We start from the raw sequence: 57,671 nt of genomic DNA, 5'->3' as shown, positions 1-57,671 counted from the left end.
ACTAACACGCTTTTGGCGGATATCGCCATCATGGCTTCATAGGCTTCACTTTCATCACTGACTGACGCGTAATCGGTCACTGAATCGGCAAAGTCACGAAGCTTGCTGACTTCGGATTGGTACTCCTCGACCATATTCGGCGTATAGCAGGCCGAGTTTTTATCGAGCTCACCGAGGAAATCGCGGTATTCGGCAATGTATTTTTCCCCTAAAGCGGCGTTGTCGTTCGCAATCACCGACAGCTTGCTGAGATCGATGCTGGATACCGCGGCCTTGGCACTTTGGGTTCGCTCCAGCACATCACCAATCCCCTCAACCAGATCTGAGTAGGCAACGCCATTGTTTTGGGAGGCTTCCAACAAAGGCTCAGTGCGCTGGCTGAACGCTTCGATGGCTTGCAGATTTTTATCCAAATCCGTGCCTGCCTGCGCGGAGAAAGAAAGCGTGGCAGTCAGCAGGGAAATAGCAAACGCCCCCTGAATTGATAACTTTGACATGTTCATCCTGATACCTGGCTCTAGGATCTGTTGAGGTGTTCAGAAAACATAATCTTGCAGGGTTTCTGGGTCGAGATGCCTGGTGTTTTATTCATTGGACTGGCCGTTAAATGAGAAAACACACTGTTCAAAAACAAAGCAGCAGCCAACAGCTAAAAGAAACCGCTGAATCTCTCGATAAAATGGTCAGCCACTTTACGGTCTAAACTCGGCTTAACGGTCAACAAAGGGACAGGAATGTCCCTTTTCTTTCACCTGCTATCTCCCCTTCCTTCCCACAAAGAATCGCCGCGTTTTAAATCTCGTGATAGTCTTTAATTCTTAATTATTGCTTAATAAATATTATGCTTCGCGACTACGACTTAAACCTGCTTGCTGTCTTTGATGCAGTGATGACGCTGGGTGCGGTCAGCAAGGCTGCCGACAAACTCAATATGACGTCTGCCGCTGTCAGCCAGAACCTTTCCCGATTACGCGATCAAGTCGGCGAGCCACTGTTTGTGCGCCAAGGGCGAGGATTACAGCCGACGCAGCACGCCATCAACATGCACAAACACGTGGCTGAAGGGCTGAGCGCTATCCGATTTGGGTTAGAGGCCAATGCCCAGTTTGACCCTGCCACCAGTACACGGGAATTTGTGATTGGTGGTCATGCCTATTTTGACTTGGTTGTGCTCCCTCAGTTGTTGCAACGAATTAGCGAACAAGCACCCAACATCACCGTTAACTTAAAGACTTACGAAGATAACCACTTCACGCCGAGTCAGGTACTTAGCGAGCGGGAAGCCGATATTTTCCTTTCTTCCCTGCCTGTCAGTCACCCTTCGGTTGCCGCCGAGCAAATCTCAGAAGAAGCCTTGGTGGTGGTGTACGCCAAGAATCATCCACGGCTCAAAAGCCCGATCACCTTCCAGCAATTTTTTGCAGAAAAACACACCGCATTGACCAGTAGACGGTTTGGTAACTATATGTTTTCCAATCTGGTTGATGAGCCCTTGCCAACAAGAAAGATTCATTACCAGAGTGAGTCAATGATGAACTTGATGGCAACCTCATCTATGACGGATTTGCTCTGCTTCACGCCAAAACGGCTCGCGGATATGTGGGCCGAGAAGCTTGGATTAACCATCGATGCGCTGCCATTTGATATACGCTCAGTACCTACCTTTCTGTGCTGGCACAAAGCGAAGCAGCATGATGAAGGGATCATCTGGCTAAGGCGTCAGATTCAGGAGATCCTCAGATAATAGTTAAGTAATGCTTAATTGTTCTTTATTGATATACGAATCGTTTAACGGGTTTGCCCTACCTATAGTGATTTCCGTTCCCTAACGACAAATGTGGAAGCGAGAATCACAATGAATAAGACATTTAAACCAACCCTCATCGCACTGATGATTGCTGCAATCAGTGCTCCGGCCTTCGCGCATAACTACTCAGCAGAAGCCAAAGCACCATCAGAAACCACGAAGACTTTTGCCGCCGAGCAGCGCGCTACCCTGCCATTCAGCGACACCGAAGACTTTAAACTGGTAGAGAAAGGCCTGATTGCCAGACAAGACAATCTCGAAATCAAAAACGCACAGGGCAAAGTGGTTTGGGAGCTGGGTAATTACGACTTCCTGCTCAACGGAAAAGACTACGACAGCATTCACCCAAGCCTGCAGCGCCAGGCGCAACTCAACATGCACCACGGCCTATACAAAGTCACCGACCGTATCTATCAAGTCCGTGGTTATGACCTCGCTAACATCACCTTCGTTAAAGGCGATACTGGCTGGATCATCTTCGATCCCCTCACCGTTCCTGAAACCGCGAAAGCCGCGCTGGATTTTGTGAATGCTGAATTGGGTGAACGCCCAGTGAAAGCGGTGGTATTCAGCCACGCGCACGCTGACCACTTTGGCGGCGTAAAAGGTGTGGTGAGCCAAGAGCAAGTCGACAAAGGCGAAGTAGACATCATCGCCCCGAAAGGCTTCTTGCATCACGCTGTTGCAGAAAATGTACTGGCGGGTAACGCCATGTCCCGCCGCGTGACTTACCAATACGGCAACGCACTGGCAAAATCGCCAACCGGACAGGTTGATGCCGCCATCGGTAAAGGCGTGGCACAAGGTGAGGTCAGCCTGATTGCACCAACGACTGTGATCATGGACGAGACAGAAACTCTCACCATTGATGGCATCACCATGGAATTCCAAAACACCCCGGGTACTGAAGCGCCTGCGGAAATGAACACCTATTTCCCGCAGTTCAAAGCGCTTTGGATGGCGGAAAACACCGTCGGCGGCCTGCACAATGTCTACACCCTGCGCGGTGCAGAAGTGCGTGATGCGCAAGCGTGGAGTAAGTACATCAACCAGTCCATCCACATGTACGCCAAAGAAGCGGATGTGATGTTTGCTTCGCACACCTGGCCGCGCTGGGGTAACGACAACATCAACCAGTTCTTGCGCAAGCAACGTGATATGTACGGTTACATTCACGATCAAGCGCTGCGTCTGGCGAACCATGGCGTGACCATTAACGAAATTCAAGACGAGTTCCATGTGCCGGACGTGTTGGCGCACGAATGGTATAACCGTGGTTACCACGGCAGTTACCACCGCAACGCCAAAGCAGTGATCAACAAATACCTCGGCTACTTCGACATGAACCCGGCGACCTTACGCCCTCTGGCACCTGCTGATGCGGCACCGAAATACGTGGAAGCCATGGGCGGTATTGATAACGTGCTGAATATCGGCCAGACCGCGTACCAAAACGGCGAATACCGCTGGTGTGCAGAGATTGTTGATAAAGCCGTCTTCGCAGAGCCGAGCAATAAGAAAGCCCGCTACCTGCAAGCAGATTGTTTGGAGCAACTGGGTTACCAAAGCGAGTCAGCGGGTGAACGCAATACCTACCTGATGGGAGCCAATGAACTTCGCCACGGTTTGCCAAAAGTGGAGGCGACAAAAACCGCCAGTGCTGACACTGTGGTCGCCATGGATACCGAACTCTTCTTGGATTACCTCGGTGTTCGCCTGAACGGTGAGAAAGCAGCTGGCGTAAACTACACCATCAACTTCGTGCTGCCGGATGTGAATGAGAAGTTCCTGGTGGAGCTGGAAAACGCCCACCTGAACAACCTGAAGGGTATTCAGTCAGACAACCCAGATATGACGTTAACCATCGACCGCGCCGAGCTTAACAAAGCGCTGATGGGCAAAACCTCTATCGCCAAACTGGTTGAGCAGGGCAATGCGAAAATCGACGGTAACGGTAAGGCGCTGACCGACATCGCGGGTATGCTGGATAACTTCGAATTCTGGTTCAATATCATCGAGCCGAAAGTGCAGAAGTAATGATCACACACTGATATGCAAAAGAGCCTCAATTGAGGCTCTTTTTTTGTTGAAGTTAGCGAACTAATTGGCGGTGTGTTTGGGCTTGATTTTGCCCCAAAGTGAGTTAGCATTTCGAACAATCCAGCACTTGAATCGACGTACAATGGCCAAATTTTTCTAATGCACTCCCTATGTATAAAAATACAGGGATATGTATATAGTAAAAATGTGAACGCTTTAAATTCGGGACGCCCGATTTCTCATTTTTGGACCACAAGCCAATAAGTTAATCCACTGATTCTACCAAGCTATATGGTAAAGTGACTTAAGTGTACGCGGACTAATCGGGTATCTCGGTTTTGGACTAAACGGGCTTTATGCCTGCTAATAAGTTGTTATGTTCAGTTTGAATTAGTAGGGAATGAGTAAATGACACAGGAAGTCAAGTTATCACAAGAGGAAGTCCGTCGTGGTTTAGTTCCGCTTTGGATGAAAATATTTGGGTGGATCTTCATTTCACTAGGCGTTATCGCAGCAATAATATTGCTTCTCTCGTTTCTCGTGGATGACTTTGAAGTTAATTTTGACTTTCTTGGTCTGACGTACTCAGGCTCCGAAGTTACTCCAAAACTACTATTAATAGTGTCGATAAGCATGTTCTTCGCTGTCAGTGCTTTTGGGCTTGTAAGGGGGAAGTCGTGGGGCTTAATGACTTGCATAGCAAATGGCTTCTTGGGGTTGGTGATTTGTGGCTATGTGATGGCAATGAGTTTATCTGAAGGCACTATTTACATTCGCTTTGAGCCAATAGTTCAGGTGATATACCTGATTAAGCTATTCAAAATAAAATCGCAATGGATGGATCCAGACTCTTTAACATAACAAGGCTATAAACAGGGACGCTTTTTCAATGCGGCAGCTTTTCAAAGTGTTGTGAATACAAAGGATTAAAGCAGTTATGGGTGGTTTGGTAAGCGCCCGTTATTGCAACGTTAGGCTTACATAGGAAACTATGAAAATATTATATTCAGGTGGTCTACAGATTCGCTCTCATGATGCACAAGAACGCTTGTTAAATGTTAATACCTTTTTAGAAGGTGAATTTGCTTTCCACAACTTGTATCGAGAAGTTAAAGCAGGCGACTTTCCGATTGCTCAGGATTGCTTTGGCGACCAATTCCTTATTCGAGATAACTTGGTAGTTAAGTTGAATGCTGAAACTGGTGAGATTGATGAATTTGGTTGTACCTGGGAGAAGTTTTTGGCTTGGGTAGACGAGGACCCAATTGAAAGATTGAATATTCCCAGCGACTTGGAGCTAAAGGTTGGTCAGCTGCTATTCGCTTATCCGCCTTTCTGTACTGTTGAAAGCGACAATGCATCAATAAAAGCAATTGATGGTATTGAGCTAATCAGCTTTCACGCAGATTTTGCAAGGCAGATAAATGGCGAACGATAAGCCTAACAAATAAGAATAAGTGTTTCGCAGCCGAACCTCATAATCCATTCTTTGCCCAAACTCAACTTATCCAAAGTGAACTGCTACGGGTAAAATTCCTAACTCACAATTGTCCAAAACCAATTTAGCTCAAAGGCACTGGGGCAAGGTTCTTCCAATTCTGGCTCAACATCATCGAACCAAGAATTCAGAAATAACCGTCACACACTGACATGCAAAATAGCCTCAATGTAGGCTCTTTTTTTCGACGCATCTATCAATCCTTCGGACAAAACCCTTTCTAAATTCAATACCGCAATTTTTGTCAGATGCTCTCTTTTTGCTTGCGACACAATCAGTTGTATTAAGAAAAGTGGAGACGAGTTATGAAAAGAATACCTGCGCTCGATAGCCTGCGCGGTTTGCTGCTGGTTTTAATGACGATTAACCATCTGATATGGCTCAGTGGCGGCAGAAGCCTGCTCCAATACTTTACCCTTCAACCTCTTGGTCAGTTTGGTGCGGCAGAAGGCTTTGTGATGATTTCCGGCCTGCTGGCAGGCGCGGTTTATAGCCGCACTGAGCTTTCAGACAGGGAAGCCACAGGTAAAGTCCTGCGACGTGCTTTTACCATCTACAAATACCATATGGTCAGCCTGCTTCTGGTGATGGTGTGGTTCTCATATTGCGCTTTTGCATTGCCTACTGTCGCGCAATCCCTCGGTAACAGCTTTAACAACCTTGGGGAAACGCCACTGGCGACCATTGTGCTGAGTGCCCTGCTGATCAACAAACCGGACTACCTAGAAATACTTCCTCTGTATGTCATTTTCATGCTGATTTTGCCCATCGCGCTTTACGCGTTTCGTCGTGGGTTGATGTGGCTGGTGCTGGCAATCAGTGTCGGGGTTTGGGCAATCAGCTCACAGATTAACCCCAGTCTCCTTTCATCACTGTTTGAGACAAATGTTCAGGTCGGCTACTTCGACCCGTTTGCATGGCAGTTGCTGTTTATTGGTGGCGCAGCCATTGGCTTTTCCAATGCCAAAGGCAATCTGCGCTGGTATCACCCGGCCGCTGCCACGGTGTGTCTGGCTCTCGCTGCGTTGCTATTTGCCGCTCACCACGGCGCGTTTCTTTCAATGGGTATCCATCAGGGTGTGTTGTATTCCCTTGCTGATAAGCCAGAGCTGGGTTGGCTGCGTATGCTGAATCTGGCGGTTTGGGTGTACCTTATCGCGACGGTCATCCGTAAATGGCCTTCAGCGCTGGTTTTCCGCCCATTGAGCTACATTGGCAAAAACTCACTTCAGGTTTTCACCTGGCATGCGGTGCTGATTTACTTTGCCGTACCTTTCCTGAGCGAAACCGTTCTCAGTGGCTATTACACCCTGTTGGTGCTCCTTCTGACGGCGACATTGTGGGCAGCATCCTGGCTTCAGGAACGCCGGAAACAGGCTGGTAATACATTGATACCAGTTACGGCTCTGGCGTCTGTTTTTGTTGTGGTATTAAGTGCCAGTTTAATCAGCAAGCAGCCCAAAGAAGTCCCGACATTCGCACAGGGTGAATCCTACCCGCTGACGATTAAAATCACGGACATTCGTGTGGAAGAAGCGGGTGTGGTGGTGTTGGTTTACAACGAAACAGACAACCTGATGGGAGGCGCGCCAACTGCCCATGCCAATCATTACACATCAGACGAAGCCCGCGAAGGCATCACGTTGGAAGCGCTGCCATCAGGCTTTTACGGCATCATGGCGTATCAAGATATAGATGGTAACAACACGCTGTCGTTCGGTACTAATGGCATCCCTTCTGAAGGATTTGGTTTTTCAAACAACCCTGCGCCGCAAGGGCCGCCCTCTATGGCACTGATTAAGTTCGCCCACCATGAAGCGCAAGACCAAACCATTCACTTATTGAACCTTTATTGATTTCCCATTAGGCATTTCGGCTCAAGATGCAACCGAAATGCCTTACTTTTAAACATTTTACCATCCTCTCATTTATACCCAAACAGCCTGAAGATGCTCGCTGAATCCTGCATCTTCAGGTTGTTTGGGTATATACACCTCCGACCACAACCCATGTTAAATCGTGATAGAAATCACGCCACGCTATACATTTCATAAATATGAGACCACGGAAAAGTGATTATTTTTAACATTGATTCAGCCGGACATATCCATCCCTTGCTGAAAAACAACGCTTTCGACCAAGGCATTGCCCTTTACTTTAACGACGGAAAAACCAATCGCCGCGTAAAAAGCTGTCGTGAAATTCATGAAGATTTTGAAGGGAATGGCATGTTCACCAGTGTGTTCACGGGTTTTCGTCTTTCCTTTACTGACGGTCAGGAACTGCATATCGAGGCAGATACCAATCGACCAGCCCGACTGCTGGGCCAGCCTTATCAAGTGAACAAGGTCAGATCAAAAGATCTAGTGGATTGGGTGGCAGGTTAAACCCCCATTTCTACAAGCAATCAGCAAAGCCGCCAGATCATTTATCTGGCGGCTTTTTCTTTTCATAGGCCAAGCAGACTAAGTGCTGATCTGGTTAAGAAGAGAGGTTAAAAATTTAATATCATCTAATAAGCAATGCTTATGACCGACATCACCACACCTACTTAGAAAGAGTGCTCTCCCCTCCGTAGACTTGCAGTCAAAGATAAGGAGTCACAACGAGTTATGCACTCGATGCAAGGATGCTCTCGCTGATTGAAACTTACTAAGAGAGCAAATTTATGAAAAAGACTGTAATCGCACTTTCGCTTGCTGGCCTGTTTTCTGCTGGCGCAATGGCAAACTCTATCAATATTGATATCGACAACAGCGTGCCAGGTGTATCTGACCGTCCTACGCCAGATTATTCTGTACCTGACCGCAATGGACCAACGGTTGACCGTCCAAGCCCAGATGCAAATTTACCAGACCGAAATGGTCCTACCGTTGACCGCCCAATGCCGGACAACACGCCCGACCGTGATGGCCCAGTTGTTGACCGCCCAACGCCTACGACTCCAGAGCAACCAATCGTTGTAGACCCGGACTTCGGTGTAACACCTACATCAGATCGCGAACTCATTACTGACTTACAGCAACAAATGAACGAGCGCTTTGCCGAGATGGACGAACAAATGGACGGTGTACGTGCAGGTATGCACGCTATCACTAACGCACGTCCATTTGTGACCGAAGGTGAATTTGCAATCGGTGCCGGTGTCGGTTTCTCAGGCAGCAAAGAAGCCTTAGCTATCGGTGGCGCTTACGGCTTCAATGAGAAAATCAGTGTTTCAGGCACCTTCCACTACGAAACATCTGGCAAGGTATCTGGTTCAGAAGTTGCTGGCGGTGTCGGCATCCAATACAAGTTTTAAGTTCTCTCAGCGAACTTAGGCCCCGGAGACGGGGCCGCTTTGTTTTCCCCCATTTTCACCCCACTAACTCCTCTTCTGATTTTCACGCCATAATGCTAGCTTGACCCGACTATAAGATCAGGGTTCACGATACCTGTTCTTTCAGCCAAACGGTGTACTTATGTTAACGGTGACCCAACTGGCGCGGGAGTTTGATATCTCCCGCGCCACCATTCTTTATTACGAAAGAGAAGGCCTCCTGACGCCTGCCTGTCGAAGTGATAATGGCTATCGCAGGTACGGAAAAAAGGAAGTTGAACGGTTAAGGAATATCGCGGCTTATCGTGCTTATGGGTTACCGGTTTCCAGCATTCGAACATTGCTTGAGCAGAAAGATAAGGATCAGGCCCAGATCCTCAAAGCACATTTCCATGCGCTTGAGAATGAAATCCGGAGCCTGAAAGCGCAGCAGAAAGCGATTGTCGCGCTGCTGCATGCCCCCCATCTTTTGGAGGAAAACATCGTGAACAAAGAACGTTGGACGCAGATTATGGCCGCTGCCGGATTTTCAGAAAATGACATGGTCAAGTGGCATCAGAAATTCGAAGAAATGGAGCCTGCAGAACACCAGAAGTTTTTGGAATCACTTGGCATTGGGCCGGATGAAATAACCCGAATCCGTGCGCTGTAGGTGAATAATAAAACCCGCCTTGCTGGCGGGTTTTCATTTTTTAACGCAGTCGGGTTAGCGATAAATATCGAGGCTGGTCCCTTCCAATTCACTCGCTGCAACCACTGAATTCCGCTTCGCCAAATTCCTTAAATATCGACCTAAATGCTCAAGGCTCAACGGTGGTTTATCAAAATCGCTGGCCCAATGGGCGAACATGAACAGGAAGAAGTCACACATACTGATTCGGTTCCCCACCAGAAAGTTTTTGCCTTTCAACTCACGGTCAATCAAAGCAAACATGTCTGTCACGCGGGCTTCTTGGGCTCGTTTTATGGCTGTCGCTTCATCGGGGTTTTCAGTATGGCGTTGCGGGTAGAAATAGACCATCAGCTCTGACTGTAACGACGAAGTCAGGTAGAACAGCCATTGGAAAAAGATCGGCCTTTCAAGGCTTCCCATATCGGGAATCAGGCCAGACTCAGGGTGATTTTCACAAAGGTGGAGTCCAATGGCTGCGCTTTCATGAATGACCAATTCTCCATCAACAAGCACAGGGATACGTCCAGTGGGATTGAGTTTCAGATAGCTTTCAGATTTCTGGGCGTTGGCCTTTCTGTCGACCAAAATCAGCTCGTGTCGCAGTCCCATTTCCACCATCAACATATGAGGGGCCCAACTTGCATTGCGTGGGTAGTAAAACAGTTGATACAAGGCTAACTCCTCCGAATCCATTTCAACGGAATAGTAGCATTAGGTCTTCAGGTAATAGTCGAATGGGCTTGGGAAGATTCGTACGAATTCACAAACACAAAAGGCAGGTGTGAGCACCTGCCTTTCTTTATTGGTGATGATCACTCTACTGTTATTGCTATGTAGTTGGTGACAAAAGGTACGATGTTCACCTCACCCGTCGCATAGTATTTTGTACCCGTATCTTTTGACCCAAACTTTGCGTAGTACTGCCCTGCAGCTATGGAATAGGTTCTGTCGCCATAGACAAGAATACTATCTTCTACCAACCAGCCTTCAGCGGTCACTTCAAACATCCACCCATCGCAATCAACCGAGCCAATCCTTTGATGCGCGCAACTTTCAACAAAAATTTCTGTTCTTCCTTTTGGATTTTTCTTTGTCTTAGCTACTTTAATCTCACCATAGTCTCGACGGGTTCTTTCAGGTCTATGAGGCCAGACTTCCTCTTCCTCAACACTGAATCCGCCATCGCTATTTTTGACTACGGTGCCATTCCCTACACCGACTGAACCAAGCACGCCGTCGATAGCGCCGTTTACGCCGTCATTAACCACTTCGCCGAAGTCTTTGTCGGCACAACCTGATACCAAAGCAGCCACTGCCAAAGCCATGATGAGTTTTTTCATTATTTTGTCCCTTTTAGTGCTTTTATTTCCAAGCCATCTTTCGGGAGATTAACACCGCTATAACGATCGAAGATGTCTCAAAATAAAGCCTCAAGTTCATCAGCATCACGTCAGATCACAGACGCCTCTTTTTGCTGAGGGAAAACTAATCATTCATAAAGAGCACAAACAAAAAGAGCCACACAATGTGGCTCCTTTATCAAAGTCATTAGCATTAATGATGGCTACCGTGATCGCAACCAAACAAGGACATTTCTGGCATTTCCAACCCGTGCGTCCAATGCGTATCGAAAGCAAAAGCGGTGCCCATCAAACCAAATAATACCAAAGCGGCAATCGCTAATTTTTTCATTGAGTTATTCCTTCTTATTCATGCTCAACAATACGCGCAAGTATCGTGATTTTTTCAGGAAAAAGAAGGCGCTTTACTTAGCTTTACCTTGCTTTACGCTTGGTGAAATTGAAGGAATTGCTTCGCCGTTTGGGAAGGCGCTTCAATCATCGGAAGATGCCCCATATCCTTCATCACTTGCACTTTTGACTGAGGGACTAATTTGCCAAGGATATCAGCGCCGGCAACGTGCAGGACACGGTCCTTGTCTCCCCAGGTAATCAGCGTGGGTTTGTCGAAGTCTTTGAGCACGGTATCCAACGGCACAGTGAAATGGACTTGCCCGTCAGAGATGTGGTGGATCTGTTGGAAGATTTGGCTATTCAGCGGAAAGCTGGCTTCTGCCCGTTTAGCGAGTTCTTTGATCATCACCCCAGGGATGAATGGTGGCTTATGAAATGCAAACGCCAAAAGTTCTCTGTATTGCTCAGCATCACCTACCAACACTGCGGGGCGTTCTTGCTGGCGTAACATGGCAAACATCTCACTGTCTGGCGAGGTTGCCACGCCGAGTGGGTTAAGAAGCCACAAACTGAACACTTGATCAGGGTGTTCCACCGCGTAATTCCCCGCAATGTAGCCTCCCATAGAATTACCGCCAATGTGAAACTTCGACAAGCCAATAGACTCTGCAAATGCTTTAAGACGTGCCACCTGAGCAGGCACATCGTAGTTTAAGTCAGGCTGTTTGAAGCTTTCTCCAAACCCCGGCAGGTCCGGCGCAATCACCCGGTACTTGCCAGTGAGATGTTTCGCCATTCTCACCCAGTTGTCTTTGTCTGCACCGAAGCCGTGAAGCAACAGAAGTGGCGTACCCGAGCCACCTTCCAGATAGGCTATTTCGCCTTCTTCGATATTCGATGTCTTTAAGGTCAAACCCGATATTCTTCGTTCAGCAGAAATGCCAAGTTCGAACAGCTTTTCCGGTGGGGTCATTCGGTAAGCGACAAACCCAATCAGTATTAGTATTCCGATGAAATAAAGCATGGTGAACCCTTCCCTGTAGAAAGTGGCAGACCGGTATTTCCATCCCGATCTTATTTAAAGCCTGAATATGAGGGCCAGCATCAAGCCAACCGATATGCAAGAAACAACGGTCCTGAACTGATTCCAACGGTTCCAGTTGGGTTCAAATGTCTCCCTTGCGTCACGTAATTCGTTTGCTTCCATTGTGTCCAGATCCAGGCGTTGAATCTGGTTGTTGAGAGGTATATTGAAACGGAAGGTAGGCAATTGAACACCAAGCAGGTATAAGAGTGTGGCCGCGAAAAGCAATAGCTGGCTTAATCCCGACGTATTCCCTATTCCCAAAGCCAGAGTCGCCACAACTGCCAAAATAGAACCGAGCCATACGAACATAAACAGGGGTTGGCTGTTTTGAATCACGCCGTCCATCACCTTAAAAGCACGCAGGAACTCTCTGTCTTCCAGTCGACGGATCCCTGGCATCACCACCACCGCAAAACCGAGTATCAAACCGGCAACGAGGGCGCAAAGCAAGGTTGCGGAAAAGAGAGAAAGTTGAAATAAAAACGGTGCGGTCATTCCTGCCTCAAGTTTGTTGTGCCCCGAAGTCATAGTAAGTTGCAATGTACAACTTTTATACCGCGAAACCCGCAAAACCAATGATAATCAGGATAATCCACACCGATTTAGGAGGGAGTGTTACTCGACTTGGTCTAAATAATCTCCGTAGCCTTCAGCTTCCATTTCTGTTTTTGGAATGAATCGCAGGGAGGCGGAATTAATGCAGTAACGTAAGCCACCCTGATCTTTTGGACCGTCCGTAAAAACATGGCCTAGATGGCTATCACCATGTTTCGAACGTACTTCTACACGTCGCATTCCGTGGCTGGTATCGAAATGTTCTGTGACGTTATCTTTGACGATGGGTTTGGAGAAAGAAGGCCATCCGCAGCCAGAACTAAACTTTGCTGAGGACGAAAATAAAGGCTCACCAGACACAATATCTACATAAATGCCTGATTCAAAATGGCGATTGTACTCCCCTGTAAACGGGCGCTCCGTGCCGTTTTCTTGTGTGACGCGATATTGTTCCTCGGTGAGGTTTTCTATCGCAGTCTGGTCTTTTGAGTAGGTCGTCATTTAAGCATCCAATAAATTAGCAAATTACGAATATGTTAATTATCAGATAAGTTCACGTCACGCATCCAAATTGACAGAACTCTAACATTACTTGAGCCAATATGTGACACCAGTGAGCATATCAGGCCTCTCCTGTCAGAAATTTAACTTACTGATAACACATATTTTTTATGAGGCTTTTTGCAATAAAACCATTAATCAAAGACATTTATCATCAAGCTTTTATTTTTACCACTTTATGTCTATTTTCCTGGCGTTTAGATGCCGATTTTGTGTTCACACTTTCAGAAAGACTTTATATGTCAGGCTCTTGCTGGTTTATCCCTGATATTTCTCTGAATAGACTCGATTGTTGCGTGTACCCATCAGTATGGGCGTTAAACCCGAAAGGACGTTATTTCGTTGAAGAAACGATTCAGGGACGGCTCAAAAAGACAGCGCTTTATCGGCGAACCTTATAGGTTTTAAGCGCGCTCTCAATCTGACTTTCTGGCGTTGTTTCTGAAAATAGGAAATAGCTTGGGGCAAGGACTCTGGCGCTGGATGTTATCTTCACTTCAAAGATATTTTTAATAGGGTAGCGTTCATCTGCCAGCTTACGAAGTGCTGCTAAATAGCCCGTCCATTCTGTGCTTTCAGGAACAATCACGCGGGCGATTCCCTTCACTTTGAAACCTCGTTGCTCAAAGACTTCCACAAAGGAAACACACACTTTGTTATTCGCCAAAATATTCTTTTCACTGACAGGGGAAGCGACGTTGGCGATTAGTATTGTGTCATCATCAAGCGCGGTAAATAGCTCTTTGGGTGACACATTGGGCATTATATCTTCGTCAACTGTCGCCAACCAGCAAAGCACACTTTTCTCTGCGTATTCTTTCATCGTCATTTGAGCCTCCTTTTTCATCGGTTTTCGACGTGTCATCGCTGCTATACGAACACCAGATACCCCACCAGCACCCAGAACAACAAACCAACGATCAACACATAGTGTTCAGAACTTCCTCGACGATCAGTTTCTAAAAACGCTTTCGGGTATCGGCCTAGGGTCAGTACTTTAAGAACAACATACCCGGTTAAATAACAAACGACATTGAGAAGAATGTCGACAAAGATATAGCCAACAGCCCTTCCGATAACGGGAAGAACGGCCTCTACTAAAGCTTCCAATGCCATAGAAAAATTGCTCCCTTCGTTGCCGATGACAGCGCCATTATCTTCTAAATAGCCTTGAGAGCAATGTCCCATTCCCTTGAATTTAATGAATAAATTGTCATAGTGACAATTGCATAGGGCACTGTTGAGCAGGGTACTATTGGGCCCGAAACCGCTTCGGCGTGGTTCCCGAATACTTTTTAAAGGTGAGTGTAAAAGCACGTTCCGATTCGTACCCCACTTGTTCGGCAACCTCGTAGATCGGCAACAGAGATTCGCGCAGTAACTCCTGCGCTTTTTGCATACGCAGGTTGGTGAGATAGCCAAACATAGGTTGACCGACTAACGAAGAAAAGCGGTTGGCAAATGCTGCGCGGGACATGCCGATTTGGCTGGCGACGGATTCCAACGTCCAGCTGAGCTCAGGGTTATCGTGAAGAAGCTGCAGCGCTCTGGAAATCCGCTTGTCGTTCAACGCATCCAAAAACGGGCTGGATTGCTCGCGCCCAAAGTTAATGCGGATAAGTTCAACCAGAATGATCTCCGTGAGCTTATTGACGATAAGTTCAGAACCCGGCCCTTGCGACATATATTCGGCGCTTAGCTGATCAAAAGTGCTGCGCAGCCATGGGTGATTGGCAAAGTCTTTGTCACGCACAATTGTCATGCGGGGGAACACATCCATCAGAGGTGTTGTCGCGGCTCGCGAAAAACTAAAAGACCCGCACAGCAGCAAGGTGGTGTCATTCAAATCTGGCTTTCCGTTAACAGGAGACAGACTAGAAAGTTCGTGATTTTGCCCCGGACCGAGGAAGATAAGATCCCCCGCTTCCAGCTTTTCAATCTGCCCGTCGATGTTTGCCCAGCAGGCACCACGACGAATCATATGGAAGCTGGCGTAATCCAAATCCTGAAAGGTTTTCGTCCACGGCGCTTCTACCTGACTGCAGAAATACACACTGCCTACCACCCGAATGGCGCGGAGAATATCGCTCATCACTTCCATTGATAGCCCACCTATACGATCGATGTATTCAATCAAGATTATTATGCATAGATAGTCCTGACCGCAACACCTAAAGTAAAGCCATACACAAACACAACGGAGCACGACCATGCCGAAGATTGAAATTTACACCAAGAGCTATTGCCCACACTGCCGAGCAGCGAAAAAGGTACTGAGACTCAGAGGACTCGATTTTCTGGAAATTGAAGTCAGTGATGATGCTGCGCTGTTTGACGAAATGAAAACGCGCAGCCAACGCCGCACAGTGCCACAGGTTTTTGTCGGAGACGTGCATGTCGGCGGTAATGACGACTTACAACGAGCCATCAGAAACGGGCAATTCGAAAAAATTCAGGAAAGCCAAACCAACGCGGTTTGATCCAACCAAATACGACGACACAAAAGTTTAAGGAGAAGCATCATGACGACGATTAACAATGTACACGGCCGAATCAACAACCATCGTGCAGACTGGGTTCATTTACTCAATCATATTGCCGACAACGCAGTGCGATTCTCTATCGTTATCGTGCTGGCATGGATTGGTGCCATGAAGTTTACCGGCTATGAAGCGGGCGCGATTCAAGGTCTTGTTGCATCAAGCCCACTTACAAGCTGGTTGTACAGTGTATTTAGCCTGCAAGGTGCTTCTAACCTGATTGGTACGGTTGAAATCGCTACAGCTGTTGCTCTACTGCTGGCACCATTAAATCGCACTATTGCCATTGTGGGTGCAGTGGGTGCGACCGTGACATTCGCGGTAACCACCAGCTTCTTGTTCACCGCGCCGATCGCAGAAGCAAGCTTAGGTGGCTTCCCTGCTATCTCCGTGGTGCCAGGACAATTCCTGCTGAAAGACATTGTTTTGTTATCAGCAGCGGTTTCCCTACTTGCCAAAGCGCTGTTGAGGGATGAGTGAAGCTAGAGAAAGGATAAAAAAGGAGAGACTCTAAGTCTCTCCTCTTTGTCGTTTGATTCGTTAGTTCACGTCAAAGCTAGCAAAACGATCCTGAGAAACGTAGATATTGACCACCTCAGAAGAGTTTGACGCACCGCTTCGATAAGCAGCCACGCTGACTTCAATAAGACACCCTGAATCTCCTTGGGTTAGCTCACTCTGATTCTGACCAAAGATCTCTTGAAGGCTTTTACTGTATGAGCCATTGAAGTCTTCCAGCTGTGGCGGGGCTGAAATCACTCTCACTGTTGCGCCACTGTCACAGACAAAAATTGGTCCTAATACCACGTAGTAATGATCCGCTTCTTCAGACCAAGTGAGATCAATCACCTCATTGGAAAAGCTGCCTTGTAGTGTAAATGGTGTTGGGATATCACTTTGATTGATGCTCGCTGCATCTGAAAAAGAAGGATTGGCACGGGAAAAAGTCACCGTGTATTCAGGGTAAGAGCCTTCTGTCACCAGCTCATAGTATTCACCGCCGGAAATCCCGGAGCCTTCTATTGATTCCTCTTTTGTGGCAACAAGGTTCTGAGTTCGACCATTCGCTGATAGCGAAATGGAATCACCTGCTCCCAGCGGAATATAGTCCTTGTTAACCGTTTCGCGTGCATAAGCAGTAACTTCGGCTTTTCCATCCTCATAGACTTCGAAATTGACATCCACTTTGAGCTGATTGGTTTGATACCGGGCTGAATCATTTGCTTGCTGTGGTGGATTATCTCCCCCACCCCCTCCGCCACCGCATCCTGCCAGTAACATGGTGAGAGCGAAAAATGAGTACTTTTGCATACGTCCGTGTCCTTACCGCTTCGTCCAAGACTTCCTTTCACCTACACATGGCAGGCTAAGCAACTTATTGCACCTTACGATAAGTGGCCGTCTCAAAACCGACCCAATATTGAGACAAAAAGTGAGTTTGTATTTAACACCCGGGGCGGAAAGCCAAGCGTTTTAACCCATCCCCAAACATTGCTCTTTTTCCGCCACAATTGATCATCAGTCTGCCCTCCTGTGAGTGACTTCCTTTGGTTTAATGGCATTTACTAAATCCATTAATACCTCACTCATTACCAAGGAAGCATCATGATTGAATTCTTCGCAGGGATAGTCATCCTCGTTATTCTCGCCGTATTCGGCTTTGGCGCTTTCGCGCTGATCAAAAGCGGAATAAGCCGCTTTGGCGGCAATATTGAAAGCCCTGTTATCAAAGCCAAAAGTTCCCTGTTTCTCAAAGGCGTCCTCGCTGCCATTCTCTGTGTATTGATAATCGCGCCACTGACCTTGGTGCAGGATATGGCGTGGGAAAGGGAAAGCCTTTATCGAGACGTGGTCAATGAGATTGGCGAGTCTTGGGGCAGCGAACAATTACTGGCAGGCCCAGTGTTAGCATTGCCCTATAGCTATGTGGTGATCACCGAAGAAACCAACGATGACGGTGAACGAAAAGAGCGACGTACCGTGATGCAGGATGAGTTGATCATCCTCCCCAAAACCCTCGATATCAACGCCCAGCTCAACCACGATTTCCGTGACCGTGGCATTTACCACTCCCTTGTTTACCAAAGCACGATTGAAGGTCAGGCCAAGTTCGATTTCGAGCTTCCTACCATCAACAACGTAGAACACATCTATTTTAATTCGGCGCGTCTGGTGTTCGGCCTTTCAGCAAATAAAGCGATTGATGGCGTTGATCTGTTTGAAGTGACAGGTGAAGGGTTGGAACCTCAAGCCAACCTGATGTCTGGCACTGGCGTGACCACAGAGGCACTTCGACGCGGCTTTCACCGCCCGGTGACTCTGGCTGACAATCCCGCTCCTTTCACACTGGATTTTAAAATCCGCCTGCGCGGATCGCAGGGGATCGGCTTTTTGCCTCTGGGCGAAACTTCCACCTTCAATCTCACAACAGATTGGCCACACCCAAGCTTCAGCGGCATGTTGCCCACAGAAAGAAACATCTCAGATTCAGGCTTTTCAGCGACCTGGGAAATCAGTCATCTCAGCCGCAACTACCCGCAAATTTTTAAAGAAACACGCGGCGCAAATCTGGTCGAAGCACAAGCCCACACCCAGCTTTTTGAGCCTGTGACCCATTATGGAAAAGTCGAACGCTCCCTCAAATATGGTCTGCTGTTTGTCGCGCTGACGTTTATTGTGCTGCTGATGTTCGAGCTCAGTCAGGGCCACAGCCTTTCAATGCTGCAATATGTGATGGTGGGTGCAGCAATGACCCTGTTCTATCTGGTGTTGCTGGCACTTTCTGAACACTTGGGTTTCACGATGGCGTATGTTGCGGCAGCCATTATGCCCATACTCAGCATCCCCGCATATGTCGGCAGCGCGACTGGAAGTCGACGTGCTGGATTGCTGATGTTCTCTATGTTGCTTGGCCTCTACATCCTGCTTTATTCCATCCTGCGTCTTGAGGACTATGCCTTGCTGATGGGAAGCGGATTACTGGTTGCCGTGCTGCTCACCATGATGTTCTTAACCAGAAAGCAGGCGAGGAAAACTGAAGAAGTGTCGCCGCAATAGCGAGGTCACCACACAAAAAGAAAGGCGCTTTTCAGCGCCTTTCTCGTGCAGATTGGGTTGACGTTTTTCGTCGTGCCCGTGGTTTTTTTGCCCTTGGCTGCTCGTCCTCTAAGTAGGTTGGGAAATCTGCCAAGGTATCCAGCACAGCATCCGGCGCGGCATAGCGGATATCCACGCCATAGTTGTAGCCATAGCTGACACAAACCGCCCCGCAACCTGCTGCCCTTGCCGCGTTAACATCGTTAACACTGCCTCCCACCATCACTATCTGGTCAGGGTTGATGTGTAAGAGTAATGCTGCTTCCAGCAGACCATCGGGTGAGGGTTTCGGCTCTTGTAACGCATCTTTACCCAGCACCAACGCGAAGTGATTTCTGATCCCCAGTTGGGTCAATAAGTCATTAGCCAATGACGTTGCCTGATTGGTGACCACCACCATCGGCACTTTTTTTCTAGTCAGCTGACGCAAGCACGCTTCAACACCGGGATAAAGCGCGGCGCTGACGTGGTTCCGTCTTTGGTAAGCTTTGAGGAAAAGCGCACTGCCGAGCCGGAAAACCGGATCTGGCACTGAGCCATCTATTTTTCGCGAAAGAATACGGTGAATGAGTTTGTCTGTGCCATCGCCCAACCAGTCGCTCACATGCTCAACGTTAAGGCTGGGGAGTTTAAGATCAGCCAGCATTTCTTCCGCTGCATAGCGGACATCTGCTGCCGTGTTCACCAAGGTACCATCTAATTCAAAAACGACTGCTTTTACCTCTGTTGCTGGCAACATAGGTCACTCCATGTTTTTCTTATGATAAGAGCCCGGTTATTGACTCCAGAGTTCGCCAGAGCCACTGCTGGCGCGCGTTTTTGGTGTCAGCCTTTTCAGTTCCATAAAGGCGGGGAGGATCGAGAATGCACTGTTCTTGTTTGCTAACCCTGACGACGTATGACTGCAAAATGGAAGGCGGCAGTGAGTACAAAATGACGTCGTATTTCTAATTTAGCAGAGTCGTGGGAAAAGCAAATCAGACTGCTTTTCCGTACGTTGTCTATGTTGTTGATCTTTGACAGCACAGCAGAAAAAACCAACTTATCCATCTGTTTTAAAAAGAGATTAATTTTTTAAAAATTATTCAATTTGTCTCATTTCAGCGCACTATCTCACCAAGATTCCTAGATACCTAAACGACCTGAAGAGGTTCATATTCAGCGGTCACTAAAAAAGAGGCCTGCTTACACAGGCCCAAGATAGAAGATCAAAGAGAAACAATGGCAGTGGAACAGAACGGCATTTATTTGCGCAAAGACCTCACCCTGCTGTTTTGAGCATCATCGGGGAAGCGTTCAACTGTGTTGGCTGAATTTGGGGTTTTGTTAGCTTGCTCTGCTTTGTTGGTTTGCTCTGCATAGATGTCACCGACATCTTTCCAATAGGTATCGCTTAAGGAAACCATGTAATACCGGTTGTTTTTGATATCAGCGATAAGGGCGCGGCCATAGTTCATCAATTCACAGTGAACATCATGAATGAACTCACTTCGCACCGACTGGCGGCTGGTGAGCTCTGTAATGTCGTTTCGTGTCAACCACACATTCGAATGGGATTCGAAACGCTCCATCAACCATGCCGCGAACTCTTTGGCGCTTTTCATGGTGTCCTCCTTTGATTCGAGGAATTACACTTCCACTTATTTGAAGTGATATGTCTAAAGCCTAATTTGATCTTCATCACATCATGTATCGTTTATGCAACTTCACTTATAAAGCTTCACGACATCCATGTAATCAATTGATTAGCAAGCGCTAACATTTGCTATGAATTTCTCAGTCAACACTCAGGCAGAAACCCATCTGTCTCTATTGCTATCGTGATGTATTGACGTAAACTAGCCCGCTTTTTTGACGCTGGAGATCTCCGATGTTTATCGGCTTCGACTACGGAACAGCGAACTGTTCTGTCGCCATGATGGAAAACGGCACACCGCGCCTGTTAACCCTTGAAGGCAATAGCCCATTTATTCCTTCCACCCTCTGCGCGCCTACCCGTGAAGCAGTGAGTGAATACCTTTGGCGTCACTTCAACATCAAACCCACCGATCAGGTTGGCGAGCAACTCCTGCGTCGTGCGGTCAGTTTTAACCGCGAAGAAGGTATTGATGTCGAGCCGGGTGATCTCCGTTTTGGCCGATCAGCACTCGATACTTACCTCGAGGATCCGGAAGAGGTTTACTACGTTAAATCCCCCAAATCTTTCCTCGGCGCCACCGGACTGCGTGATGTGCAAATCAGCTTCTTTGAAGATCTGGTCTGCGCCATGATGGCAAACATCAAGCAGCAAGCCGAAGCTGAAACTCAGCAGGACATCTTGCAGACCGTTATCGGCCGTCCTGTTAATTTCCAGGGTATCGGTGGCGATAAAGCCAACGAGCAGGCTGAATCTATTCTTACCCGTGCAGCAAAACGCGCGGGCTTCAAAGACATTATTTTTCAGTTCGAACCGGTCGCCGCTGGCCTTGAATACGAAAGCACGCTGGAAAAAGACAGCACCGTGCTGGTTGTCGATATTGGCGGCGGTACGACCGACTGCAGCTTGATTGAAATGGGACCAAGCTGGCGAAACCAAGACGATCGTCGCGCGTCATTGCTGGCACACTCAGGCTGCCGTGTGGGCGGTAACGACCTCGACATCCATCTGGCATTCGAACAGCTGATGCCGATGTTTGGTAAAGACTCGACCCTGCAACGCGGTATTGCGATGCCAGTGACCCAGTTCTGGAACCCAATTGCTATCAACAATGTGGTCGCGCAATCTGATTTCTATGCCTCCGCTAACCGCGCTGTGCTGGAGCAACTGATGCGTGACGCCAGTGAGCCAGAGAAAATTGCACGCTTGCTGCGTGTTCACCGCGAGACACTGGGTTATCAGATTGTCCGCTGCGCAGAAGAGCTGAAAATCCGCCTCTCTGAGCACGATAGCGCACACATTGATCTGCCGATTGTTCAGGAAGTCCTGAGCGCAAATGCGACGTCACAACAGTTAGCTGAAGCCATCGCCAATCCAGTGGCCAAAGTCAGTGAACTGGTCAACGATGCCTTAGCGCAATCGGCGACCAAACCTGACGCTATCTTTATGACGGGCGGCAGTGCACGTTCGCCTATTCTGCGTGCGCTGTTAGAAAGCACTTTGCCTGGCGTGCCTATCGTTGCAGGCGACTTCTTTGGCTCAGTCTCCTCTGGCCTGGCACGTTACGCTGAGAAATCGTTTCGCTAGCACAAGCTCATGAATACAACCCAAGGCGGGCATCTAGATGACCGCCTTTTTCATTTCAGCTTGCTACCGCGAAAGCGTCTTCAAACGCTGACTCATAAAATCCTTCTTGCCCAAGGGCTCACCAAACTGGTAATTCGACCACACCATCACGGTTCTTCGTCCATTTAACTCATTGGTCATGTCCAAATTCAGTGGACGCCATCGTCCGTTATCCGGCAAGGTGTAATCGGTCAGCAATAAGGTTTTCTCATGAACGCCGCGCCGGTTATAGAAATCCACCTTTTGCGCTCTGAATTCGTCTGTATCCACCCAGATCACCCGCTTGGTATACCCAGAATTTTCATTTTTCGGGTAGGTTTCGATCACTTCACAGGTCATGTCACTGTCAGGGCAGGAATCGGTGCGCAACCATTTGTAGGTGTATTCATCCACTTCCTGCTTCGCCAAGTCCTCATACGAAAATTCAGACGAGACAAACTTGCCAGACACGTTAGAGCTGGAGATGCGCTTGGTTCGCGCAGCGGCGGGAAGGTAGAGCCACTGGTTATCATCTTCCGGTTCCGTTTTGGCATGGGTTAGCAGCGCAATCCCCCGCATGTCTCCGGGCGATTCAAACACCAGCACGTTGTATTCGCTGGGCATGTTACCCAGATCTTCCAGCGTTAAGCTTCGAAACGATCGTTTCACTTCCCGGTTGCCCAAATAGAGGATCATTTCCCCATCGGCGCGGGACGTACCATATCCGCTGTAGGATTGATCCATCTTCTCTGCAATTTCCCGCCCTTTCTCGGCATCATTCGCCATCACGCTGACTGACAATGGCATGAGCACTGAGAGCAGCATCCAAGGTAGACATTTCACCATCTCAAACCTCCTGTACGGTGTGTTGTCGCGACTTTCGATCAGCGGTGATCAGCAGCGCGGGAACAAAGAGAAAATCGTAAAGCAATGCGGTGATCACCACACCAAAAGCCAACAAACCCAGGTTAGCGTTGATGGCAAAGCTGGATGTCGCCATCACAGCGAAACCAAGGGCAATGACAACCGTGGTCACCAGCAGCGCCAAACCCACGCCGGAATACACATCAGTGACCGCTTGCTCAACCGTGCTGCCTTTCCGCCTCGATTCCTGATACTTGGTCAGGATATACACGGTGTCATCCACCACGATCCCCATCACCATGGCACCAACCACAGAAACTGCGAGATTGATTTCGCCGACGAAATACCCCCAGAGACCGAACACAATCAAGATAGGCAGTAAGTTCGGAACCAGGCTGAACAACCCCATCCGCCAGGAACGCCATGCCAGAGAAAGCAGGAATGAAATGGTGATGATGGTGATCAAATTCCCCATCAGCATCGACTGGCTGTTGCGCTCTGACACGTAAGCAAATGCCAGCGACAGTCCTGTGCCTGCGGTTCCCGAGAGTAGAGGGGCGTTTTCCAGCATCCATTCGTTGGCCGCTTTTTCAATGGCAATGGTTTCTGCTGACGACAGGTTGTCCGTCATGATCGATAAGCGGGAGGAGGCATAATCTGGTGTCACCCTGTCACTCAGGCTGTGTCCGTAGGGCGCGGAGATCTCGTAGGTTGTAAGCAGTTGGGAGCTTAGATAAGGATCGTCTGGGATGACGGCAGTAGGCATGTTGTTAAATGCCTGATGCAACCTTGCAAGATGATCAGGCAGGGCAATCACGGCATTAACATGAGGTTGCTCTCGCAGCCAGCCTGCAAACGCATCGAGCTGTTTGAGATAATCCGGGTCAGCGACCGTTTTTCCTTCCGGCGCGTCAAACGAATACTCAATCAAACCCATGCCACCCCAGTGATCCTGCACAAGATCTGTCTGCACACGGAAGCTGTTCCGGTTATCAAAATACTCCACGAAATTGTCGTTGAACTGGATAAGCTGTAGCCCCAGCAACGCGGTGACAGCCAGCGTCGAAAAGACAAACAAAAGCCAACGCGCATGGCCGATAACCTTTGCCGCCAGCTGCCCAAACTGGATTTTCGGCAGCTTTGGCAGAGGTTTTTTCCTGCGGCCTAACCAGGACTTCAACACCAAAGGCGTAATAGTGAGGTTCACGACAAGACTGGTTAACACCCCCAAGGCTGCAATGGTGCCCAACTCACCGAAGGGTTCTACGTCAGAGAAGTTAAGGCTCATGAACCCAACGAATGTGGTCAGGTTGGTCAAAGAAAGGGGAACCACGTTATAGGCCATGGCACCCAACACCACGTTGAGAGGTTTGGCATTGGGCATGTTTTGTCTCAGGTGATAAGTTTTCGAAATAATATGGACGACGTTTGCTACCGCCAGTACCAATATGATCAGCGGTGCAGCGCCGGAGGCGGTATTCAGTTGAAAGCCCATCCAGGCGACCGCGCCAATCGCACCGATAATGCTGAATAGGATCACCATCAACACAGTAAGCGAAGGCACAACGGCGCGAAACAAAACGCCGATGAGCACCAACACCAGCACAATCATCGCAGGTACCAGAGAACCTGAATCCGCATCACTGGCTTCATTCAGGGCGTAGTCAAGCATGACTAGGCCCGTAAGGTAGATTTGATAGCCGGGATAAGCGTCGAGGTATTTTTGCTGCAACTCACGGGCATGAAGGGCCACTTTCTTCACGGCCAATAGATCTTCACTGGACATGGCAACGGTCAGAAACACCGTGGTGACTTCGCCGTTTTTGTCCGTCAGATTCCCTTTTACATCAGGCCGTTCCCTGAAAAATTTTGCCAATGTTTCCTGAGTTTCGAGTTTGGCTTCGTCCCCCGCCAGCACCAGATCATCAACAATCATTCCGCCGCCATCGGCATCAGCAACAGGGTCAATAAAATTCACCAACGAGGTCACTTTTCGCGCATAGGGTGCCAACCAGAGTTCGTCCGTCAGGTTTCTGATCAGCGTCAGAGTCTCGGGGCTCGATGCCGACTCGCCCTCTGGCGGCACCACCACGAACATGACATTTTCATCTTTGGAATAATTGGCTTCCAACTCATCCAACGCGATTTTTCCGGCGATCCGACGGCGAGGAAAACCCGCGCTGAGTTATTCACCTCCAGCTTTGCCAATCCACCCGCCAGCAGCAGTAATGCACCCAGTACCAGCAGCAACGTCAGTTTTGGACGAGCCAGTGCTGAAGAAACCAAACGCATGAGCCACTGCTCCATGCCCTGCGTTTTAGTCTGGTAATTACTCATTAAACACGCGTCCTTTTTTCTCGTTGTACAACGCCATAAAGTGCGACTGACAAATGCGGATTGTTGGCAGCAACGCTTCGGCAAAGTCGAGCCCTTCGGCTTTCATGACCGTGATACTGGGACGATCAAACATCCAGTTACGGCTGGCGATCTCTAAATTGGTGCGACAAAACGCATTGAACGCCCGCACCCGAGGCGACAGGCCGCGATAGTCGAGCGCATCGTTGGTGGGTGCCCATTCCAGTGAATCGGGATAGCCGATATCGTCGAAAAGCAATGCCCAGAGCTCTTCCATGGTTGGGGCGTGCGAGGAATCGGATGCCAGGTTGATGATCCGGCTATGCCAAGGTTTTCTAAGGGTGAAACGCATGACAGCAATCACTGCATCCTGATGGACAAAATTCATTCTGGCCTGGGGGCAGGCAAGACGCATTACATCGATATGGCCAGGCAGTAATCGCTTGGCGCCATCCCACAGTTGGTAAATGCCATAGCGTTTTCCGGCATAGTGGCCGGTGCGGCTGTCACCAATCACCACAGAAGGGCGCACGATCAGATAGTCGAGCCCGGACGTGGCGACCAGTTGTTCGGCTTTCCGCTTGGTTTGGGTATAGAAGGTGGGGTCATCCCCTTCATCCCCGTATATCCGCTCTTCAATTTTCCCGTTGCTCACGGCAGGTGCAAACGCGGTGGAAATGTAGATGTGCTTCTCGATGCCTTTTGCTTTGCACTGCGCCAATATCCAGTCCGTTAGCGTGATATTGACAGCATTGAGGTTTTCTTCATTGAAGTATTCCACCGATCCAATGCAATTGATCACCATCTCGACCCCTTCAAGTTCCGGGTCGTCAAACAGGTCATCATTAAACTGAACCGTGGTGAATCCCAGGGTCGCATCACTGTCAATCTGCGGCATAGGCTCACCTGAAGCCTCGAGGGTGTCGCAGGCCAGCTTGGTAATGTCCTGCTTCAGTTCCTCAAAAGTTTCAGGGTCCCGTGAAGCAATCACCAGTTCATGATGGGCTTCCATTAGCACTGATGCCGCGACAAGACGGCCGACATATCCATTTGCTCCGAGCACGAGAATTCGCATAGGCATCCTTCCTTGTTAAGGCCGGACGAAGTTTCCACATCGTCCGGCTTTTCACCTTAGTGACAGCAGCGGTTGCCAGAGAGATCCGCTTTGTCTTTTGGTTGCCATTTGGAGGAATCATCATCCACCAGCGAAGAGAGCAAAGGCGCGACACGGTTTGGATCCAAACCAATGCGATCGATTTTCTCCATGTAGGTGTCAATGGCATCAATCCGCAGCTGATCCAAGTCTTGCTCAATCACACCCAGAGAAACAGTGGAACATTTGATGCTGAGTTGGTCACACAGGCTGAAGCAGTTGTAGTTCACCATGCTCATCATGGCGGGCATCACGGCCCTGTGTGCCAGCTCAAAAGCGCGATGCACCTCTTCGGCATCGTTGTCGAGCATGCGGTGAATTTCATCGACCCCATGTTGAAGATGCGCCACCTCCTCGGCATAGATGCTGGCAGCGAGACTGGTAGTATGCTTATCGGTGTTGCGTTGCAGGGCGGTGTACGCCACGGTGGCAAAGGTTTCGACCATGATGTCCTGCGCGATAATGCAGGAGGTTAAATCGCCTTCACGCGCACGTTCTTTGACGAAGCGGCCGATCTCTTTCCATTGCGGTTCAACCATGGTTTTCATGGTTGGAAAGTTGATGTGCTGACCAAGTTTGGTCAGAGCATTGATGTGTCCGCCTTCGTCTCTCGCCTGCTTCACCACATGGATTTTTTCATCCACATCTTCGATAAGCGGCACCATGGTGGTGTAGTTGTTCACCGCCATGATTTCACCGGAAATGGTGTTGGTAACAACGTAGGCAAGCAGGTCTTTGTAGGCTTGGTTTTCGACACGTTGTGTTTCTGTCATTAAGTTTGACACGTCTTTTCTCCTTCATATCCACTGAACAGTGACGTTGATAGGGAAAGCCGGCGACAAAGAAGCAGAGACGGTGCAGTGCTTCTTGAAATTCCGTTCTATGGACGCGCGGTTTTGACTGCTTAAGCCGCCTCCATCATTCGCCTTAATCGCCACATTAATTTCTTTGATCCTCGGGTAACCCTCTGGCCCCTTGTAAACCGTGATTTGCGCATCTGTCACGATGCACTCTTGCTCTGTCTTGGCACCATGAAAGCGCATGTGCTCCAGCAAAGAAGCTGACAGGCAATGCCCAACCGCGCTTCCCAGTAGCGCCGGGGTTGAAGGGCCGCTGTTGTTGCCAACAGGATCGGGTTCGTCACTCAAATAAGGCTCGCCCGCCTGATTGCCATGCTCACTGGCGACATTTTTAAACTGGTAGTCCGATTGGTAGGTCAGCTGCACATCGAACAGCCGGGTGTCTTTCGATTTCAGTTCCATACTCTTTCATTCCTTGCCATGGAGGGGTTGAGAGCAACAGCATCCTGGTTCTCTGTCGCCGAGGGTAAGTGGTTACAGGCTTGAATCGCGGTGACGACGCCCTCTTTCATGTCCACTCTTGCGGTGCATGCTTCCAGGCATCCATCTAAACGGTGGGATGCCATCAAGATCGTCGTGCCAGACTGCTGACGTTCCAGCAGGATTTGATTCACCTTTTGTGCATTGGCTTCGTCGAGTGCTGACAAGGGTTCGTCCATCAGCAATAAATCCGGGTCGCCCACCAGTGCTCGGGCAATGGATACCCGCTGTTGCTGGCCACCGGAAAGCTCCGGCGGGTAGCGATGGGCAAACTTGGCGATACCCAGTTCTTCCATCACCAGTAAAGCCTTCTGATGCTTTTCGTGAAGGCAGCGTTTCTCGCGGCATTCAAAGCCCATGCAGATGTTTTCCAGCGCGGTTAACTGGTCAAACAGAGCCGGCGTTTGGAACACAGTGCCTGTTCGGGTGCCGGGACAGCACTCCCATTTGCGGCACCAGCAATCGACAGGCACCCCAAATTTCAGCGCCTTTCCGCCGCTGAGTGGCGTGAGGTTATTGAGCACACTCAGCAAAGTGGATTTACCGCAGCCACTCGGCCCAACCAACATGTACCAAGCACCGGTAGGCACAGTGAGGTTGACACCATTGAGCACCGATACTGAGTCCTGACTGGATGATTGGCCGAACCAATCACCGAAAAAGCCGGATGTTTCACCAGACCCAACGTTGACCTTGGCTTCCTGAAGCACCAACGCGGGCAGCGAGAGGTTGGGCGCTGGTGAGGGATGGCGTGAAAACATATCTGTTTCTCCCATTAGCCTTGCGGCCAAACCTCAATGCGGTTTTCGAGCGGCATTGGGGTTTCGCTGTCCGGGCCAAACCAGCGGTTATAGATGGTGAGGTATTCGCCGCTCGATTCGATTTCCTGCAACGCGCGGTTCACGGCATCACGCATCTTGCTGTCGTTTTCAATCACCCCGAGACCGTCTTGTTTCATCCCGATGGCTTCACCGGTCAATACCGTGAGTTCAGGGTTAGGCTTGGCGTAACTGACCAACACTTCTGCATCTTCCGCCCAGCCGGCAATCTTGCCTGAGAGCACCGCATTCATGGCGATTTGCTTGTTACCAAACTCGATGATGTCTTCTTCGTTGACCGGGTGGCCGTTTTTCTCCAGCCAATGCTTCCAGTTGCCAATCGAGTGACTACCACGGTTCATGCCCACCTTTTTACCCACCAGATCTTCCAGTGATTTTGCGCCGTCCTTTCTCACCAGAAAGGTTTGGGCCGACCAAAAATAGGTTTGAGAAAAATCCACCACATCATCGCGTTTCCAGGTGTGACTCATGGAAGCTGCAGCCATATCTATCTTGCCGTTTTGCAGGTAGGTGATGCGGGTAATTTCATCCACGGGAACGCTCTTCATTTTCACGCCAAGCTTATCGGCCACGGCGCTGGCGATATCGACATCAAACCCTACCCAATCACCCGCTTCATTGATGAAAGAGTGGGGAGGGTTATCCTGACGGATACCGACGACGAGCTCTCCACGTTCTTTCACCCTGTCGATCACAGAGCCTTTTTCATCTGCCTGGGCTGGGGAGAATACAAGGGTCATCCAAGCACAAATAAACAAACCCAATTTGCGGAACATAAACTCTCCTTAGTTGATGCTTCTTGTCATCCGGTGCGTTGACCGGAAAACAGTGTGGCGCAACCTGTCACCGACAAGGTTCAAGAGCTGCACGTTGAAGAAATACAGGGCAGAGCAAATAGCAAAGATGGTCAGCCAATCGGAAAGGCGGTAAGCCCGGCTAGCAAGCAAGTTGGTTAATGCACTCAGTTCAAGCAGCCCGATCAGGATGACGATACTGGTGTCCTTAAACAGTGAAACAAAGTGGGTGTGCATGGCAGGAAAGCTCTTTTTGAACACCCAATGCGCCCGAAGACGGGCATAACGTGCCAAAAGCCCTAACTTCAGCACGTTTTCCACCCGCTCCAGATTTTCCGGGTACAGGTGGATGTATTTGGCAAAGATGGGAACCAGATGAGACATGGAGTACACCGTCAATGCCAAAATGCCTTTAGTAAAGGTTTCAAGTGGAAGAAAAAAGTCGATCGTAAAAATGATCACCAGCGGTGGAATCGCCCTCAACAGCGCAAAACTGGCGCCGGATGCCACCTGAAACCAATGGCGCTTGCTGCATAGGCAGACCAAGAGATAAGAAAGGGGAACAGACAGGGCGATGGTGGTGACAAACAGGCACCAAGTCAGTACCAACCCACCCGGTTGCGCATGGGGCAAGCCAAATAACATCTTTTCCGCTAATGCTAAGCTGCCTTCCATCCACGAAGCCTCCTGCCCCTGACCCAGATTCCACGATGTGATTCATCATGTTAATAATTCCATACATTCATTATATCTAGATATACTGATATATTGATATCAAATATGAGAAAAGTGATAATGGTTCTTAACATCAATGGGTTATAGAACTGTGTGATTTTTGTGGCAGCATGTTAGTATTCACTTAGCCACACGTCCGATGTGTTGATAACATTGAAAGTAATACCAATCACAGTAGGTAGCTGATCAGAAATAGCGCAGGAAAAATGCTCGAGAACAAGGCGGAAAATTTCGATAAGTAGTTATTCTACGGTCAAATTTTCCAACGCAGTTATCGAGCATTTTAACAAGCTAGGATGAGCAGATATTTACTACGATTGGTATAACACCACGCATCGAACGTATGTAACTTATGGGGCCTGGATAGGGTCTGATTATTTTAAAAAACAAAACCCTATAACTATGAATTCTGAAGAATCCGCAAAAATATTTTCCGCACTGGCGCAGGAAACAAGATTGGACGTGTTTCGTCTCCTCATTAAGGCAGGAGATAAGGGACTCTCTTCAGGAGAGGTCGCTGAAAGACTGAATATCCGTCAAAACACCATGTCTACCAACCTCTCCATTTTGCACAACGCAAAGCTGGTTCGCCGAAAGCGCGAAGGCAGAATGATCCATTACTCGGTCAATATGGAGACCATCGGATATCTTCTCACTTTCTTACTTGAGCATTGTTGCGGCGGCGAGAGTGATATGGTCAGTGAGTTGGTCAGCAACCTGCAGTCAGGCTTTAACCAGTCAAAGTAGCTGTTTCACCAAGATCGGTCGGTCTGCGCTGTAATCGCTTCACCAAGCCATTCCCCATCATGTGAATGCAGGATCCCAGGATCACAAACAACAGGGTGGCAACCACCAGATAAGGGATCACCAACGCCGTTTCGATTACCCCTGTCCGCATAGCAGCAAAAATGCCAGTTATAGGGAACATGGAGATAAAGGCTGTGTTGTGAAGGTGATGAACCAAGCGCGCAGACACCGTAGGTATCAGCGCAGGCGCGCATTCTAAAAAGGTCAGCTTGATTTTGAGCCATACTCCGGGGTGTAAGGTTGACATGTACTCCAGCGTGTCGAATTTGATCGTCGAGATTGCCGCTTCTATGATTTTCGCCAGATGCCCAGAACTGGAAAATGCCAGGCCAATAACAATAAACGTTGCCGCGACACTGAACCCCCAAGACACGCCGGGAATCACCCCTTCCAAATCCAAGCCGGAAAAATAGGGAGCCAAGCCAAGGTTCCCCATTAAGAGCACAAACACCACCGTAGGAACACCGCGGGAAACCTCTATCAGCAACCCTGCGAAACCACGAATCAATACGTGCCGACTCCTTGTGCACAGCACGTAAATCACCGCCATGCCAAGACTCAGCATGGCAGAAGACAAAAAGAAAATGACTGTCGTCAGGGTTGGCTGTAGAAAAGATACCAACAACTCGCTCAGATCACTGCCCACCAAAGTCTCCATGCCCTAAGCCCAAAGTTGGTAGAGCAGTCCCCAAGCGAATGACCCTATCAGCGCAAAGCCCACGTAAAACATCACTACCTGAATACGGGCGACCGCCACGACGGCAATCATGGCAGGGATGGAGGTGATACCACCCGCGATGAGAAACGCCATACCCGCACCAGGCTGCATGCCTTTGTTGATCAACTCGGCAATTAAAGGTACTGCCACATAACCGTTGATATAGGCAGGTACACCGATGATCGTCGCCCATAGGATAGGTGATTGAGTATCACCGCCAAACGAGGACGCCACCCATTCAGTCGGCACATAAGCCACCAGTAGGCTTTCCAACAGGAAAGCAAGCGCCAACCACTTCAGCAGTAACAGCATAATGTTGGTGGTTTTTTCCATGAAAACGGCTTTACGCGGTGCTTCTTCCCAAAAACGCCAGACAGGCTTATCCACCTGGCTCAGTGTGGTCGCATCCCCAGTGACAGAAGGTTTCAGCGGCTCTATCAGGTAACCAGCCTGCTGGGCAAGATACACTGCCCACCCCGCGGTTAACCCAAGTACAATGGCGCCAAGCGCTTTCGCTGTGGCAAATTCCCAACTGACGATACCGGCCGTTAACAGGTACATGACGGGGTCGATGATTGGGCTGGCAATCCAAAAAGCCATCACAGGTGCCAGCGGCACACCCATGGCAAGCATCGCTGCGATCAGTGGGATTACGCCACAAGAACAGAAAGGCGACAGCGCACCGAACATCGCCGCAGTGAGAATCACCACACCTTGTCTGCCCTGCAACGCACTGGCAATCAAGCTGTCTGCCTGCGTGGCGGAGACATAGGCATAAATCAGCGATGAAGCCAGAATGAAGGGGATGATCAGGACGAAGGTGTCACCCATAAACCTGAGTGAAACCGATAGCTGCTGAGGATCGAACACTGCGATAGACAGCAGCGCCAGCAAAAATACCGTCCAAACGGGTTCAAGGAAGGTTCGGTTGTAGCCAAAGTTAATCAGCCCAGAAACGATACTGGTCATGGATTCCCTCTCCTGTGGGTTCACTTTTTATTTCCCAATGCCTATCATTCAATATATCAGGATTTCTCGATGTATTATGGATGGCGACATGTTTTTAATGAAGGCGCTCAGTTTTGAGATGATTCAGCGGCAGGGTTTCGTTACTTGGTTATCGGCTGGCTGTTTGACGGTTTCATCGCTTTGCATCCCTTCCGTTTTTGCCGCTGCACCGACTGGAGAGATCTCGCTGGGCTACACGCATTTTTGGGAACACCCCGAAGATGTCGCATCCTACCAAACAAGCATGGCCGTTATCCCCCGCTTCTCGTCTGATATTGCCGATTCCTCCACCCTCATCATCGAGCCAGCCTTACGGGCGAGAAGCGATACCGATGACTCCCCTTTTCTCGACCCTTACAAGAGCCGATGGCTGAGATACTTCGATGATTGGGAGCTGGTCGCGGGCTACGACATTGTGTTCTTGGGCGCGACGGAAGGTGCCCAAATCTTGGATGTGTTGAATCAAAAAGATTTGGGAGCAGCATTCAACGGTGACATTAAAGTCGGCCAGCCTATGCTCAATCTTTCTGGGTATGTTGGAGAAGGGCTGGCAAGCTTTTATTACCTTCCTTACACCCCAAAACGCCGATTCCGTGAATACGAAGAACGATTGTCAGCCGGCTTTGTTATTGATGGCGACAGCGAACGCTGGAAAAACAGCCATCAGGCCTACTATCCGGGCTTTGCCGCACGATACGTCTATTCGTTTGACAGCATTGATGTCGCGCTGCTTGGCTTTCATGGCATTAACCGCGAACCGGTATTTTTGTTCGAATCCGGTCGATTGATACCAGAATATGCGGCGGCAACCCAAGTTGGCGTCGATATTCAATGGGTGATGGGGAATATGCTCACTAAACTGGAAGCGCTGAATGTATCAAACGCGCCGACGCTCAACGGCGAGTTCAAAGAGACCACACAATATGTGGTGGCTGGTGAATACAGCATGTTTGATCTGTTTAGCAGTGGTATCGATTTACGATGGGTTGGAGAGTATAGCGGCAATTCAATGGGAGACATGCTGCTATCTCTTTACCAGCACGATGTCTTGTTCGCGTTGCACACGGCCTTTAATGACGTGGATGACACCCAGCTCAGCATTTCTTTGCTTCATGATCTGGATTATCACAGCAACATTCTGGAAGTCACTCTGACCCGACGTTTTAACCAGAACATTGAACTGGAATTGTCGCTGTTCGACTTTTCAGCCTTGTCTCCCAGCGACTTTTTCTATGGATTGGAACCAGACAGTTATGGCGAAATCATGATGACGTATTACTTTTAGGGGCTGTTGACCGCTTCAAGTCCCCAAGGAATATTAGAAACAACACGGTTGACCTGCCCGGCCATTGGCACCGCGTTCGCTCCTTGCCAATCCAGTAACATGATAGCGAGAACGTTGCGGTGCTCTCCCTTCGCCAAATCCGTACTGCCAGAAACCGACGGCACCATGCCCTTATCGCGGTTAATCGCTTCCTGGATGATGTCCTGACTACGCGTGACGACCGGGTCGTTATCGAGCCCTGCCAGCAGGAAAGTAATGCCGATCTCTGCAATCACGTCCTCTTTTGAACGCGCTGCAATTTCATCGAAATTGTCTCGGAAGTAGTCGTAAATCCACTGGAAATCCGCTTCATTCACAGGTTTTCTGTAGTACTCAGACGCCGCCAGAATGATATGAGTCATTCCATATAGTTTGTTGTTGTATTGCTGGGTAGAGAGGTTTGCGTCTTCACTGTCCGGATACGTGTCGCGGAAGGCTTTGTCGAAGGCAGCGGTATGATCTGTCTCACCCAGCTGTTTCAGCCAGTAAACCTGATTGGCAAGTTGCGCAGCCCAGGCACGGATCATTTGTGGGTCTGTGGCATACTCACTGAAATCATACCAACTGAGGATCTCATGCAGCTTTTCATCGTCGATATGCTCCAAACCATACTCGTTCGCACGCACCATGCTGCTGATAAGCCCCGCACCTAAAACAAGATATTCTTCGCGCCCCTGCGCTGCGGCATGGCGAATTTCATCGCGCTCCGAGTCACCGGAATCGTAAGCCTTCAGTCTTTTCTGACCCTGAGCCAACACATCTTCTTTACTGTGAATCGTGGCCACGTACTCATTCAGCTTATCCGCTACCCGCGCCATATCAGTCCATACTGCTGCCTGATATTTATCATCTAGGGTCTGACGATACATACGAAGGCCATAATGGCCCAATTGATAGGCAGACAACTCAGCCAGATTGCTGTCATAAGTCTGTTTGATGACTTCAGCATCCTGTTTTTCCGTTGTCGGCTGAGCGCATCCACTCAATAGCAATGCCACGGTCAATAAACCGCCAACCACTCTTATCATTCGTTTTTTCAATTCGCTGTTCTCAATTCGGGTTACACAACCGCTTTTGCGCCCACAAGCTAGCGCGACCTTGTCAGTAAACCAACAAGTCTAAGCAAAGTTTTCTGACAGGGCATTGTCACGCTGATTTTCCGATAGCGAAGATATTGATGTGACCAATACAACAAAACGCAGCGCGCTTTTTTATATCGCAACAAGTCATTGATCTAAATCAATTTTACCGTCAGTGGTTTCTCAGGCAGCTTCTATACTGGTTGCATATCAGCGCATTGGAGAAAATCACCATGACAACAAAAAGGAAGGAAGAAGGATTTTTTGCGAAGTTTCATTCGGTCACCTACCAACTGAAAGGGATCGTTTTGTTGGTTGCACTGGCGCTCTGTTTTATCGGCTACAAAGGCATTTCCGGGATGAACAGTGCAGCCCAATCGATGGACGATCTTTTCTCACAAGGTATGCAGCACGCCATTCGTGCGGGAAATATCCTTGATGAACTGGGTGATGCACGCAGCCACCTGTTGCTCGCCATGCAGCATGATCCGGCCAGTAAATTTGCAAACCTGCATGATCACCCCATTGATCTTCACTACGCACAAATCAGTGAAGCGCTGGATACCTTGCATCACACTGTTGATAACGAGATTGTTCCTTCCGAGCTGAACAGTGAAGAACGCCGTGAAGTGAACCGTATGGTCGAGATTTTGGATACCATTACAGACCGTGGTTTTGTGCCTGCGGTGAATGCACTGAAAGCTGGTCAGTTTGAAACTGCCAATCTGGTACTACTCAACACCATCAACCCGCTGTTTGAGGATATCTCAGCCGAAGCCGAAGCTTTCCTAAACCTTCAAAATCAGGAAGGCCGCACCAACTACCAGCTGGCGCTGGAAAATGTCAGCCATTTTCTTTGGGTTGTCGGCACCACCATCGTGCTTTCACTGATTGTTTTGGGTGCGCTTTTTACCAAGATCATCTCCCGCATGAATCAGGCTATTTCAGAGCTTGAATCCACCTCCAGGGCGATCACGCGTGGGAACTTAACCCGTCGTGTCGATATTGAGGGGCGCGATGAATTCGCCCGGATTGCGGATTACGTCAACCGCCTGGTGGGCAGTTTCCAAAACGTGGTGAAATCCACACTCGACTCCACGGGATTGATCGCCACCTCTGCATCAGAAAGTGCCGTGGTCACTAACCAAACCCAGAAAAACGTATTGGATCAGCAAGCGCAAACCCAGATGATTGCCGCCGCCATCCATGAATTTACCGCGACCGTCCACGAGGTTGCTAACAACACAGCCTATGCAGCGACCGCATCGCAGGAGGCTGACACCGCCGCCTCTGATGGTCAGAAAGTGGTGCTCCGAAGCATTGAAATGATTGAGCATCTTTCGCAAGACCTTAAAACCACCGTCGATGCCATGCAGTCACTTCAAAAACACACCGACGCCATTGGCAGTGTGGTCGATACCATTCAGGAGATCTCAGAACAAACCAACCTGCTTGCTCTAAATGCTGCCATTGAAGCCGCACGCGCTGGCGATCAGGGCCGTGGCTTTGCGGTCGTCGCCGATGAAGTGCGCTCTCTCGCGCAGCGTACCCAGTCTTCTACCATCGAAATTCAGCGTACGATTCAGCAGCTTCAGGAAGGCAGCAGAGACGCGATGTCACGAATGGAGAAAGGCAACGGACAGGCACAGGAAACCGTGCAAATGGCGCAGGAAGCTGGTGAAGCACTGACCCGTATTCTGAAGAGTGTGGATGAGATCAATGCCATGAACACACAAATCGCGACAGCCGCAGAGCAGCAAAGCTCGGTCACTGAGGAGATTAACAAGAACATCACAGTGATCAGTGGCATCTCTGATCAAACCGCAACAGGCGCTGAGCAAAGCCGCATTGCTGCTAGCTCACTGCAAGAGCTGTCGGACGAAATGAAATCGAAGATCCAGAAATATACGGTGTGAAGTAAGAAAAGAAAGAAGGAAGAAACCACCCACGCTGAACCTATTTTCGTAGGGAGAAATGTCCAGCGTGGGTGTTCGCCAAGTATTGACGAAACCTCTCCCGTGCACCAAAGGACAACATATCAGTGACAAGAGAGTCATCAGCAAACAAAAGGCAGTGGATAGCTGATAGTTAAAAAGTACCTCAACGCATTCTGCTATTGAGATGGACATCATTTATGACACAAATTAAGTTAATTTGGAGCTCAATAGACCCTTAGTGCGGCGCACATCTACGTTGAGACAGCTTTCGCTCGTTCCAGTGCGACTTCTTTCACATTATCTTTCTCAGATGATTAGTTGGTAATAGTTATCATTACCAAATTATATTCTGGCAATACCGCTAATCTCACTGCTAGACCAAACAAAACATTAGCTTATTCGCCCTCGCCTTACCCGTCGCTCTCCAAACCGCAGTATTTTCCAGTAAGAGTGTCGTTGACACCTTGATGCTTGGTGGAATTGGAGAGCTAGAAATAGCTGCTGTAGGCCTCGCTGCTAAAGCGCAAATGATCATCAGTTTTTTCAACATTGGTTTGAGCATTGGTGGCGGCCAGGAGGCTGCTCAATGCTTTGGCGAAAAGGGAGCAAGCGGCGAGAAAAAGCTCCTCAACACCGTTTTAATCACTCTGTTGCTAAGCTTGGCGACAGCGGCATGTTTCTTCGTTCTGCTGTTCATTTTCCCGCAAGCACTCATGGCATTGGGCACCCAGTCGCCTGATGTTATTGCGAAAGGCGCCGAATACCTCAAGCCCATTGCATTCACCCTTTTCTGCTTTGCCGTGACATCATCTCTGGCATGCGGCCTACGTGCCATGCACCAGCCCGGCATCGCCACTAAAGTGAGTCTAATTGGTGTCGTCCTCAATCTGCTCCTGAATTGGGTTCTGATCTTTGGCCATTGGGGAATGCCAGCCATGGGAATAAAAGGCGCGGCCATCGGCACTTTGATCAGCGCCGTAGTTGAGTGTCTGCTGCTCATTGGCTACCTAAAACTCACCAAACACCCTCTTGCTATCATCCGCCCTGCACAGTTCATCACTTTGAAAGTCCGGGACATTCAGATAGTAGGTAAGCTTTCAATCACTGCCGCGATTAACAGCGTGGTTTGGGCTGCTGGCCTTTTCGCCTTTCACGCCATTCTTGGGTATAGCGATGCGGATCTTCTGGTTGCACTTTCCGTATTGGCACCGATTGAAGCCCTAGCCATGTCCCTATTGATTGGATTGGCAACGGCAGGTTCGATTCTGGTAGGAAATAAAGTGGGCGCAGAACAGCAAGGCGAGCTTTCCGATACTGTGCGTGCCAACCTCATTACCAGCTTAGTGGTTGGGGTATGTTCAGCGGTGTTATTAATGATGCTCAAAGCGCCTTTGGTATCTCTGTTCTTCCACAATGACGTTCCTTCAAATGCAGAAGCTTTGGCACTCACCCTTTATGACATTATGGCGTTTTCATTGGTCATAAAGAGTCTTTCTATGATGCTTATCGTGGGTGTACTCAGGGCTGGCGGAGATGCCTCGTTTTGTCTGTTTACCGATATTTTCGCCCAATGGATTGTGCTGTTACCCTGCGCCTTTTTGCTGACTCACTGGCTTCAATGGCCTGCCACTTACCTGTTTGGTTTAGTACTTGTAGAAGAAGGCTTAAAGCTGGTTGTGTGTCTCTGGAGACTCAAATCAGGAAGATGGATTCGTAACCTTGCCGCAGCGATGAGTTGATCAAAAAAGGAGCCAGTTTGGCTCCTTTTTCAATGCGGATTATTTCGTCCCTTTCGGACTCAGTGTTGCCCAAGGGTTGGCGCGATCTACACCTGACTCATTACGCTCGATACGTTTGGTGGATTGCGGCTTTCTTGATGGTTTTCTATCCTGCTTTGGCTTGCTGTTTTTCGCAGACTTTTCGCCGCCCGCTTTTGGCTCTCGCTTATTCTTTGACACGTAATTCAGAATAGAAATAGGCACAGGTTTTCTTGGAGCAAAGCCCTCGATTTCACGTCGTTCAATCAAATGCCCCAGACGGCTTTCAATCATGCAAAGGTTCTTGAAATCGTCTTTTGAAAGGAAAGAGACTGCCTCGCCTTTTGCCCCCGCACGGCCAGTACGACCAATACGGTGAATGTAGTCATCGGCAGGGAATGGCAGGTCATAGTTGATCACGCGCTTCAGTTCTTCAATATCGATACCACGCGCTGCAACACCAGTGGCAACCAAGAATTTCAGCTTGCCGGATTTGAAATCTTCCAGTAGCTGCTCGCGCATCGCCTGACTGCGGCCGCTGTGGAAAGACTCTGCTTCAATGCCGCGCTTACCCAGTTGCTCCACCAGCTTGGCGGCGCCATGTTTGGTTTCAATAAAGATCAGCGCCTGATCCCAACCATTCTCGGTGATGAGATGCGCTAAAAGCGACGATTTCTTGTCTTTGTCTACGGTTGTCAGCCATTGCTCAATGTCCGCTTTACTGTTCCCTTCAGAACTGATTTCAATTGGGTTAGGTACAGCGGTTTTAGCAAGAAAACGAACCTTGTCTGACAAGGTTGCAGAGAACAGCAGGTTCTGGCGTTCAACAGGCAGGCGCTCGATGATTTTGTTGATGTCTTCAATAAAGCCCATGTCCAACATGCGATCGGCTTCGTCCAACACCAGACATTCCAGCTCATCAAAATGCACAGCACGCTGGGACATCATGTCCAAAAGGCGACCAGGCGTTGCCACCAAAATATCGACGCCTTCAATCAATCGTTTCTTCTGTGTTGCTGAGTCCGTGCCGCCATACATCGCCAGTGTTTTCAGCGATAAATGCTTGCCGTATTCATTAGCATTCTTCTCCACCTGACCTGCAAGTTCACGGGTCGGAGCCAGCACCAGCGCACGCACACGCTTTTTACGTTGAGTTTCGCCCTGACTCAGCATTTCCATTAGTGGCAGAAGGAAGCTGGCCGTTTTGCCCGTACCTGTCTGCGCCGTCGCCAGCAGGTTCTCGCCACGCAAAATCACAGGAATGGCTTTTTCCTGAATAGCAGTAGGATGTTGGTAACCCAACTCCGTCACGGCGGATACGATAGGTTGGCTCAAGCCCAGTTTGGAGAATGACATGAGAAATCTCGGCATTGTAGGAAGACAAAGTATGGCAAAACCGCAATAAGTACGGCTGACCAAAGGGCGCGCATTCTACCATGCGGAAGATGAAATGACAGTTTTCGCTGAAAGGCTAACCTTTGATTTTGGCGATAAGCTGCTTGCACTCGCCAAGAGAGAGATAGTGCGGCACCGGATAATTCCAGTTCGCCTCGCGAATGGCATTTTTGGCTATCTGGGTGATATCTTCCGGTTGGATTTCTGGCAGGGTGCGCGGCATGTTCATGGATTCCTGCAACGACACTACGTAATTCACAAAAGCACTGGCATTGGTTTGGTCGTCCCAGCTTTCGTCACCAACATCGACCATTTTCGCCATGTTAGCTATACGCACTTTGGCAGACGGAACAGACGCTTCCAGTACATGGGGTAGTGCCAACGCATTTGCTGCACCATGCGGCGTGCCATACTTTGCCCCAAGGTGATGAGCAATCGCATGGGTATAACCCAAACTGGCTTTGGTAAACGCAAGACCCGCGTAATAGGATGCCATTGCCATGTTGAACCTGACTTTCAATGAGTGACCGTCTTTATAGGCTGCAATCAGGTTGGCATGGATAAGCTTTAATGCCGCTGTCGCATACGCATCGGTTTCTGTGGTGGCGTTAAGCGAAAGATAGGCTTCAACGGCATGGGTCAATGCATCCATACCCGTTGCGGCGGTGATGTGGGGAGGCAAACCCGTCATTAAATTTGGGTCCAGCGCTGCCATCAAAGGCACCAACTTCGGATCCATCAACGGGGTTTTCTGATGACTAGCAGGATCTGAAATCACTGCAGCGACCGTGACTTCCGACCCTGTGCCTGCCGTGGTTGGAATCACAAACAAAGGAGCGGGTGTGCGCCATACCTTCAACAATCCTGCGAGCTTTTTGATTGCCTTGTTGTTGGTGACACGTGCAGCAATGACTTTGGCACAATCAATCGGTGAACCGCCGCCCACTGCGAGAATACCTTTACAGTTTTCCCGTTTATAAACCACCAATCCTTCCTCTGCCTGAGGGTAAGTTGGGTCAGGCGTCACTTTGTCAAACCTTGCAAAATCGACCCCGTGCCGATGCAGGTAGGTTTCAATCTGGTCAACAATCCCAACCTCCACTAGCGCTTCGTCGGTCACAATCAGAAGTTTGCCGAGATTCATCAGGCTGATAGCTTCACAAAGTTGCTCTGCACTTTCCGCCCCGGTAAACAGCGTCGGCCGCGGAATAGGAATGACACGCGCTGCGACTTTCAACGCTTTCATATAGCTTTTGTGGGCTGCTTTCACCAGCATGGGTAGAATCTCCTTTCTTGTCATTTCAGACTAGGCAAGCATTGAAGCGCCCACTAGAAATTTCCCATAAAAAACAGCGATTCATCACGCAGAACTCATATTTTGGTAAGAGACAGATCTCAATAGGGCTGAGGGGATTGGTCATTAGTTCGCCGGGTGTTATGTTGGTTAAACTTCAGCCACAAGGAAGGAAAGAGAGTAATGGGACAAACCACCAAATCACTCAGCGACAAACAAATCAGCTTTATCGAGCAGCAGAAAATCTATTTCGTCGGCACAGCAGCTGACTCCGGCACGGTTAATATCTCTCCGAAAGGTGGCGACTCCTTACGCGTGATTAACAACAAAACGTTGGCATGGCTGAACCTGACAGGCAGCGGAAATGAGTCAGCGGCACATGTGCTGAAAGACACGCGAATGACGGTGATGTGGTGTGCGTTTGAAGGCTCACCGTTGATCCTTCGTACCTATTGTCAGGCGCGGGCACTACACCGTAACGATCCGGAATGGGAAATCTATGTTTCGCTGTTTCCTGAAAGCATCGCGTCCCGTCAGATTTTCTTGCTGAACATTGATATGGTGCAGGCGTCTTGTGGAATGTCTGTGCCCTTCTATAGCTATGAAGGCGACAGAGACGAACTGGCGAAGTGGTCTGAGCGACAGGGAACGGAAGGTATTCAAAAATACTGGTTGAAGAAGAATCAGGTGAGCCTTGATGGTTTTGAAACCGACATCGCCGCTAAAGCTGGTATTAGCATCGACGAATAGCCATCTCGAGCGCGGCAAATGCCGTGTTCTCACTCCCGCCTGTTTGTCCATAAATTTGGCTTTTAGAACTAATTTTGCATATTTATTAGTTCTTCCTTGAATAAAGGCATATACCTTACTCATGCTTGCTGCTGAATATTGAACGGAATCACAATATTAAGTCAATTCACAGACAGTGGTGTACCGCAAGCCGTCATAGAATATAGGAAGTTTTCCTGCCGGATATTCACAATGACAACAAAAATTATTCTAGACACTGATCCGGGCATCGACGATGCCATGGCCATCCTCTTTGCCGAGGCGAGCCCTGCGATCGAGTTGGTTGGCTTAACCACTGTTTATGGCAATGCAGACATCGATATCAGCACACGCAACGCGCTGTATCTCAAACAACGTTTTGGCTTTCAATGTGATGTTGCGAAAGGCTCATCACAGCCACTCCAACGCCCACCTGTTGGAGCCAGCGTGGCGGTTCATGGCGAAAATGGCTTTGGTGATGTGGCCATTGAGGCCCCGACCATCAGCGCCGATCCAAGACCCGCCCACCAATACATCATCGACACAGTGGCAGCCTCACCGGGTGAAGTCACACTCGTCGCTGTCGGCCCCCTGACTAACCTGGCAATGGCACTCAAGCATGCGCCGGAGATCACCAAGCTGGTTAAAGAGGTGGTGATCATGGGTGGCGCGTTTGGGACAAACGGACATACAGGTAACGTCACTCCCTTTGCGGAAGCCAATGTCCATGATGACCCCCATGCTGCCGATATCGTTTTCACCGCTGACTGGCCAGTGACGGTCATTGGTCTGGATGTCACCCACGAAGCCTTTTTCTCGAATGATTACATCGACACCTTGCGCGACACTTGCGGAGACGTTGGTGAGTTTATGTGGGATATCAGCCGCTTCTACCTTGATTTCTACAAATCACGTATGGGCGTTGATGGCTGTTTTGTGCATGACCCTTCCGCGATTGCGTATGTGATTGACCCGAGCCTGTTCGAGATGCGCCAAGGCGCTGTTCGTGTCGTCTGCGATGGCCCAGCGGAAGGTTTAACGTTACAGAAATACAAAGACACGAAACACAAAACCGACGATTGGGCAGATTTCCGTGCACAGAATGTTGCAGTGAAAGTGAACGATCAGGCGCTATTGGATTTGTATCTCGATACCATCACCAGCTACAGCGATTGATTCGTTACTAGGGGCTATTGAGATGCCAATGGAGTCTGCTATTGCCTACAGGCTCCGTATTTCCCAAAAAAGTTCCTATCTTCTTAGCCTTTGGCTATACCTTCGTCGTCAAGTCGCTAATAATATGATTCAAAGATATTAGTCTCTTAGGGTCCTATGAAAAAGAATAAGAAAGTCACTATGAGTGATATCGCCGCAGCCGCTGGTGTTTCCCAGTCCACCGTATCTTTGGTGTTGAACGGCTCAAACTCTGTGAAAATCGCTGAGTCTACCCAACAGCGCGTATTCGACACCGCTGAAAAGCTCGGCTATGCCAATCCAAAGGTGGCGCATTCACTGGGACGCCCCAAAAAGATTGCCATGGTGATTAACGGGCTAAATAACATCGATCCATTCATTGACGCTATTAACGGTGCGCATGAAGAAGCCTGGGCCAATGACTATGTGCTTGTTACCTTCAACTATCGACACGATGAAGAACTGGCGTGCAAGATTGAAGCGGAAATCAACAGTGGTGACTATCACGGTATGGTTTACGCTTCCAGCATGACACGTGAATTAGGTATCCGCCGAGTACAAAGCCGCTTACCCACGGTGCTACTCAATTGCTCTCAGCCTTCTGAGAACTCTGCCCCTTCGATTCTGCCCGCCGACAAGGTAGGCGCGTATAAAGCGGTTCAGCATCTTATAAAGCAAGGTTATCGGCGTATTGCCCACCTCACCGGTGAAAGTTGGATGCTGGCGACTTCGCAGCGTCTGGAAGGTTATCGTCAAGCATTGGTCGACGCTGACATTATGCCAACAGAGCATTACATCAAAGAAGCCAATTGGTCGCCCAAAGAAGCGTACTTGCAAACCAAGTGTTTACTGGCGTTGGAGAATCCACCAGAGGCAATCTTCTGTAGCAGCGACTACATGGCAATGGGTTGTTACCATGCGATTGCAGAGAAAGGGCTCCAGATCCCCCATGACATTGCCGTCGTCGGCTATGATGACCAACCCATCGCTTCCGAGAGTTTTCCTACATTGACGTCCGTCGAACTTCCCTATGCACTAATGGGCAAACAAGCGATTGATACGCTCTGTGCATTGATCAATCAGCAGCCCATTTTTTCGCAAAAACAGAAAGTTGAAGGCGAATTGGTGAAGAGAAGCTCCTCCGTCAAACCCTGAGTGTTGGTGTCAGAACAGGAACTGATACACGGTGCGATGCTGATAAGGCTGATAAGCCTGATGTATCCCACTTTTCTCGCCCCATTCTGGGTGGTTGGGCCCATCCGGTAAGTATTGGGTCTCAAGCGCCAGACCATCAAAATTCTCATAGTCACCATGTTCACCGGGCGTTCCTTGAAGGAAATTGCCTGAGTAGAACTGGATAGCTGGTTTTGTCGTGCTCACTTTCATGATGACAGAACGATCCGGTGCCAACAAAGACACCGCCAATGCCTCGCCGTCACACACGTCCGGGTCGAGAATAAAGGCATGGTCGTAACCCCTCGCGATTTTCTGGTCTTCATCACTCAGAAAATCACGCCCAATGACTTTGGGTTCGGAAAAGTCGAAGGCGGTTTCGCTGACGGGATTCCACGCACCGGTAGGAATGAGATCTTTCCGCGTAGGAAGATAATAACTGGCTTCCATCATCAGTATGTGGTCAAGGCTTTTGACGCCTGACCCCGCACCCGCGAGGTTAAAATATGCATGGTTGGTCAAATTGATGGGACAAGCTCTGTCACACTCAGCCTGATACCGGATTTCGACACGGTTATCTTCATCCAGCAGGTAAGTCACACTCGCAGAAAGGTTTCCAGGAAATCCTTGATCACCGTCTTCTGAATCGAGATGAAATGTGACGGCGTTATGACTCTGTGTAGCTATCGTCCAGCGGCGTTTATCAAACCCCTCTTTGCCGCCATGAAGAGTGTTTTTTCCTTCGTTACTGCAAAGGGAATACGTACGATCACCGAGAGAAAACTGGCTGGCATCAATACGGTTGGCATAACGCCCAGCGATCGCGCCAAAATAGGCGGTTTGCTTAAGGTGGGCTGTCATGTCGGGGGCATGCAGTAACACTTCACGAAAACCCGAAGTCAGAGGCAATCGGCAACTTAGCCAAGTGGCGCCTACGTCCATCACGGATAGGGTCATACCATGGCTGTTTTTGAGATGAACCAATGTGGCGGGCAATCCATCATAAGATGGCGCGGAAGTGAACGCCTGTTCCAGCCTTTTCAAGTCAGCATCGTTACTCATGACATCACCAATCACTCTCTCACTTTACCCGCTCCAGCCTTTGCCTGACAGACATAAATATCCGCGTTCAAGCCAGTCAAAGCGTGATACCTTTCTGCGACTACAGTCCGAACCGCCTCCACATCATCAGGCGCGACCAACGCAACAATGCAGCCCCCAAAACCGCCGCCAGTCATGCGCACGCCACCTTCATTTCCGATAACAGACTTAACCATCTCCACCAGCGCATCAATCTCCGAGACGGTGATTTCAAAATCATCCCGCATCGAGGCATGAGACGCCGCCATCAAAGCACCCATCGCTTTCAAATCCCCTTGTTGTAGCGCTGAGGCAGCAGCAAGGGTTCTTTCGTTTTCGGTGATTACATGACGCGCCCGTTTCGCCACGGTTTCGTCAAGTTCGTGAGCAGCTTGCTCGAAGGTTTCCAAGGATACATCGCGGAGGGCAACCACATCGAAAAAGCGTGCCGCTTCTTCACATTGTTCGCGTCTGGTGTTGTATTCGCTGTCCACTAAACCGCGCTTTTTGTTGGAGTTGATAATGACCACCGCCATACCCTGGGGCATAGAAACCGGGGTGGTTTGCAGCGTTCGACAATCGATCAACAAAGCGTGATCTTCCATCCCTTTGGCTGAAATTAACTGATCCATAATGCCACAGTTACAGCCCACAAACTCGTTCTCCGCTTGCTGGCCGTTCAGTGCGATGTCCGACTGGGAAATATCCAGTTGGTAGAGGGTCTTGAAAGTTTGACCAATCACCACCTCCAGGGCAGCAGAAGAGCTCAATCCAGCCCCCTGCGGAACGTTACCACTCACCGCCAGATCGGCGCCTTTGAACTCATAGCCACGTTGCTTGAGACACACAACAACGCCCCGAATGTAGTTGGCCCACATTTTCTCAGGCAGAAAAGCAATATCTTCATCAAGTGAGAATTCATCCGTCGCATTGTCGTAGTCAGCCGCTACCACACGGATGATGTTGTCCTGACGCGGAGAAGCCGCCACAACGGTCTGATAGTTGATCGCACAAGGCAGTACAAAGCCATCATTATAGTCGGTGTGCTCCCCAATCAGATTGACGCGTCCAGGCGCCTGAACCAGATATTCAGCCTTGTAACCAAACTTGGCGTGGAACTCCTGTTGCACGGTGTGGATGAGGTTATTCATTGGCCATTCCCTGCCTGTTCGACGCATTCTTTGTAATGGACATCGCTGACGGCACGAAGACGTTCAGCGGCTTGTTCTGGTGTCAGGTCTCGTTGGGTTTCTGCCAACATCTCATACCCCACCATGAACTTTCGCACCGTAGCACTGCGAAGCAGAGGCGGGTAAAAATGCGCATGTAACTGCCAGTGATCAATGTCCGTCCCTTCCTCATAAAAAGGCGCATAGTGCCACCCCATCGAATAGGGGAAAGGGCACTGGAACAAGTTGTCATAACGGCTGGTCAGCTTTTTCAGTGCCAACGCCAAATCGTCGCGTTGTTCGTCATTCAACTCCCCCATTCGCCGTATCAATACTTTCGGCATCAACAGGGTTTCAAATGGCCATGCCGCCCAATAGGGAACCACTGCCAGCCAGTGCTGGGTTTCCACCACGGTGCGGGAGCCGTCCGCCAATTCTGCCTTCGCGTAATCGAGCAACAGGTTCGAACCTTGCTCTTTATGATAAGCCTTCAGAAAGATTTCCTTCCGGGCGATTTCATTCGGTAAAAAACTGTTGGCCCAGATCTGACCGTGTGGATGGGGTTGCGAGCATCCCATGGCTTCGCCTTTGTTCTCAAATGCTTGTACCCAAAGGTAGGTTTTACCCAGCGATTCTATTTGCTCAGACCAAGTCTCAATCACGTCGCGAATAGTGGTAAGGGGAAGTTCCGGCAAGGTTTTACTGTGGTCAGGCGAGAAGCAAATCACCCGACTGAGCCCCCTCGCCCCTTCCATTTTGAATAGCGGATTATCGGCTTTCGGCGCATCAGGGGTGTCTGGCATCAGTGCAGCAAAATCATTGTCGAACACATAAGTGCTTTCGTATTGAGGATTCTGATCACCGGAGACCCGCACGTTGCCAGGGCAAAGAAAACACTGCTCATCATAGTCAGGCAACGCCGAATTAACGGGCTTCTCATCTTGCCCACTCCACGGACGTTTTGCGCGGTGGGGAGACACCAACACCCATTGCCCAGTCAAGGGATTGTAGCGTCGGTGAGGATGATCAACTGGGTTAAACACAAGATTTGACATGGCTTTCCCTAAAAACTCCGTTTCAAAACTGACCAGACGACATGCCCTATTTGATTTCCATAACAGGCAATATCAAAGCCGTCTTAGCAACTGCTAGCAGGGCGAACCACTGCTACCAACAACAATGGAAACGTTTACATTAAATGTTAGCGTATCTTTATCAGAACACAATCCAAGATCACATTTCCGTCACAATAACTCGCGCAACTAATAATATTAGCTAAATTATTACCTAATGAGAACTCCATATCAGGGTAAATACAAAAATGCGAACCACACAAAGGGAACGTTGGAATAAAGAACAAGCGAAGCAGTGGCGAGAGCAACACGGCTGGCTTTGTGGCTTCAATTACCTCCCACACACTGCCGTGAACTGGAATGAGATGTGGCAGGCAGAGACCTTTGATTTGGCCACCATTGAGCAAGAACTCTGCTGGGCGAAAGAAATCGGGTTCAATGCCCTTCGCACCAATTTGCCTTTTGTGGTTTGGCAACAAGAACGAGACGCACTCTTTGCCCATATCGAAGCCTTTCTCGGTGTTTGTCAGTCGAACAACATCAAGGTGATCCTAACTTTGCTCGATGACTGCGAGTTCAGCGGTGAAACGCCGCACTATGGCGAACAACCAGCGCCTGTGCCAGGCGTCCATAACAGTCGAGCGCTTGCCTCTCCCGGTCGCGAACATGTCATGAACCTTGCAATCTGGCCAGATATCGAACGCTACACCAAAGATGTGCTGTCACACTTCGGGCAAGACCCAAGAGTGGTGCTTTGGGATCTCTACAACGAGCCCACCAATCGGATGCTGTTTAAGGACGGGATACACCGTGAATTTGATGAAGCGCTCGAAGCACACAGCCACGCTCTTACCCAAAAGATGTTTGAATGGGCAAGGCATATTGGCCCTGAGCAACCTCTGACTGTGGCCGCCTGGCATGTGGAGTTGGACACACCGTTCAGCCACCCCACTGACCACTTGGCATTGTCGGAATCAGACATCATCACTTTTCACGCCTATGTTCCCCCGGAAGCGATGACACGCATCACAGATATTGTCAGCCAATATCAACGTCCCGTGCTTTGTACAGAATGGATGGCGAGACACCTGGGTTCGACCTATCAGACACAACTTCCTACGCTTAAACAAAAGGATATCGGCGTTTTCCAATGGGGTTTGGTGAGAGGAAAAACCCAAACCTGGCTTCCCTGGCCTTGGGTGGAAGTGCTTCCGACACAAGAAGGGCTCTGGTTTCACGACTTGCTGGATGAAGAAGGGCGACCTTTTGATGAGGCAGAAATTGCGCTGATACGTCAGTGCCTAGCAGAACCAAAAGGCAGTCATCATGCGTTATAGAACAAAAGAAAAGATCACCGGATACCTTTTTATCTTGCCCTACATGGTGTTGTTCAGCTTGTTTTTGCTGTACCCGTTTGCCAAAGGCTTCTGGATCAGCCTTCACGACTGGAACCTGCTTGAAGTCGCCTTTAATCAGGATAGCAAAACGTTTGTCGGGGTGAAAAATTACGCCAAGCTGTTACTGCCTCGACGCTGGGATTTCGAATGGGAACAGCTACTATGGCTCAGGGTTGCGTTGGCAGGTTTGCTGGGCTTGCTGGCCTTTTATTGGCACCGGGCCAACAAGCTTTACGCCTGGCGGCTAATCGTAATTGTGGCTGCCGTCCTGTTTGTTGTTTTTGCCATGGGATGGGGACCAGAAGGACGCGCTCGCGTGGGTGACAGACGTTTCTGGACCTCAGTGGGCAACACTTTACAGTTTGTTGCCTTCACAGTGCCTTCAATTACCTTTCTCTCGCTGATTTTGGCAATGCGACTCAACCAACCCACACGCTCGGCCGCAATCTTGCGGACAATTTTCTTTGGCACCCAGGTGCTATCCGTTACCGTGGTGACGCTTATCTGGCAAATGATGTACAGCCCGAATCAAGGCTTCATCTCTAACATCCTACGTGATTTGGGCTTCTCAGCCCCTGCGTGGCTCACCGACCAATCCCTTGCCATGCCTGCCATCGTCATTACCACCATTTGGTGGTCACTCGGCTTTGCGCTGGTGGTTTTTCTCTCGGGTCTGCAAAGCATTCCTGCAGACAGGTTGGAAGCCGCCAGGCTGGATCGGGCAAAAGGATGGCGATTACTTTGGTATATCGTGCTGCCTTCCATCAAACGAACCACCTCATTTGTGGTCATCATGCAAATCATTCTCCACTTTCAGGTTTTTGGACAGTCCCACCTGATGACCAATGGCGGCCCGGGTGACAGTACCCAGGTGCTGGTACGTTACATCTACCAATCCGCTTTCCGCGATTCCGAGGTCGGTTATGCCTCAGCCATGGCGATGGTGCTCTTCGTTCTCATGCTGGTGTTCAGTGTGATTCAAATGAAAATCAACAAGAATGAGGACGAGCGATGAATTACCGCAGCATGCAAACCCTACTATTGGCCTTAATGGTGGTGCTCGCCGCCGTATGGATGGCCCCCTTGATGTGGATGTTTTCACTCTCATTTCAGCCCAATGAATTGTTGGCAAGGGACACAGGGCATACCCTGTATGGCCTCCTCCCTTTTCCGTTCACCTTGGACAACTACAAGGCACTGTTTGAACTAGGGAAAACACCGGGCTGGTTTCTCAACAGCGTGATTGTTTCTGGCTTAACCACCTTATTGGTATTGGCCATTTCAAGCATGGCGGGTTACGCCTTTTCACGTATTCCCTTTTTCGGTAAGCATGCGCTCTATGCGTTAGTCCTGGCGGGTTTGGTGGTTCCAGAACAAGCGATATTTATCCCTCTATATACCTTTTTTGCCGATCTGGGTTGGCACAATACTTATGCCGCGTTGATCCTGCCGCGTGTCGCGCTGCCTATTGGCGTGTTCATGATGACCCAGTTTTTCAGTGACGTGCCGAACGAGTTGGAGGAAGCAGCGAAACTCGAGGGGGTTTCTCCGTTTCAGGCATTTTGGTATGTCTACTTACCGCTTGCCCGCCCCGTATTAACAACACTCGGCATCATTACGTTTCTGTATTCATGGAACGACTACTTATGGCCGCTGGTTTCTGCCCAGCAGCCAGATATGTTCACCATCACGGTTGGACTTGCCTCCATCCAAAGCAACTTCGCGCAATCTGAAGGGTTGGGACGGCTGATGGCGTCCGGTGTGTTTGCATCACTACCCGTCATCATTGCCTATCTCATTTTCCAAAAACATATCATCCAGGGGTTCGCCCTTGGAGGAGAGAAGTAGGTGGGACTGAGCGCCCATCATTCATAGCAAGGAGTCAGTATGAAAACACTTACCTTGGCAACGCTGCTCACAGTCTCTGCGCTTGGCAGTGCGCAAGCTGCCGACAAGGAAATCACCTTAGGACGTTTCTTCGGTGCCTGTGAAGACGCACCTGCCAACGTCGCGGACGCCACTGGCGAAGCCTGTATTATCCAATCAATCATTAGCAGTTTCAGCGATGAGAAAAACGGGATCAGCGTAAAAACACTGCCGACCGACTGGGGCAATTATTACGACCAGATAAAAGCATCCTACTCAGGTGGCACGCCACCAAATGTGCATGTGATGCATAAACACCGACTGCCGGAATTTGCAGGCGTTGGCATTCTGGCGGAAATCTCTGCAGAAGATTATGCCAAAGCAGGCATTGACCCCAACGATTGGGCCAACAGCGCTAAAGAAGCCGTTACCTATAAAGGGAAAACGTATGGTGTGCCAATGGACTTGCATGCAAACCTCTGGCACCTAAACATCGATTTGTTCAAGCAAGCTGGCTTGATCAACCCTGATGGCACCCCAACGCTTCCAGGTTCGCCGGAAGAGTTATTTGCCCACGCCAAGCAAATGAAAGACAAAACGGGCAAAGACTATCTAACCGCAGATTTTGCCCAATATCCGCTAGGCGTGCGCACTGCACTTGCGCTGATCTGGCAGCAAGGCGGCAACATCTTTGATGATGAAGGTGTGACTGTGGACACGCCGGAAGCCCGTAAAGCGGTAAAAGTCCTGACGGATTTGTTTGATGCTAGCTACGCCAACCCCAAGCTCAACTATGCCGAGTCGCAGCAATCATTTCTCGACGGGAATGCGGCAGTGTTGATCAATGGCACCTGGGTGGTCGACTTTTACACGGCGCAGGCTGCGGACACCAAGGTTCCTCTAACACATTATCGCATCGCTAGTTTCCCGACACTGTTTGACAACGGTGCAACCTGGGCTGACTCGCACATTTGGGCAATTCCTGCAGCCGTGAAAAAAGACCCTGAGATTTTTGAAGCAGCAATGAAATTGATGGCGTGGATCAACGACCACAATATCGATTGGGCACGCACGGGACACATGGCAGTACGCAACTCGGTGCTAGAAGCCGACGCTTATCAGAGCTTGCCTCACCGTGATGAATACCTTGAAACCGCTGTGATCGCGAAGGACAACCCGCCGTCAAAGAAATACGGTGCGATTCAGGATGTGCTCAACCGAGAGCTGCAGTCTATCTGGTTAACCGGAAAGTCGGTTGATGATGCGCTTGCTGACGCGCAGTACGACATCGAAGACTTACAAGATTAATAGTATTACCCATCCTTACTTTTGCCCTTCTCAAGAAGGGCTTTTTTTCAACTGAACTCCTGTCAGGAGTCAGCCTTAAAACTGTCCAGAAAAGCGTGATTTCTAGCAGAACTGATACGAGCCATAACCATACCGGTTATATTGCTATTTGCTCAGGCATAAAAAAATGCACGCCTATCTCGTCATTTAGAAAGAAAATTGGCTGATAACCCCTTCGATGTTTCCCTCATTCAACTTTCATACTGGCTCAGTCTTCTATCAATTTTTACAGTGGTTTTCAGCCATCGAGCCACTTGATTCCTTGTGAAAAATCAACGCATTAAACCCTAGTGAAAACTGACTTTTCTGTTGTCCTCCTTCGTCTAATTGAACAGTATTTTTTATGTGCCGCGCAGGCCAATTTAGCCTGCTGCTCTCTACCCAAAAGGAAGGGCACATAGAGAAAGGACCGCAGGCCGTTGGATTGTCATTCCAGCGATTTGCAAAAGCAGGGCTCGGATTAGCAGTACGAGACAACGAAAAGAAAACGTGAATAACATTCACGACAAAAGGGGAAATTTAAAATGGGATTCTTTGCAAATCTATTTAGTGGAATCGGTGAGGCAATTTCTAAAGTCGGCGAAGCGATTGCAGAAGTCACGACGGGCATTGCGAACGTTGTAAGTACAGCAGTCAGCGCCATCGATGAAGGCATCAGTTGGGTTGGAGACAAAATTGCAGAGGCTACCGCGGACATACCGATAATCAACGGCATCACGGCCGCCGTTGCCACAGTGGTGGACGGTGTGACTGATGCGGCTGAGATTGTCACCCACCACTTTGCAATGAACGTGGCTCAGGTTGGTCAAGCGGTTGGTGAAGTGATCGATACTACAGGCGAAGTGGTTGAAGCGGTTGCTGAAGGCAACGCACACTGCGTGCCTGAGATCATCAAAGAAGGTGTGGGTGAAATCGTTGAAACGGCGGAAGAGCACCTTGCAATGCACTTGGAGCACGACATCGAGCTTCTTCAAATTCCTATCAAAGTCGTCTCTGAAGCGACAAGCGAACTGCTGACAGGCGTCATCGGCGAAAACCACATTTCTCAAGCACCATTACTGCTTGATGATGCACAGAGCTTTGTGTTCGACGACGTAATCCATGACGGTATTTTTGTACCCGTCGTTGATGGATGGGAGCACTTGAATAACGAAGTGTTCGGCAACACAGTCGATGGTCTTTCCCACTCAGAAATGGGCATGGGTTGGTTGACTGGTGAGCATGACGGTCATGGCTCTGGTGAGCATGGTACTGGTGAACATGGCGGCCATGGTGAAACTGCATGTGGTTGCGGTACGACTGAACCAATGCCTCCTATGCCGCCAGCTGCAGATGAGTTTATGTGGGTGTAATTCACCTTCATGCAGAGAAAACGCGAGTCTTCCGACTCGCGTTTTTTCTAGAAATCTTTCAATGGTTTAACGACAGCATCCAGACCTTCAATTTTCAGTGCAAGACACAAGGCAAGCAATTGCCCCAGTTCTCCCTTGGGAAATCCCTGCTTGTCGAACCAAAGCAAATATTCTTCTGGTAGGTCAATCAACACCCTTCCGGCGTATTTGCCAAAAGGCATTTTCATTCTCGCCAGTTTGAGCATGTTTTCTTTTTCGAGCATGGTCGTTTTTCACTTCCTATTGGGCAGAATGAGAGTCTATCACGCTGTGCAGCTCGCGCGAGCTTCCCCACATCTGTCAAAGCAAGCATGAGATAACGTCTCAGTTGTAGGCAAAATGGGTTATTCATCCTTAGTTAAAACAATAGCGACATAAACGCTGACTAATGTGTATCACTTCATGATGACAGCGAGAGGTGACTGCCATGCCTTCACAAGGATTTAATACCGAGTTTTTGAGTGTTCCTGTTTCACTGCCACGACTGGGCGAGAGCCTGTTAGAGGTGGCTTGGGAATACGGTGAGCCTTTGCACTATGAACACTTTTCACTGGTGATGAACCGTGAAACAAAAATGGCGTTCTACACCGCCCACAATATCGACAGGCAAACACTCATGAGCTTGAAACGCGCGAGATGGAAGCTCGACCCCCGCGTCGATATTGATTATCAGGCTGGCCCTGAGGTTTATAAAAACAACGTTTGGGACCGTGGCCATATGGTGCGTCGCGCGGCGATTACCTGGGGCTCCCGCCCGGAGGCAAGTCAGGCGAACAAAGACTCTTTTTTCTATACCAACGCCAATTTGCAGCACGCGAAGTTCAACCAGGATGAATGGCTGGAACTGGAAAACTGGTTGCTGGAAGAAGAAGACCTCGACGATAAACTTTCTGTGTTCACTGGCCCAATCAACACCATCAATGACCAACCTTACCGAGGCACTTATATTCCATCTGCATTCTGGAAAGTGATTGTGTTCACCAAAGGTGGCGAACTTCAATGCCGCGCGTTTTTGATGAAGCAAAGCGAATTCTGGGACGATCATGACGGTCGGAATACCCTGAATCTGGAAAGCTATCAGGTTTCGCTCACCCAAATCACAGAGCTCACTGACCTCTATTTCCAGCAAGCGCTCTACGATACGAACCCCATGTTCTACTCCCCAAACAACTTCACCACATCAAACGATATCGACACGCCAGAAATGCGCCCTATCGAATCGCCGACTGACATCGTGGATAACCGCGGAAAATACACCGATATCGTCCAGGAGCTTTGGGATGCCGATGACAACCGCTTCGATGTCACCCGTCTTGCAGATGGTCGCTGGATGAACGAGAACGCAGATATCCGCCTCTATGAGCAAGGATACCGTCGGCCGGGTAAGCGTGATTTGGCCAAGTTCTTCCTCTTCGATGAAGTGAATACCGACAAGCTGATGTTCCTGCCTTCTTATCAGGCGTTTAAACGGTTGATTGATAACTACAACGAGCTTGAACGCGACGAAGAGAAATACAGCGATGTTGAACTGGCCGAGATTGAGCATTTCCTCGATACCTGTTTTGCCCGCTACGACGATGAAGACAGAATTTCACTCATGGAGTCGGTCTACCAATACATCACGGATGATCAAAGTGAGGGCGGTCTTGGATTTGCCCAAGCCAAACTCACCGAAATGCCTTTTACCAGTACCACCTTTGGTGAAGGACAGTGCATAGACCTGACCAGCATCGAGACCTTTCGCGAAACGGTAAGAAATATTTGGTTCGGGCTCTATACCAACAACTTTGGCAACCGTCAGGTGAAACATGCTTCAGGCTTTGAGCATGTTTTTCTTGGCGAGATTAAGCGTGAGGGCTCTCGCTATGAAATCGGGGGTTATCACTTCTGGGCGAAGTTCTTCTGGGATGAGCAAAATGGTAGCGGCGGAAAAGCCGATTTGGAGTACTTAGGCTCTTTCTATGATGGCCCAGAAGGAAACCTGAATACCGATGTGGCGACATTGGCGATGAGCTGGCGCGTGGGCGAGAAGATCGCATGGAAAGAGAAAGGTGGATTCTTCGTGGGTATGAGCCCGGAATGCCTCTTGGCACTGGGCACCATGCTGACATTTGAAAGCTTTCGCAACGACACGCAGCCACTGTCGTTTTTTGATGGCGAATCCAAGCGCAGAGCAGCCATCAACGGCTGGCGCTACGATTTGGTGCTATACCGCGAGACGCTGAAAAACCAAGATCGCGGCTTCCATTTGCGCTCTTTCTATCCGGTACTTAAAAGTCGTGATAATCGCGATCCGTTATTGGCTCCGCATTCCAATACCGATGTCTTGCTGTATGACGAAGGCGATGTGGTCATTGCTTCTGCGATGCCAAATCCACCGGGTGTCGGCGATCAAAATGAGTGGGTCTCCATTCGAAATGAAACGCCGGGACTGATTGACGTCACTGGCTGGCAAATACGGACTAAATCCGGCACCACAGTGCTTCGTGAGAAAACCAAGTTGCCACCGGGTCGTGAGCATAAAATTGTTGTTCGCGCAGGGGGCGGCGGGGCAGCGCTTTCGAATAAAGGCACGGTGATTGAGCTCTTGGATACGGAAGATACTGTCATTTCCAAAGTGGAATACAAATCGGTGAGCCGCCGCGCTGAGGGGCAGGTACTGAATTTCAGTTAACGAATCTTCGCAACCAAAGCCAAAGGCGCGGAGCTCCGCGCCTTTCTTCTTTCAATACGTCAATCCAAGGCGCAGGTTTCGCAACCAAACATCTTGGCATGCATCCAACAGCCCACACAGAAACCCAGTACCGCTTCCAGCCAGGTCAACATAAAGCAGATACCCAACACAGCAAACAGCCAGATGTCCGGCATTTCCAGTAAGCGAAATGTCAGGCAGGTGCTCCCCATAATGGCCCCGAGGCTCCATGCAAAACGTTTGGGCTTTATCGGTTTCCAAATGGCCTTGGAGCGCATGGTCATCGCCGTTCCCAACAATCCTGACGGGCTTAAGGGCGTCAGCCCGAACATCGCCGCCATCAACATGTCGAAAATCACATAAGGGCCAACATAAATCACAGGATCCCACTCAGGGCGAACCAGCAGGATCACCATAGTGACCGCGGATAACACATTCAATAGTCCCGCCCGGGCACGCGTGGCAGTCTCGTTGATCCGCAGATCGCTTTCACCCGGAATGCTCTGTCCCATTGCCAGAATCGGGGTGGTGAAGAAGGTATGGTATTGTTTTAATTCGTCAGCGCGCATGAACCTTTCCCAGCGTTATTTTTTTATAAGTCTATACGCTGGTTAAATTCCTACCTGAGTCTCGGCCAAATCTTGCTCGCTGAGCAACTTTTCGCCCAACCCACAAGCAACACCTTGCTTTCCCCTTTTTGCTTTTAATCTAACCTACTGTTTTTATTAATTTACATGACTGGCACACCCTTTGCTGTTCTAACCGTGTAGTACACAACCTCCTCCAAATTTTTAAAGGGAATGAAAAATGCCAACTCCTTGTTATATCGCCATCGAAGGCAAAACTCAGGGCAACATTACTGCTGGTGCATTCACTGCTGATTCAGTCGGTAACATCTACGTGGAAGGCCACGAAGACGAGATGCTGGTGCAAGCCTTTGACCACATCGTGACTGTACCCACTGACCCACAAAGCGGTCAGCCGTCAGGTCAGCGTGTTCATAAGCCGTTC

58 protein-coding genes (1 of these 58 running past the window's edge) are annotated in these 57,671 nt (G+C 49.3%); 26 read left to right on the top strand and 32 right to left on the bottom strand.

Annotation, left to right across the window (positions count from 1 at the left end; translation table 11 throughout):
- Window positions 1–497, bottom strand: partial view of a hypothetical protein gene (locus G5S52_RS14755; RefSeq protein WP_165015202.1) — the 5' end (the start) only. Its footprint begins 760 nt before the window's first position; only the first 497 of its 1,257 coding nucleotides appear in the window; the start codon lies at window positions 495–497; its stop codon lies off the left edge, out of view.
- A 344-nt stretch (window positions 498–841) separates the two neighbouring features.
- On the opposite strand from G5S52_RS14755, the gene G5S52_RS14750 reads away from it, so the two are divergent.
- The 8 genes from G5S52_RS14750 to G5S52_RS14715 all read left to right on the top strand — a co-directional run bounded on the left by G5S52_RS14750 (window position 842) and on the right by G5S52_RS14715 (window position 9,316).
- The gene (locus tag G5S52_RS14750) at window positions 842–1,744 is read left to right on the top strand and encodes a LysR family transcriptional regulator (RefSeq protein ID WP_165015199.1); all 903 of its coding nucleotides are present in this window, start codon (window positions 842–844) and stop codon (window positions 1,742–1,744) included.
- Between the two features lie 111 nt (window positions 1,745–1,855).
- Window positions 1,856–3,844, top strand: coding sequence for an alkyl/aryl-sulfatase (locus tag G5S52_RS14745; protein ID WP_165015196.1), 1,989 nt, complete (start codon window positions 1,856–1,858; stop codon window positions 3,842–3,844).
- A 411-nt stretch (window positions 3,845–4,255) separates the two neighbouring features.
- Entirely contained in the window at window positions 4,256–4,708 is a 453-nt protein-coding gene (locus G5S52_RS14740; protein WP_165015193.1) for a hypothetical protein, read from the top strand.
- 130 nt (window positions 4,709–4,838) lie between these two features.
- A complete protein-coding gene (locus G5S52_RS14735; RefSeq protein WP_165015190.1) occupies window positions 4,839–5,285 on the top strand; it encodes a hypothetical protein in 447 nt (148 codons plus the stop codon).
- Between the two features lie 365 nt (window positions 5,286–5,650).
- Window positions 5,651–7,201 (top strand): OpgC domain-containing protein, encoded by a 1,551-nt coding sequence (gene opgC / locus G5S52_RS14730; protein WP_165015187.1) that lies wholly within the window; start codon window positions 5,651–5,653, stop codon window positions 7,199–7,201.
- Window positions 7,202–7,417: 216 nt separating this feature from the next.
- Window positions 7,418–7,732, top strand: coding sequence for a hypothetical protein (locus G5S52_RS14725; protein WP_165015184.1), 315 nt, complete (start codon window positions 7,418–7,420; stop codon window positions 7,730–7,732).
- A gap of 281 nt (window positions 7,733–8,013) precedes the next feature.
- Entirely contained in the window at window positions 8,014–8,646 is a 633-nt protein-coding gene (locus G5S52_RS14720; RefSeq protein ID WP_165015181.1) for a YadA C-terminal domain-containing protein, read from the top strand.
- 160 nt (window positions 8,647–8,806) lie between these two features.
- Complete coding sequence (locus tag G5S52_RS14715; protein WP_165015178.1) at window positions 8,807–9,316, top strand: MerR family transcriptional regulator; 510 nt, start codon at window positions 8,807–8,809, stop codon at window positions 9,314–9,316.
- Window positions 9,317–9,370: 54 nt separating this feature from the next.
- Here the strand turns inward: G5S52_RS14715 and G5S52_RS14710 are convergent, their stop codons facing one another.
- From G5S52_RS14710 to G5S52_RS14670, 9 genes are all read right to left on the bottom strand, one after another.
- The gene (locus G5S52_RS14710; RefSeq protein ID WP_165015175.1) at window positions 9,371–10,009 is read right to left on the bottom strand and encodes a glutathione S-transferase family protein; all 639 of its coding nucleotides are present in this window, start codon (window positions 10,007–10,009) and stop codon (window positions 9,371–9,373) included.
- Between the two features lie 140 nt (window positions 10,010–10,149).
- The gene (locus tag G5S52_RS14705) at window positions 10,150–10,677 is read right to left on the bottom strand and encodes a hypothetical protein (RefSeq protein WP_165015172.1); all 528 of its coding nucleotides are present in this window, start codon (window positions 10,675–10,677) and stop codon (window positions 10,150–10,152) included.
- A 214-nt stretch (window positions 10,678–10,891) separates the two neighbouring features.
- Window positions 10,892–11,029, bottom strand: coding sequence for a hypothetical protein (locus G5S52_RS14700; protein WP_165015169.1), 138 nt, complete (start codon window positions 11,027–11,029; stop codon window positions 10,892–10,894).
- Window positions 11,030–11,122: 93 nt separating this feature from the next.
- Entirely contained in the window at window positions 11,123–12,055 is a 933-nt protein-coding gene (locus G5S52_RS14695; RefSeq protein WP_165015165.1) for an alpha/beta fold hydrolase, read from the bottom strand.
- A 54-nt stretch (window positions 12,056–12,109) separates the two neighbouring features.
- Window positions 12,110–12,613, bottom strand: coding sequence for an anthrone oxygenase family protein (locus tag G5S52_RS14690; RefSeq protein WP_165015163.1), 504 nt, complete (start codon window positions 12,611–12,613; stop codon window positions 12,110–12,112).
- A gap of 120 nt (window positions 12,614–12,733) precedes the next feature.
- Window positions 12,734–13,174, bottom strand: a complete 441-nt coding sequence (gene msrB, locus G5S52_RS14685; RefSeq protein WP_165015160.1) for a peptide-methionine (R)-S-oxide reductase MsrB — start codon at window positions 13,172–13,174, stop codon at window positions 12,734–12,736.
- 442 nt (window positions 13,175–13,616) lie between these two features.
- Entirely contained in the window at window positions 13,617–14,063 is a 447-nt protein-coding gene (locus G5S52_RS14680; protein WP_205743916.1) for a pyridoxamine 5'-phosphate oxidase family protein, read from the bottom strand.
- A 41-nt stretch (window positions 14,064–14,104) separates the two neighbouring features.
- Window positions 14,105–14,350, bottom strand: coding sequence for a hypothetical protein (locus G5S52_RS14675; protein ID WP_165015154.1), 246 nt, complete (start codon window positions 14,348–14,350; stop codon window positions 14,105–14,107).
- Window positions 14,351–14,486: 136 nt separating this feature from the next.
- Entirely contained in the window at window positions 14,487–15,335 is an 849-nt protein-coding gene (locus tag G5S52_RS14670) for an AraC family transcriptional regulator (RefSeq protein WP_165015151.1), read from the bottom strand.
- 109 nt (window positions 15,336–15,444) lie between these two features.
- Here G5S52_RS14670 and grxC point away from each other — a divergent pair, with 109 nt between their 5' ends.
- Together grxC and G5S52_RS14660 are read left to right on the top strand one after the other, a co-directional pair.
- Window positions 15,445–15,714, top strand: a complete 270-nt coding sequence (gene grxC / locus G5S52_RS14665) for a glutaredoxin 3 (protein ID WP_165015148.1) — start codon at window positions 15,445–15,447, stop codon at window positions 15,712–15,714.
- Window positions 15,715–15,756: 42 nt separating this feature from the next.
- Window positions 15,757–16,254, top strand: a complete 498-nt coding sequence (locus G5S52_RS14660) for a YkgB family protein (protein ID WP_165015145.1) — start codon at window positions 15,757–15,759, stop codon at window positions 16,252–16,254.
- 60 nt (window positions 16,255–16,314) lie between these two features.
- On the opposite strand, the gene G5S52_RS14655 is transcribed toward G5S52_RS14660, so the two are convergent.
- Window positions 16,315–17,085, bottom strand: a complete 771-nt coding sequence (locus G5S52_RS14655) for a hypothetical protein (RefSeq protein WP_165015142.1) — start codon at window positions 17,083–17,085, stop codon at window positions 16,315–16,317.
- Between the two features lie 294 nt (window positions 17,086–17,379).
- On the opposite strand from G5S52_RS14655, the gene creD reads away from it, so the two are divergent.
- Complete coding sequence (creD, locus tag G5S52_RS14650; RefSeq protein ID WP_165015139.1) at window positions 17,380–18,831, top strand: cell envelope integrity protein CreD; 1,452 nt, start codon at window positions 17,380–17,382, stop codon at window positions 18,829–18,831.
- 31 nt (window positions 18,832–18,862) lie between these two features.
- Here the strand turns inward: creD and G5S52_RS14645 are convergent, their stop codons facing one another.
- Both G5S52_RS14645 and G5S52_RS14640 read right to left on the bottom strand, forming a co-directional pair.
- Complete coding sequence (locus G5S52_RS14645; protein ID WP_165015136.1) at window positions 18,863–19,609, bottom strand: phosphoglycolate phosphatase; 747 nt, start codon at window positions 19,607–19,609, stop codon at window positions 18,863–18,865.
- Window positions 19,610–20,114: 505 nt separating this feature from the next.
- On the bottom strand, window positions 20,115–20,474 hold the full coding sequence (locus G5S52_RS14640) for a hypothetical protein (protein ID WP_046304170.1): 360 nt from the start codon (window positions 20,472–20,474) through the stop codon (window positions 20,115–20,117).
- A gap of 266 nt (window positions 20,475–20,740) precedes the next feature.
- On the opposite strand from G5S52_RS14640, the gene yegD reads away from it, so the two are divergent.
- Complete coding sequence (yegD, locus tag G5S52_RS14635) at window positions 20,741–22,093, top strand: molecular chaperone (RefSeq protein WP_165015133.1); 1,353 nt, start codon at window positions 20,741–20,743, stop codon at window positions 22,091–22,093.
- 63 nt (window positions 22,094–22,156) lie between these two features.
- On the opposite strand, the gene G5S52_RS14630 is transcribed toward yegD, so the two are convergent.
- From G5S52_RS14630 to G5S52_RS14595, 9 genes are read right to left on the bottom strand one after another with little or no spacing between them, the layout of a single operon-like run.
- Window positions 22,157–22,957: an outer membrane lipoprotein-sorting protein gene (locus G5S52_RS14630; RefSeq protein WP_235956281.1), complete on the bottom strand. Its 801-nt coding sequence runs from the start codon at window positions 22,955–22,957 to the stop codon at window positions 22,157–22,159.
- Window position 22,958: 1 nt separating this feature from the next.
- Window positions 22,959–25,073, bottom strand: coding sequence for an efflux RND transporter permease subunit (locus tag G5S52_RS14625; protein WP_235956279.1), 2,115 nt, complete (start codon window positions 25,071–25,073; stop codon window positions 22,959–22,961).
- The gene (locus G5S52_RS23990; protein WP_235956276.1) at window positions 25,019–25,312 is read right to left on the bottom strand and encodes a hypothetical protein; all 294 of its coding nucleotides are present in this window, start codon (window positions 25,310–25,312) and stop codon (window positions 25,019–25,021) included. Before G5S52_RS23990 ends, G5S52_RS14625 begins: the two co-directional genes overlap by 55 nt.
- The gene (locus G5S52_RS14620; protein WP_165015130.1) at window positions 25,305–26,405 is read right to left on the bottom strand and encodes an NAD-dependent epimerase/dehydratase family protein; all 1,101 of its coding nucleotides are present in this window, start codon (window positions 26,403–26,405) and stop codon (window positions 25,305–25,307) included. The genes G5S52_RS23990 and G5S52_RS14620 overlap by 8 nt, the downstream gene beginning before the upstream one ends.
- 56 nt (window positions 26,406–26,461) lie before the next feature.
- Window positions 26,462–27,268: a ferritin-like domain-containing protein gene (locus G5S52_RS14615; protein WP_165015127.1), complete on the bottom strand. Its 807-nt coding sequence runs from the start codon at window positions 27,266–27,268 to the stop codon at window positions 26,462–26,464.
- 12 nt (window positions 27,269–27,280) lie between these two features.
- Window positions 27,281–27,745, bottom strand: a complete 465-nt coding sequence (locus tag G5S52_RS14610; protein WP_002538119.1) for an OsmC family protein — start codon at window positions 27,743–27,745, stop codon at window positions 27,281–27,283.
- The gene (locus G5S52_RS14605) at window positions 27,736–28,584 is read right to left on the bottom strand and encodes an ATP-binding cassette domain-containing protein (protein ID WP_165015124.1); all 849 of its coding nucleotides are present in this window, start codon (window positions 28,582–28,584) and stop codon (window positions 27,736–27,738) included. Before G5S52_RS14605 ends, G5S52_RS14610 begins: the two co-directional genes overlap by 10 nt.
- A gap of 14 nt (window positions 28,585–28,598) precedes the next feature.
- A complete protein-coding gene (locus tag G5S52_RS14600) occupies window positions 28,599–29,438 on the bottom strand; it encodes a transporter substrate-binding domain-containing protein (protein WP_165015121.1) in 840 nt (279 codons plus the stop codon).
- Between the two features lie 9 nt (window positions 29,439–29,447).
- Window positions 29,448–30,131, bottom strand: coding sequence for an ABC transporter permease family protein (locus G5S52_RS14595; RefSeq protein WP_165015118.1), 684 nt, complete (start codon window positions 30,129–30,131; stop codon window positions 29,448–29,450).
- 462 nt (window positions 30,132–30,593) lie between these two features.
- Here G5S52_RS14595 and G5S52_RS14590 point away from each other — a divergent pair, with 462 nt between their 5' ends.
- Window positions 30,594–30,938, top strand: a complete 345-nt coding sequence (locus tag G5S52_RS14590; RefSeq protein WP_165015114.1) for an ArsR/SmtB family transcription factor — start codon at window positions 30,594–30,596, stop codon at window positions 30,936–30,938.
- On the opposite strand, the gene G5S52_RS14585 is transcribed toward G5S52_RS14590, so the two are convergent.
- Together G5S52_RS14585 and G5S52_RS14580 are read right to left on the bottom strand one after the other, a co-directional pair.
- Window positions 30,922–31,644, bottom strand: coding sequence for a hypothetical protein (locus G5S52_RS14585; RefSeq protein WP_165015111.1), 723 nt, complete (start codon window positions 31,642–31,644; stop codon window positions 30,922–30,924). The genes G5S52_RS14590 and G5S52_RS14585 overlap by 17 nt on opposite strands.
- Before the next feature lie 15 nt (window positions 31,645–31,659).
- Window positions 31,660–32,685, bottom strand: coding sequence for a permease (locus G5S52_RS14580; protein WP_165015108.1), 1,026 nt, complete (start codon window positions 32,683–32,685; stop codon window positions 31,660–31,662).
- A gap of 88 nt (window positions 32,686–32,773) precedes the next feature.
- On the opposite strand from G5S52_RS14580, the gene G5S52_RS14575 reads away from it, so the two are divergent.
- A complete protein-coding gene (locus G5S52_RS14575) occupies window positions 32,774–34,009 on the top strand; it encodes a hypothetical protein (protein WP_165015105.1) in 1,236 nt (411 codons plus the stop codon).
- On the opposite strand, the gene G5S52_RS14570 is transcribed toward G5S52_RS14575, so the two are convergent.
- Window positions 34,006–35,076 (bottom strand): DUF3541 domain-containing protein, encoded by a 1,071-nt coding sequence (locus G5S52_RS14570; protein WP_165015102.1) that lies wholly within the window; start codon window positions 35,074–35,076, stop codon window positions 34,006–34,008. The genes G5S52_RS14575 and G5S52_RS14570 overlap by 4 nt on opposite strands.
- Before the next feature lie 284 nt (window positions 35,077–35,360).
- Here G5S52_RS14570 and G5S52_RS14565 point away from each other — a divergent pair, with 284 nt between their 5' ends.
- Window positions 35,361–37,043: a methyl-accepting chemotaxis protein gene (locus G5S52_RS14565; protein WP_165015100.1), complete on the top strand. Its 1,683-nt coding sequence runs from the start codon at window positions 35,361–35,363 to the stop codon at window positions 37,041–37,043.
- Window positions 37,044–37,453: 410 nt separating this feature from the next.
- Complete coding sequence (locus G5S52_RS14560; protein ID WP_165015511.1) at window positions 37,454–38,803, top strand: MATE family efflux transporter; 1,350 nt, start codon at window positions 37,454–37,456, stop codon at window positions 38,801–38,803.
- Between the two features lie 39 nt (window positions 38,804–38,842).
- On the opposite strand, the gene G5S52_RS14555 is transcribed toward G5S52_RS14560, so the two are convergent.
- Window positions 38,843–40,177 carry a DEAD/DEAH box helicase gene (locus G5S52_RS14555; protein WP_165015097.1) on the bottom strand — a complete coding sequence of 445 codons (1,335 nt, stop codon included), beginning with the start codon at window positions 40,175–40,177 and terminating at the stop codon, window positions 38,843–38,845.
- Between the two features lie 115 nt (window positions 40,178–40,292).
- Window positions 40,293–41,492 (bottom strand): iron-containing alcohol dehydrogenase, encoded by a 1,200-nt coding sequence (locus tag G5S52_RS14550; RefSeq protein ID WP_165015094.1) that lies wholly within the window; start codon window positions 41,490–41,492, stop codon window positions 40,293–40,295.
- A 201-nt stretch (window positions 41,493–41,693) separates the two neighbouring features.
- On the opposite strand from G5S52_RS14550, the gene G5S52_RS14545 reads away from it, so the two are divergent.
- The 3 genes from G5S52_RS14545 to G5S52_RS14535 all read left to right on the top strand — a co-directional run bounded on the left by G5S52_RS14545 (window position 41,694) and on the right by G5S52_RS14535 (window position 44,627).
- Window positions 41,694–42,260 (top strand): pyridoxamine 5'-phosphate oxidase family protein, encoded by a 567-nt coding sequence (locus G5S52_RS14545; protein WP_165015091.1) that lies wholly within the window; start codon window positions 41,694–41,696, stop codon window positions 42,258–42,260.
- Window positions 42,261–42,491: 231 nt separating this feature from the next.
- Window positions 42,492–43,454, top strand: coding sequence for a nucleoside hydrolase (locus G5S52_RS14540; protein WP_165015088.1), 963 nt, complete (start codon window positions 42,492–42,494; stop codon window positions 43,452–43,454).
- A gap of 180 nt (window positions 43,455–43,634) precedes the next feature.
- Window positions 43,635–44,627, top strand: a complete 993-nt coding sequence (locus G5S52_RS14535) for a LacI family DNA-binding transcriptional regulator (protein WP_205743914.1) — start codon at window positions 43,635–43,637, stop codon at window positions 44,625–44,627.
- A 9-nt stretch (window positions 44,628–44,636) separates the two neighbouring features.
- On the opposite strand, the gene galM is transcribed toward G5S52_RS14535, so the two are convergent.
- Genes galM through G5S52_RS14520 form a run of 3 tightly spaced genes read right to left on the bottom strand, consistent with a single transcriptional unit; the run spans window position 44,637 to window position 47,949 of the window.
- The gene (galM, locus tag G5S52_RS14530; RefSeq protein WP_165015082.1) at window positions 44,637–45,707 is read right to left on the bottom strand and encodes a galactose-1-epimerase; all 1,071 of its coding nucleotides are present in this window, start codon (window positions 45,705–45,707) and stop codon (window positions 44,637–44,639) included.
- Window positions 45,708–45,718: 11 nt separating this feature from the next.
- On the bottom strand, window positions 45,719–46,876 hold the full coding sequence (galK, locus tag G5S52_RS14525) for a galactokinase (protein ID WP_165015080.1): 1,158 nt from the start codon (window positions 46,874–46,876) through the stop codon (window positions 45,719–45,721).
- Complete coding sequence (locus tag G5S52_RS14520; RefSeq protein ID WP_165015077.1) at window positions 46,873–47,949, bottom strand: UDP-glucose--hexose-1-phosphate uridylyltransferase; 1,077 nt, start codon at window positions 47,947–47,949, stop codon at window positions 46,873–46,875. Before G5S52_RS14520 ends, galK begins: the two co-directional genes overlap by 4 nt.
- A gap of 266 nt (window positions 47,950–48,215) precedes the next feature.
- Here G5S52_RS14520 and G5S52_RS14515 point away from each other — a divergent pair, with 266 nt between their 5' ends.
- From G5S52_RS14515 to G5S52_RS14495, 5 genes are all read left to right on the top strand, one after another.
- A complete protein-coding gene (locus G5S52_RS14515; protein ID WP_165015074.1) occupies window positions 48,216–49,304 on the top strand; it encodes a cellulase family glycosylhydrolase in 1,089 nt (362 codons plus the stop codon).
- Complete coding sequence (locus G5S52_RS14510; protein ID WP_205743913.1) at window positions 49,294–50,379, top strand: carbohydrate ABC transporter permease; 1,086 nt, start codon at window positions 49,294–49,296, stop codon at window positions 50,377–50,379. The genes G5S52_RS14515 and G5S52_RS14510 overlap by 11 nt, the downstream gene beginning before the upstream one ends.
- Window positions 50,376–51,212 (top strand): carbohydrate ABC transporter permease, encoded by an 837-nt coding sequence (locus G5S52_RS14505; protein ID WP_165015071.1) that lies wholly within the window; start codon window positions 50,376–50,378, stop codon window positions 51,210–51,212. The genes G5S52_RS14510 and G5S52_RS14505 overlap by 4 nt, the downstream gene beginning before the upstream one ends.
- A gap of 39 nt (window positions 51,213–51,251) precedes the next feature.
- A complete protein-coding gene (locus tag G5S52_RS14500) occupies window positions 51,252–52,538 on the top strand; it encodes an extracellular solute-binding protein (protein ID WP_165015068.1) in 1,287 nt (428 codons plus the stop codon).
- A 563-nt stretch (window positions 52,539–53,101) separates the two neighbouring features.
- A complete protein-coding gene (locus tag G5S52_RS14495; RefSeq protein WP_165015065.1) occupies window positions 53,102–53,929 on the top strand; it encodes a phage tail family protein in 828 nt (275 codons plus the stop codon).
- A gap of 47 nt (window positions 53,930–53,976) precedes the next feature.
- Here the strand turns inward: G5S52_RS14495 and G5S52_RS14490 are convergent, their stop codons facing one another.
- Window positions 53,977–54,192, bottom strand: a complete 216-nt coding sequence (locus G5S52_RS14490; RefSeq protein WP_165015062.1) for a DUF3820 family protein — start codon at window positions 54,190–54,192, stop codon at window positions 53,977–53,979.
- A 203-nt stretch (window positions 54,193–54,395) separates the two neighbouring features.
- Between G5S52_RS14490 and G5S52_RS14485 the strand changes: the two genes are divergently transcribed.
- Window positions 54,396–56,642 carry a DNA/RNA non-specific endonuclease gene (locus G5S52_RS14485; protein WP_165015059.1) on the top strand — a complete coding sequence of 749 codons (2,247 nt, stop codon included), beginning with the start codon at window positions 54,396–54,398 and terminating at the stop codon, window positions 56,640–56,642.
- A 59-nt stretch (window positions 56,643–56,701) separates the two neighbouring features.
- On the opposite strand, the gene G5S52_RS14480 is transcribed toward G5S52_RS14485, so the two are convergent.
- Entirely contained in the window at window positions 56,702–57,229 is a 528-nt protein-coding gene (locus tag G5S52_RS14480; RefSeq protein ID WP_165015056.1) for a DUF4395 domain-containing protein, read from the bottom strand.
- A gap of 238 nt (window positions 57,230–57,467) precedes the next feature.
- Here G5S52_RS14480 and tssD point away from each other — a divergent pair.
- A partial coding sequence (gene tssD, locus G5S52_RS14475; RefSeq protein WP_165015054.1) for a type VI secretion system tube protein TssD occupies window positions 57,468–57,671 on the top strand: 204 nt, incomplete at its 3' end.

Origin of the sequence: Grimontia sedimenti (genome assembly GCF_011045095.1) — a bacterium.
In the GTDB taxonomy this organism is placed as follows: Bacteria; Pseudomonadota; Gammaproteobacteria; order Enterobacterales; family Vibrionaceae; genus Enterovibrio; species Enterovibrio sedimenti.
This window is presented reverse-complemented; position numbering and strand designations above follow the sequence as displayed.

Coding starts and splice junctions, on each gene's coding strand:
- creD (WP_165015139.1), top strand. CDS start 17,380: ATGATTGAATTCTTCGCAGGGATAGTCATCCTCGTTATTCTCGCCGTA.
- G5S52_RS14630 (WP_235956281.1), bottom strand. CDS start 22,957: ATGGTGAAATGTCTACCTTGGATGCTGCTCTCAGTGCTCATGCCATTG.
- galM (WP_165015082.1), bottom strand. CDS start 45,707: ATGAGTAACGATGCTGACTTGAAAAGGCTGGAACAGGCGTTCACTTCC.
- G5S52_RS14500 (WP_165015068.1), top strand. CDS start 51,252: ATGAAAACACTTACCTTGGCAACGCTGCTCACAGTCTCTGCGCTTGGC.
- G5S52_RS14660 (WP_165015145.1), top strand. CDS start 15,757: ATGACGACGATTAACAATGTACACGGCCGAATCAACAACCATCGTGCA.
- G5S52_RS14555 (WP_165015097.1), bottom strand. CDS start 40,177: ATGTCATTCTCCAAACTGGGCTTGAGCCAACCTATCGTATCCGCCGTG.
- G5S52_RS14575 (WP_165015105.1), top strand. CDS start 32,774: ATGTTTTTAATGAAGGCGCTCAGTTTTGAGATGATTCAGCGGCAGGGT.
- G5S52_RS14565 (WP_165015100.1), top strand. CDS start 35,361: ATGACAACAAAAAGGAAGGAAGAAGGATTTTTTGCGAAGTTTCATTCG.
- G5S52_RS14740 (WP_165015193.1), top strand. CDS start 4,256: ATGACACAGGAAGTCAAGTTATCACAAGAGGAAGTCCGTCGTGGTTTA.
- msrB (WP_165015160.1), bottom strand. CDS start 13,174: ATGACGACCTACTCAAAAGACCAGACTGCGATAGAAAACCTCACCGAG.
- G5S52_RS14745 (WP_165015196.1), top strand. CDS start 1,856: ATGAATAAGACATTTAAACCAACCCTCATCGCACTGATGATTGCTGCA.
- G5S52_RS14590 (WP_165015114.1), top strand. CDS start 30,594: ATGAATTCTGAAGAATCCGCAAAAATATTTTCCGCACTGGCGCAGGAA.
- G5S52_RS14675 (WP_165015154.1), bottom strand. CDS start 14,350: ATGGCATTGGAAGCTTTAGTAGAGGCCGTTCTTCCCGTTATCGGAAGG.
- G5S52_RS14735 (WP_165015190.1), top strand. CDS start 4,839: ATGAAAATATTATATTCAGGTGGTCTACAGATTCGCTCTCATGATGCA.
- G5S52_RS14510 (WP_205743913.1), top strand. CDS start 49,294: ATGCGTTATAGAACAAAAGAAAAGATCACCGGATACCTTTTTATCTTG.
- G5S52_RS14645 (WP_165015136.1), bottom strand. CDS start 19,609: ATGTTGCCAGCAACAGAGGTAAAAGCAGTCGTTTTTGAATTAGATGGT.
- G5S52_RS14715 (WP_165015178.1), top strand. CDS start 8,807: ATGTTAACGGTGACCCAACTGGCGCGGGAGTTTGATATCTCCCGCGCC.
- G5S52_RS14545 (WP_165015091.1), top strand. CDS start 41,694: ATGGGACAAACCACCAAATCACTCAGCGACAAACAAATCAGCTTTATC.
- G5S52_RS14520 (WP_165015077.1), bottom strand. CDS start 47,949: ATGTCAAATCTTGTGTTTAACCCAGTTGATCATCCTCACCGACGCTAC.
- G5S52_RS14750 (WP_165015199.1), top strand. CDS start 842: ATGCTTCGCGACTACGACTTAAACCTGCTTGCTGTCTTTGATGCAGTG.
- G5S52_RS14595 (WP_165015118.1), bottom strand. CDS start 30,131: ATGGAAGGCAGCTTAGCATTAGCGGAAAAGATGTTATTTGGCTTGCCC.
- G5S52_RS23990 (WP_235956276.1), bottom strand. CDS start 25,312: ATGAGTAATTACCAGACTAAAACGCAGGGCATGGAGCAGTGGCTCATG.
- G5S52_RS14620 (WP_165015130.1), bottom strand. CDS start 26,405: ATGCGAATTCTCGTGCTCGGAGCAAATGGATATGTCGGCCGTCTTGTC.
- grxC (WP_165015148.1), top strand. CDS start 15,445: ATGCCGAAGATTGAAATTTACACCAAGAGCTATTGCCCACACTGCCGA.
- G5S52_RS14495 (WP_165015065.1), top strand. CDS start 53,102: ATGGGATTCTTTGCAAATCTATTTAGTGGAATCGGTGAGGCAATTTCT.
- G5S52_RS14640 (WP_046304170.1), bottom strand. CDS start 20,474: ATGAAAAGCGCCAAAGAGTTCGCGGCATGGTTGATGGAGCGTTTCGAA.
- G5S52_RS14690 (WP_165015163.1), bottom strand. CDS start 12,613: ATGACCGCACCGTTTTTATTTCAACTTTCTCTCTTTTCCGCAACCTTG.
- G5S52_RS14625 (WP_235956279.1), bottom strand. CDS start 25,073: ATGTTCGTGGTGGTGCCGCCAGAGGGCGAGTCGGCATCGAGCCCCGAG.
- G5S52_RS14700 (WP_165015169.1), bottom strand. CDS start 11,029: ATGAAAAAATTAGCGATTGCCGCTTTGGTATTATTTGGTTTGATGGGC.
- galK (WP_165015080.1), bottom strand. CDS start 46,876: ATGAATAACCTCATCCACACCGTGCAACAGGAGTTCCACGCCAAGTTT.
- G5S52_RS14695 (WP_165015165.1), bottom strand. CDS start 12,055: ATGCTTTATTTCATCGGAATACTAATACTGATTGGGTTTGTCGCTTAC.
- G5S52_RS14680 (WP_205743916.1), bottom strand. CDS start 14,063: ATGACGATGAAAGAATACGCAGAGAAAAGTGTGCTTTGCTGGTTGGCG.
- yegD (WP_165015133.1), top strand. CDS start 20,741: ATGTTTATCGGCTTCGACTACGGAACAGCGAACTGTTCTGTCGCCATG.
- G5S52_RS14670 (WP_165015151.1), bottom strand. CDS start 15,335: ATGGAAGTGATGAGCGATATTCTCCGCGCCATTCGGGTGGTAGGCAGT.
- G5S52_RS14705 (WP_165015172.1), bottom strand. CDS start 10,677: ATGAAAAAACTCATCATGGCTTTGGCAGTGGCTGCTTTGGTATCAGGT.
- G5S52_RS14655 (WP_165015142.1), bottom strand. CDS start 17,085: ATGCAAAAGTACTCATTTTTCGCTCTCACCATGTTACTGGCAGGATGC.
- G5S52_RS14570 (WP_165015102.1), bottom strand. CDS start 35,076: ATGATAAGAGTGGTTGGCGGTTTATTGACCGTGGCATTGCTATTGAGT.
- G5S52_RS14515 (WP_165015074.1), top strand. CDS start 48,216: ATGCGAACCACACAAAGGGAACGTTGGAATAAAGAACAAGCGAAGCAG.
- opgC (WP_165015187.1), top strand. CDS start 5,651: ATGAAAAGAATACCTGCGCTCGATAGCCTGCGCGGTTTGCTGCTGGTT.
- G5S52_RS14490 (WP_165015062.1), bottom strand. CDS start 54,192: ATGCTCGAAAAAGAAAACATGCTCAAACTGGCGAGAATGAAAATGCCT.
- G5S52_RS14485 (WP_165015059.1), top strand. CDS start 54,396: ATGCCTTCACAAGGATTTAATACCGAGTTTTTGAGTGTTCCTGTTTCA.
- G5S52_RS14580 (WP_165015108.1), bottom strand. CDS start 32,685: ATGACCAGTATCGTTTCTGGGCTGATTAACTTTGGCTACAACCGAACC.
- G5S52_RS14540 (WP_165015088.1), top strand. CDS start 42,492: ATGACAACAAAAATTATTCTAGACACTGATCCGGGCATCGACGATGCC.
- G5S52_RS14480 (WP_165015056.1), bottom strand. CDS start 57,229: ATGCGCGCTGACGAATTAAAACAATACCATACCTTCTTCACCACCCCG.
- G5S52_RS14605 (WP_165015124.1), bottom strand. CDS start 28,584: ATGTTTTCACGCCATCCCTCACCAGCGCCCAACCTCTCGCTGCCCGCG.
- G5S52_RS14505 (WP_165015071.1), top strand. CDS start 50,376: ATGAATTACCGCAGCATGCAAACCCTACTATTGGCCTTAATGGTGGTG.
- G5S52_RS14535 (WP_205743914.1), top strand. CDS start 43,635: ATGAGTGATATCGCCGCAGCCGCTGGTGTTTCCCAGTCCACCGTATCT.
- G5S52_RS14720 (WP_165015181.1), top strand. CDS start 8,014: ATGAAAAAGACTGTAATCGCACTTTCGCTTGCTGGCCTGTTTTCTGCT.
- G5S52_RS14600 (WP_165015121.1), bottom strand. CDS start 29,438: ATGTTCCGCAAATTGGGTTTGTTTATTTGTGCTTGGATGACCCTTGTA.
- G5S52_RS14610 (WP_002538119.1), bottom strand. CDS start 27,745: ATGGAACTGAAATCGAAAGACACCCGGCTGTTCGATGTGCAGCTGACC.
- G5S52_RS14550 (WP_165015094.1), bottom strand. CDS start 41,492: ATGCTGGTGAAAGCAGCCCACAAAAGCTATATGAAAGCGTTGAAAGTC.